The sequence below is a fragment of the Phocaeicola sp. RTP21359st1_B8_RTP21360_211022 genome (assembly GCF_040911965.1).
Taxonomy (GTDB): domain Bacteria; phylum Bacteroidota; class Bacteroidia; order Bacteroidales; family Bacteroidaceae; genus Phocaeicola; species Phocaeicola vulgatus.
Genome location: NZ_JBDFXP010000006.1, coordinates 114,375 through 164,010, shown reverse-complemented (window position 1 = coordinate 164,010; position 49,636 = coordinate 114,375). Strand labels below are relative to the sequence as shown.

Below are 49,636 nucleotides of genomic sequence, written 5' to 3'. Positions count from 1 at the left end.
CTGTTTACCGGATACTTTACGATAATCCCGATTATCATTTGAAACCCACACTTCAATATCTGCCGGTTTATGGGCTGCCATGCCATAATTCGTTATGCATCCCACTGATACAGAACGAAGCGACTCCTTCTTTTGCAAATCTATAGTAAAAGCGACAGAATCACTGCTTTCCCATGAATGCCATTCGAAATCCGACTGGCGCAAGCTGCCACGTATACCATTTACTAAAATCTTCCCAGCCTGTGTATTTCCTAAAACAGGTTTGGCGGTAGCCTTATTCCAAACCAAAGGCAATGTCAATGTTTTTCCCATCTGCCGACCTGCTCTATAAGTCGTACACTTTATAGTTTGTGTACCGGTCACCATCAACGGGTTCTTATATAGCGAAGACCGGTCTGTCGGCTCCTTACCATCCATTGTGTAACGGATTTCCACATCAGGACGTTCACATTCCAGTTTCACCTGTAGCTTTCCATTTACAGGGGTTACCGTATGTTGTATATTATACATGGAACAGGCAAACACAATTCCTTTAGCAGACAGATGCTCGTTGAATTTATCCATTGCTACCAAAAAACTTCTCCAATTTTTATGCCAAGGCTGTGTCCAAGCCACTTCGGCTAAAGCAGCCAGACGAGGGAACAGCTGATATTCCACATCTTCCGGTTTATTGCAAAACTCAGTCCACATAGAAGCCTGTACTCCCATCAGCAAGGAACGTACCTCCGGACTCCATTCTTTCTGTATCGGTTCATACCTATATACATCCTTCAATGTATTATTCCCAAAATAGGTCAAAGGTTCAAACCATTGCGGTCCCTGATAACGAATCAAATACATGATACGTGCAGGAGTCATGACAAACCTATGCCCTTGCTCCGCTGCCTTGACGGCAGCCTGACCGTAGCCTCTCCAACCATAAATAATTGCTCCGTCGGGAATCCGGGTATTGGTCAGTTCATCCCAGCCCATGGCTTCTTTCCCTTTGCTTTGTACATATTTACTCATTCTCGCCATAAAATAACCTTGCAACGCTTCTTCGTCCTCCAAGCCTTCCTGTCGCATACGCTCCTGACAAAGCGGACACTCCTTCCAATGCGTTTTCCGAGCCTCATCTCCACCCAAATGAATATACCTGGAGGGAAACAGCTCCACCACCTCGTCAATCACCCCTTGCAAGAAAGTGAACACACTATCGTTTCCTGCACAGAAGATCACATCCGCATGATTTCCTCCCAATCCTGGAAGGACACCGATAAATTTATCGACCACAGGACAAGCCAACAACGGATAAGAAGCCAACGCAGCATTACTATGAGCCGGCATTTCAATTTCAGGAATCACTTCAACCTGATGTCGGGCGGCATACGCCACTATCTCACGGATATCCTCCTGTGTGTAAAATCCTTTTTCTACAGTCGGTTCACCCTGCCGGGGATTACGACGCTCCGGAAAAGATTTTCCAGGACGATCTACACGCCGTGAACCGATTTCCGTAAGTAAAGGATATCTCTTTATTTCAATACGCCAACCATTATCATCCACCAAATGCAGATGCAGGGTATTGATTTTCAACATTCCCATACAATCGATAATACGAAGCAGATTCTCTTTCGGAATAAAAAAGCGGGCCACATCCACCATCAATCCACGATATCCGAAACGAGGTTCATCCTTGATTGTCATAGCCGGCACGCTCCAATCCGCAGTTTCCACCACCGCTGTGCCCTCAATGGAAGCAGGCAATAACTGACGAATAGTCTGCAAGGCATAAAAAAAACCTTTTGTATCTGAAGCTTTAACTATTATCTGCCTGGGAGTTATTTCCAGATGATACGCCTCACTCTTTAATGCGTCATCGGTGAGGAAACTGATTTTCCCCTTCTTTTCTCCAACCTTCACACAAGGAGTAAATCCGGCCGCCTGGGTAAAAAGAGCAGAGAAACAGCGTGCAACCTCTGCCTGCTCCTCATTTTCTACCGTAAAGTCTGTTTTTCCGGAGAAAGTAAAATAACCTGTACCCGGAGTAATACTCTCCGGGCAGGGAACAATAGATATAGATTGGATTAGGTTGTCAGCTGGTAAGGCCATAGTCGCAAATAACGACCATAGCAAAATCAAACAGGTGTATTTCATGATATATGCTATTTTTCTTATTCTTTGTCTCTATCGGGTGAAAAGCGTACCGGATCATTATACTGCTCCTGCAATCTTGCCAATTCAGTCTTCAGCTCCGTCACAACCGGTTCATATTCTTTCTGACCATAAAGATTATGCATTTCCGTAGGGTCTGCCTGTAAATCATACAATTCCCACACATCAATATCATTATAAAAGTGAATTAATTTATAACGCTCTGTACGTACACCATAATGACGTTTCACCATATGTTCTGCCGGATATTCATAAAAATGATAATACAATGATTTGCGCCAATCAGCAGGTTTTTCTCCTTTCAACAGTGGAAGCAACGAAACACCTTGGATATCTTCGGGAACAGGAGCACCTGCCAATTCCAGAAAGGTAGGTGCATAATCTATGTTTTGCACCAGTTCTGTAATATCACCTTTCCTGTCAAAACCTTTGGGCAACCGCATTATAAGCGGAGTATGCATGGATTCTTCGTACATAAAGCGTTTGTCAAACCAACCATGTTCTCCCATATAGAAGCCTTGGTCTGAAGTATAAACCACCAAGGTATTGTCCAGCATATTCTTTTCTTTCAGATAATCCAGTACACGACCTACATTATCATCCAACGATTTCACTGTTTTCATATAGTCACGCATATAGCGCTGGAACTTCCAATCGGCCAATTCTTTACCCTGAGGATTCTTTTTATAGAAGTCATCGATAATGGGACCATAAAACTTATCCCATGCCGCACGCTGCCCCTCATCCATACGTCCGATATAATTTTCATAAAGAGCCTTCAAACGGGTTTGTTTATCGGGGCGAAGCATCTTAAGGTCATAAATCATATCCATATCCTTCACGATGCTCATTTCCTGAGCCGCTGCCGCAGGACGTCCTTCATAATCATCAAAGAAATTATCGGGCAACGGAAAAGTTTTATCTTCATACAAAGACAAGTTACAAGTATCTGCCAGCCAGTTGCGATGAATAGCCTTGTGATGAATCAAAATACAAAAAGGTTTGTCTTTATCCCGTTTGTTCTCCATCCAGTCTATGGCATCATCAGTAATGATATTGGTTATATACCCATGTTTTTGAATGGTGTCATTGTCTTGCGTAATAAAATCCGGATTATAGTAATCACCTTGTCCGGGTACAATCTCCCAATAATTGAAACCTGTGGGCAGACTCTCTAAGTGCCATTTTCCGATAAGGGCGGTCTGGTATCCGGCCTGTTGCAGCAGCTTCGGAAAAGTCTGTTGCGAACCATCAAATATACAAGTGGTATTATCATAGAATTTATTAGCACAACTATGCTTGCCGGTAATCATGCAGGCACGGCTGGGACCACTTAATGAATTGGCCACAAAACTGTTAGTAAAACGCACTCCGTCATTAGCAATGCGGTCAAGGTTAGGCGTTTCCATATAACGCTTGTCATAGCAGCTCATCATCTGGGCAGTATGGTCATCGGTCATTATATACACGATGTTGTAAGGTTTCTGCTCCTCAGTTTTCTTTTGTGAAGCGCATGATGACAAAGATGCCACAGCAGTGATGCCGGTCAAAGAAAAAAGTAATCCTGATTGTAGGTTGTTCATATTCATAAATTTAAATAAGCAAAGAATTAACATCCGCAAAGATACAAGTTATGTTATTGTTTCTTGTCTGGAAATGACTATTTTATATCTGAGAATGTCCAAAAACAGGTTACAGACAAGAAAAAAACGGATGCAAAGCGCAGGTGCGCCCTGCATCCGGAAAAATCCAATAAAGACCTATTGAATAAAGCGTTCTATCATGTTTTCTTAATTAGTATAACCATAATTATTATCACTATAATCAAGAGCAGAATTGGTATCTATCTCATCTTTCGGAACCGGGAGCAATAAATTTTTCTTCAGGAAGTTTTCATCATTCAAATTTCCATCATTAAAAATACGTTCTCCCCAGTTCCCGTTCCCTTTAGGATTATTGGCCACTGATTCTTGAATAATTCCATGCCCATTGTTGACCTCGAAAGCTTTTTTCAAAAGCCCTGTGCCGCGTAAACGCATTTTCTGATACATTTCCGGTTCACCGGCACCTTCAAAAATACGTTCAAAATAAATTTTCTCACGCACTTGTTCCTTAGACAAGCCACTCTTCCAGTCAGCCGGCTGAGACGCGTTTCCTGATTGACGCGCTCTCTTCAGCACCTCATTGGCCAATGTTATCGCCTTGTCAGTCTGCCCCAATTCATTATATACATCCGCTGCCATCAGCAACATATCTGCATAACGATACAAAATTAAATTCTTATGACTGTTATTACCACTCTGCTCAGGATCCCATGGTTTCTTGAAATAGGGCCATGACTTTGTATTGGTAGATGGCTTTTTTGTCGCATTTTCCAACAAAGACAACAAGCCTTTCAAATACCCTTTTTCAGCGGGAGTCGCAGTAGCCGTATCGGCAATCATAGCATAAAGTTCTTCAGCTTTCGGACTAGCCGGATCAGCTAATTTCTCGTAAGGAATCCGTCCTACATACAACTTGGGTTTCTTCCATCCGGCAGGTTTTTCTTCTCCTTCAATGGTATATGTAAAATAAGGATAGGCATATACAGTATCGCGCGCCGAAGCTATAGGCTCCTCTTTAGGTTTCTCACCTTTTCCTACTCCGGCATAAGACTTCCAATAAGTCAGGAATGTGCTTTCAATACGTGGATCACCGGGATAAGTAGCCCAAAAATAATCATACAAAGCTTTTGAAGCACGTATGCGGTCCCAAGCCTGCCCATTACAAGAGCCATTAGGAGCGACCAGCCAGCTACCCCGATTACGGGTGGTAGAACCTGCAAGTGCAAAATTCAATTGAAAAATAGATTCCGGAGAACCTTGTACGTAATCAACAAACAAATCACTGAATTTATCCGCCAGCCGGTATTTAGGCATTACCTCATCAAAACACGCTTTTGCCTTCTCCCAAGCCGTATTATCACCCTGACAGCCCAAAGTATGATAGAGTTTTCCTAGATACGCTTTCGCCGCCCACTTCGTTGCAAAACCGTCATCATCTTTTTCCGGTAAATTCTCATAAGCGAACTCCCAGTCAGTACGTACCAATTCAAAGACCTCATTTTTAGGAGAACGAGGAACAGCTACTCCGTCATGAGCAGAGGGAGTGGTCTTTAAAGGTACATCTCCATAGGTAACTGCCAAATTATAATAAGCCAATGCACGCAAAAAACGAGCAGCCGCTTCCATTGGCAATTTATCAGCCGATTCTAACGGACTATCGGCAATATTGGCAATGAATGCATTTGTTTCACCAATCACTTTATACATCCCTCTCCACGCCATTGTGTTTATGGTTTCATCAATTCCTCCGTCCATAGAGACCAATAAATCTGTAGAACTGCCATTCGTTTGTGACCATCCAAAACCACAATATCCAAATGTTACTTCCTGCCATGCCTGGCCATAAGCATTATCAGCCGACATATATCCGTAACATCCCATCAAAGCCTGTTTGGCATTTTCCACAGTACTAAACTGAGTTTTTGTATTTATCGTATATTGCGGGTCTTCATCCAGCCACGATTCGCAGGATGCCAATGACAAAGCACCTGCTAATAAAAATATATATTTTAGTTTTTTCATTTTACAAAAAAAATTATCGGTTAAACTATTTAAAAGGTCACATTTAATCCAAAGACATAAGAACGTTGGCTTGGAAATGCATTCATATCAATGCCCGGGCGTAATCCATCAAAAGCAAACGAATTGATTTCCGGATCGTATCCACTGTAATTAGTGATGACAAATGCATTTTTAACCGAAGCAAATACACCTATATTCTGAAAGCCGATTTTCTTCATCCAAGATTTTGGCAATGTATAATTCAAAGTGATATCCGAACAACGCAAGTAACTTCCATCCTCAATATAACGGTCATAAACCACGTTCTTTACATTCGCCGTAGCCGACGGATAAAGATTTGAATGATTCTCTTCCGTCCAGATATTCCGGAATGCTTCTTGTGTCAAATTACCAGCTTGCCGAGAGGGCGTATAATAACGGATATTCGTATTCAATATCTGATTACCATGCACACCATTAAAAGAAGCCGAAACAGACAGGTCTTTCCAGGCAATACGAGTTTGGAAACCATAAGTAAAGTCCGGATTCGGATTGCCTAAAATGGTTTTATCCTTTTCATCCACAACACCATCCTCATTCATATCCACCGCTTTTATATTACCGGCTCCCAAGTCATTGGCCACAGAACTGGAATAATATTTTGTTGATCCGTCAGCAGCCGTATAAGCAACTTTTCCATCTACAATATCTTCCGGCTGAATAATACCTTGAGTCTTATATCCGAAGAACAATCCCGGTGCCTCACCTGCAATGAAAAGATTAGCAATACCAAAATGATCTCCTATAGAAGTTCCCTGATATCCACGCACATTCTTCAAGGTTCCAAAATCTGTCGGTGCAAAACCCAGGTCACCAATTTTTGATTTATTGAAACCAATGTTTCCGCCCAAACTCCAACTCCAACCGTTCAAGTTACGGAGAATATCTCCATTCAAACTAATTTCAACACCTTTGTTTTTCAACGAACCTTGATTCAACATCACACTTGCAAAACCACTGGAAGCAGGCAATGAACGCGAAATAAGCAAATCATTGGTTTTTTTCTGATATACATCTACTGATCCTGACAGACGGCTGTTGAAAAAAGCAAAATCAAGACCCACATTCCAAGAAGATGTACGTTCCCACTTCAACCCGTCATTCTGCAAATTGCTTACCGCCATTGCCAAAATCTGATCCCCTGTCGCTTTTGCATAATCTATTATTTGTGAATAATCAGAGAAAGTAGCATAGGGATTAATGCCCTGATTGCCTGTAACACCAAAACCTAAACGTATTTTCATTTGATTCAACCAGTTAATGTGCTTCATAAACTCTTCCTGCTCCATACGCCAGGCCAAAGAGAAGGAAGGGAAGTAAGACCATCGGTTACCCCTTTTGAATTTACTTGATCCGTCCGCACGTACAGATGCAGTAAGCAAATATTTATCATAAGCAGAAAGATTGATACGACCTAGATAAGACAGTAACTGATAATCCTTTTGGGTAGGTTGTTCATGAGTCTTCACAGAAGCAAGGTGTAACCCTTTTGTACGTAAGTCAAAATTAGAGAAACGAGTACCCTTCACATTCTTATTCAAGAATGTATGTCCGTCATAAGTTACACCAGCAGTCGCTCCCAGATGAATACCTTTCGCCAAGTCAATATTTAAATTCAATAAGTTCTCTATATTATAATTGGTCTTGTTCAAATTAGCCATGGCTAGCACACCTTGATCATTAGCACCGATAGTGAGCTGCATGCCATACCAACGAGCACGTTCGTTTATATTCACATTTCCTCCGGCACGAAGATTATACGAAAGGTATTTGCAAATATTCCATTTCAAATCCAGACTACCGCCAAAGCTTTTATCATCCGTTATATCATCATAGTCATCCCGCCAGCTATAAACAGTAGTTTTTGCGTCCATGTCCGTTTGTAATGTCGGGTCGTCTGCCGGAATTTCATAAGGAGCTGTATCCAATACTGTACGTGCCAATGAACCGGCAATACCACCTGTCGTATTACCCCCGGTCATCATATCATTTTGTTTGATAGATCCATTCAAAGCAAGCGCCATAGTAACGGACTTTGAAAGGTTAGCCGTAAGGTTTGCACGCAAATCACCTTGTTTAATACCTGTATTGCTCACAATACCTTTTATATCCTTAAAACCACCCGAAACATAATAAGTCATTGCATCCGATCCTCCGCTGACCGATGCAGAATAGACTTGAGAGAAAGCAGATGAATAGGCTTCTTTCTGCCAGTTCTTATAACTCAAGACACGATAGTATTCAGGGTTGGTAGGATCTTTTTTATATTTATCCAAGTTTTCACCATACACATAATGCATCTCGCCATTTGCTTGCGGATAGTACTTTTCCTCGCCGGCATTAGCCTTCATATTGGCATAAGCAGCATACTGTTCCAGATTCAACATATTATGCAGGTTACGGGCATCCGCAATGGTAAAGTTTGCAGTCACGTTTACTTTAGCCTTACCTGCTTTCCCTTTTTTAGTCGTAATGATAATAACACCATTCGCACCGCGGGAACCATAAATTGCCGTAGCCGAGGCATCTTTTAATACAGTGATATCTTCAATATCCGCAGGATTCAAAGCACTTAAAGGATCCTGCGCAATCTGGAAATCACCGCCACCCATAGCCGACTCTGCAAATTCCCCGGTGGAAGATTGCGGGACATTATCAATAACATACAGAGGCTGGTTATCTCCACGCAATGAGTTAGCGCCACGAATTGTCACAGAACTGGCAGCTCCCGGAGCAGCCATAGATGAAGTTACATTCAGCCCCGCCACCTTACCTTGCAACAGATTATTAAAAGAAGCTGTTTTAGAAGCATCGTTAGCATCCGGACGCAAGCTGGCGGTAGCACCGGTCAAATCACTCTTTCTTGCCGTACCATAAGCCACTACCACCACTTCATCCAATGTCTGGGTATCATCTTTCAACTGAACATTCAATACTTTTTTTCCACCGACCGGCACTTGCTGGGTCACATAGCCAATAAAAGAAAACACTAATGTAGATTTGGAGTCAGGAACATCAATAGAATAATTGCCATCAAAATCTGTAATGGTTCCCGTGGCTGTACCTTTCACTTGTACATTCACACCGGGCATCCCCTCGTTCGTACTGTCAGTAACTTTACCTGTTACTTTTATCTGCTGGGCAAACATATCTGGAATTGCTGCCACACAGAAGACACACACTAGAAAAACGTTAAAGAGGTTCTTCTTCATAGAATTAAATTTAAATTAGTAATTTATGATAGTTAACATTATTTTAATCTGTGGCAAATGTAGAGGAAAACAGAAGTATAAGGGGTACAATAATCACTATTTTTAAGTCCAAAATTAGCTAAAAAGGTCCATTTCACCGAGAAATAGTCAATTTTAGAGGAGTAATAAACAAAGTCGGAAACCCGGCCATTGTTTTTTTAAGGACAATGACAACCAACCCAAATATAAAAACAAGTATCTTTGTATCTCCAAATATGTTTTTATCCATTAATCAATATATTATGAAACTAAAATTTTCTATTTTAACGATCCTGCTGTTCTTCTTATCAGCATCTTTTCCCTTGGCCGCCCAAAAGGCTCCCCAACCGTTTGATATTGACACCCCTTCGCTCCGCGTCTTCCTTCCGGCTCCCGAACTGGCGACAGGCCGTGCCATAGTAGCCTGTCCGGGTGGCGGATATGGCGGACTGGCTGTCAACCACGAAGGCTATGACTGGGCACCTTACTTCAACAAACAAGGCATCGCACTGATTGTACTGAAATATCGGATGCCTCATGGTGACCGCACTCTCCCCATCTCGGACGCCGAAGCTGCCATGAAAATGGCGCGCGACAGTGCCGATGTATGGAATCTGAATCCATATGATATAGGTATAATGGGCTCCTCTGCCGGAGGGCATCTAGCTTCAACCATCGCCACACATGCCCGCCCCGAACTCCGCCCTAACTTTCAAATCCTGTTCTATCCTGTCATCACCATGGATAAATCCTATACTCACATAGGATCTCACGATAATCTTTTAGGTAAGGACGCTTCCGCCGAACTGGAAACCGAATTTTCCAATGAGAAACAAGTAACCAAAGAAACTCCCCGCGCCTTTATCGCCTACAGTGACGATGACAAGACAGTTCCTCCTGCCAATGGGGTAAATTATTACCTGGGGCTGCACAAGAATCATGTACCAGCCGTACTCCATATTTATGCCAGTGGCGGACATGGCTGGGGTATCCGCGAAAACTTCATTTACAAGAATGAGATGTTAAACGATTTATCCGCCTGGTTGCGCAGTTTCAAAGCTCCCCGTAAAGATGCTGTCCGGGTAGCCTGTGTAGGCAACAGCATTACTTACGGAGCAGGAATCAAAAACCGGAGCCACGACAGCTATCCCTCCGTTCTAGGCCGTTTGCTAGGAGATAAATACTGGGTGAAAAACTTTGGAGTCAGCGCACGTACCATGCTGAATAAAGGTGATCGCCCTTATATGAAAGAACAAGCTTACCAACAAGCATTGGCGTTCAACCCCAATATCGTTGTTATCAAACTGGGAACCAATGACAGCAAGTCATTCAACTGGGTACATAAAGCAGATTTCATAAAAGATACACAAACCATGATTGACGCCTTTAAAGCCCTTCCCTCACAACCTGAAATCTATCTATGCTATCCTTCAAAGGCATATCTTACCGGAGAAAGCATTAATGATGATATCATCTCAAAAGAGATTATACCTATGATTAAGAAGGTTGCCAAGAAAAACAAGCTGCCTGTCATTGACCTTCACAGCGCAATGGATGGAATGCCGGAATTATTCCCCGACCATATCCATCCCAATGAAGAAGGAGCGAAAGTGATGGCAAAAGCTGTTTACGATGCTATAGCAAAATAAAAGGAAACGAAGGAGCAGACAGGAATTAATCAGCCAAAAAGAGACTTTTTATCGGTTGTCCGCATTATTCATACGTCATTTTGTTGTGTTATTCAAGACAATCAACTATTTTTGTTCCCAAACCTTGAGTAAGCAATGAAAACATCTGCCCACAACATACGAATCCTGTCCTTGCTCCTTCTATTCACTCTACTGCATTCTATATCAGAAGCCAAACAGTACTTTTTCCAACAAATCCCCTCTCAAAACGGACTTTCCTCCATGGTACGCTGTATGGAAGTCAGTCAGGAAAAAGGATATGTCTGGATAGGGACACGCTCAGGAATCGGACGATTCGACGGTTACGAACAGCGAAGATATCTGCGCGGTAATGTCACACATATTTTGGAAGATGAAGAACATACCATTTGGGCCATCACAGAAAAGGGAGTATTCCGCTACAATGAAAAAGAAGACAAGTTTACCCTTGTGCGGGATAAAGACAACAATCCGGTAATAGCCAGTTCTCTTTGCCTATGGGAGGACGGAGTAATCTTCGGGGGAAGAGGCAGTCTATACAAATACAACTATGAAGACCATATTATCAACCTGTTCCATACGTTGAAGCCGAACGGCAAGTATCATATTTCCAATCTTTACCAATGGGATTCCCGCACTCTCCTGGCCACCAACCGATGGGCAAAAGCTCTGTTTATTGATATCGCTACGGGCAACACCCGTCCTGTTCCCTTCAACAGTGAACAGATTATCTCACTGTTGATTGATAAAAAAGGGAATGTATGGGTAGCTCATTACAATCAGGGAGTAAGCTGTTATGACCGCAATGGAAAACAATTACAGACCTATCATACACAAAACTCTCCCCTCAAAACCAATGTAGTGCTATCATTAGAAGAGCATAACGGACAAATATGGATGGGTACAGACGGAGGAGGAATCCATATTCTCAATCCGCAGACCGGCAAGATATCGACATTGAGGTACATTCCGGGAGATCGTTACTCCTTGCCTGCCAACTCTATTCTTTGTCTATATAACGACAAAAGCGACAATATGTGGGCAGGAAGTGTACGTAACGGATTAATCAATATTAAAGAGGTAGGAATGAAAACCTATCAAGACGTACTGCCGGGACAGAATTACGGACTGAGTGAGAAAACAATCCTATCCATTTATCAGGACCATGACAATCAAATATGGATCGGAACAGACGGAGGGGGCATCAACCTCTTCGACCCGGCCACCGGAAAGTTTCATCACATACTTTCTACCTGGGAAGAAAAGGTGGCTTCCATCACCGGCATGGACAAAGACCATCTGCTGGTTTCGCTATTCAGCCAAGGCCTGTTTATCTTTCATAAAGAAACCCACCGATATCAGCCGCTTGTCATTATCAACGACAGCATTAATGATATTTTATGCCATCGGGGAAAAACAGTCAATGTATATCAAAATACTCCTGAAACCATTTTGATGTTATCCGAAATACCTTATAAATACCATATTGGTAAAAAGCAATTCATTCCCATCACCAAGGGAAAAGGCATCACTGATATTGTCGGTACATTGTTACCCATAAACAGCACAGGAGAGGATTGCTATCTGCACGATTTGGAACATATCTATCATATCAACTCCAGCCTCAACGAACTGGAACTTATATTTACCTGTCAAACAGACACCGTGTTCAATTCTGTTTCACAAGACGAGAACGGATTGCTATGGATAGGCAGTAACCATGGTTTAAGTTATTATAATCCGGGTACAAAGCAATATACCCTTGTCCCCAATACCCTGATTAATGAAATAAGCTCGCTCATTTGTGACCGGCAAGGACGTGTATGGATAGGAACGGAAGAAAAATTATTCGCATATCTGATTAAAGAAAAGAAGTTCATCTTATTCGGTGAACCGGACGGAGTGGTACAAAACGAATATCTGGAGAAACCCCGGTTGCTCTCTTCATCCGGAGATGTCTATATGGGAGGTGTAAACGGCTTGCTACATATCAACCGGCACTTACCTGACGAACCCGCACTTCTCCCCACTCTTCAACTGGCCGACATCCTAGTGGGCGGAGAACGTGTCTACGACCGGATATCAAACGACCACCAACTTAGTGTCAATGAAAAAAGCAAACCGATCATCATCAAAATCATCACCCGTGATAAGGATATTTTCCGCAAACCCATGTATAGATACACCATTACAGGACTGAACGGACAAAACATCTATTCTTATTTACCGGAAATAAACTTAAGCAGTCTGCCTACAGGCAGTTATCACATAAAAGCCGCCTGTAGTACCCGCAACGGTGACTGGACAGCAGACTATGATATTCTTACCCTGACAGTACTGCCTCCCTGGTATAAATCCGGCTGGTTCATCCTAAGTTGCACCCTTTTTATCTTCATCAGTGTCATCCTCACTTTCATCCTGATATTGCGCAACAAAGAAACCAAGCTAAAGTGGGCAATGAAAGAACATGAACAGCAGGTATACGAAGAAAAAGTGCGCTTTCTCATCAACATCAGCCATGAGCTCCGGACTCCACTGACCTTGATACATGCACCCTTGAAACAACTAATGGACAAACTTACCGCCGACAACGAAAATTATCCGTTGATCCAAAGCATCTGTAAACAATCTGAACGGATGAAGAACATTCTGAATACTGTTCTGAATGTTCGCAAAATGGAAGTAGGACAAAGCACACTCCATATCCAGAGCATACAATTGGATGAATGGGCGGAGCAACTGATTTCCGATTTTAAACCGGAAGCCTCCGTCAGAGGCATCACGCTCGTCTATCAACCTGAGCCGGAGATTCAAACCTTGTGCTTCGACAAAGAAAAATGTACCACTATCCTGACCAACCTATTAATTAACGCATTGAAATATACTCCCGATGAGAGTACAATCAGCATTTCAACCCGTTTGTCGGAAGACAGGACAAGAGTACGCATATCCATTTCCGACCAAGGTCCGGGACTGAAAGATGTGGATACCAACAATCTCTTTGTCCGCTTTTACCAAGGCAACAACAGTCGTCCCGGCACAGGAATCGGATTGTCCTATTCTAAAATACTGGTCGAACAACACGGAGGCAACATTGGAGCCTACGACAACAAGAATTTCGGAAGTCCGGGAGCCACTTTCTGGTTCGAACTTCCATTAAATACCGAACCGGGAAATATCACGCTGCACCCACAAGAATATCTGAATACACTTTTGGCACCCACGCAAGAAACAGAAAGCATTCCCGAACAACAGGAAGAAAATAAAACAGCCCAAAGCCATACCTTATTAATAGTAGATGACAACAAAGACCTGACCGATTATCTGGCAACAGCCCTGAAAGACCGGTTTAAGACAATATGGGTAGCCGCCGATGGAGAGGAAGCATTGCGTCTTTGCCGGGAAAAACGTCCTCATATAGTTGTAAGCGATATCCAAATGCCCCATATGAATGGCTATGAGCTATGTAAACAAATAAAAGAAGATTTGGAAATAAGCCATATCCCGGTTATCCTGCTCACTGCACGTAATGACGAAGAAAGCCAACTATATGGTTATAAAAACGGAGCAGACGCCTACATCACAAAACCTTTTGAAGTAAGTATGCTGTATGCAATTGTCTGTAGCCAACTGCATAACCGGGAACGGATGCGTACCCGCTATACAGACATCGGTCCTCTGCCGCCACCCGAAGAAGGAACCTTCAGTTCGGCCGATGAAGAATTTTTAAATCGCCTGAATCAGATAATCACAGAACATCTGGATAACGAACAGTTGGGTATTCCATTCATTTGCAACAAAATAGGAATCAGCAGAGCTTCTTTATACAATAAGCTGAAAGCATTGACAGATATGGGAGCCAACGACTATATAACCAAAATACGTATGGAGAGAGCTATCTGGCTTATTCTCCATACAGAACTCAGTGTCAATGACATAGCAGATAAGACAGGATTCTCGACCGCCAGATATTTCAGCACTGTATTCAAACAGCATACAGGTTGCTCCCCTACCCAATACAGAGAGAAACCGCCTGTCAACACTCAATAACCCTATAAAACCCTGTTTTCATTCCATGTTATGTTAATTTCCGACCATTTATAATAATAAATGATATATAATATGGAATAAAAGCAGAGATATAGTGCATTATCCAAATGAAAGAGTTTACTTTGTCCAACAAACAATTAGAGATTTATTCTAGTTTTATTCTCATCATGTATCTTCTCAGTTATCCACATTGAGTATATTCATTCCTGATTTAGAGCTTCTTGAAATTTCGTTGTTAGATTATTAATTTTTTATATTGACAGTTATGAATATGTATGTTGGAAACCTTAGCTACAACGTTAAGGAAGTAGATTTGAGAGAAGTTATGGAAGAGTATGGAACAGTAGGCTCAGTCAAGTTAATCATTGACCGTGATACAAGAAGATCAAAAGGTTTCGCCTTTGTCGAAATGCCGGAAACTTCAGAAGCTTCAAACGCTATCAAACAGTTGAACGGCGTAGAATATGCCGGCCGTCCAATGGTAGTAAAAGAAGCCTTACCCAGAAATTAATAGAGTAAACTTGATAGACAAAGAAAAAGGATTTTCCGCAAAGGCAAACTTTTTTTGTTTGATAATTGATTGATAACCAGTAGTTAGTTTCGCTTAAAAAAGCTAATCTCTACTTATAAGCATACATAGAGGGTTTCAATAACCAACTGATACTGAAGACAAAAGTATATAAAAAAGTCGGATTGTAAAACACTGGAAAAGAACCTTCTTTTATCAATCAAGGAAATCAAAAAGTGTATAGAGCAAAGTGGCGCATGTATGGTATAGATAATTCCGTACATGCGCCACTTTCTTAATCATCTGATTTGCATTGATTTACATTAATTGTTATTATATACTATCATTTGGTACTGATAAGCATTGATTTTGCTTGTGGGGTGTATTATTGTCCACCTAAAAAAATCAAGAATATCTCCTTGAAACGGGTTTGACGAGCAGGTCGATGTGCTCGTGTTCAAGGATATGTTCCATAGCCTTGTATATGGGCATCTTTTCGATACCGGCAATCTTCAGGGCTTCCATCTTGATGGTATTCTCGATGAGCAGCAGGTAGTCTTCCTCCTTCAGCTCAACATATTTCTGTGACTGTGATTTTAATTTTGCCATATTGATGTTGTTATTTGTTTCCGAAGTCGGCAGGAATCTCACCCCACAGGCGGTTGTCCCAGTGCAGCACTTCGATGTCCTTGATTCTTGCCTCCATCACTTTGAGGAATATCTCCGCTTTCTGCAATGCCGGGCATCTGCGTGAAGAGGCTGTCTGTTTGTTACAATACCACGTGATGGCTGTAATGCTGTCCGAGTAGATTGTTCGCGGACTTTCCGGATGTTCCATGACATATCTGACCGCCTCGACAATGCCGAGAAACTCCCCGATATTGTTCGTCCAGTTACCGATAGCTTTGGAAAAGAGTTCTTTTCCTGAAGAGAGGTCGACAGCCCGGAAGCGTGTCAACCTCTCTTTTGCAGAATGGGCACCGTCGGTCGCAATACCCACGACCGGTTTTTCTTTCATTGAATTCCTCCCTGATGTCTGTCTCCCGTATAGATGAACCCGTCGGATTCCATACGTCGTACCAGAGCACGCGCCTGATTCAGATAGTCGGTGATGACACCTTCCTTGTACTTGATATCCTTGCGTCCCTTGAGGATTTCCAGCACACCGTCTATTGTGCGGCTCATTACGCTCTTGCCGTCTTTCGGGTCGAAGAAAATCTTTTTGTTGCCGAACGTCACAGTTACTTGATACAATGTCTTCGGGACGATCACTGTTTCCACATGCGCCTGAAATAACACGGGGGTAGCGGCAACGACTACATACCCGTTGGCTTTGTGCATGGGTTTCAACTCTACCGAGTATAGTATGTTTGGCTCGAGAGTTCCTTTCAGGTCTTCCGAAAGGACACAAATCTGCTTGCCGAATCTTGAGTCTTCACGGACTCCCATCAATTTACGTGTCTTGGAATGGCGCGAAACGAACCCTATCAGTTCGCCCGTCTCTTCCGATCTCGCAAACTTCAGTTGCGATTTTTCCGATGTCATATTACTGTTCTTTCATATTCAATCTATTGCTTTCAATTGACAATCTGTTTTCAATGGGTCACTTTTCCATACAAATATATGCCAATTTTTCACGCCAACAAAACGTTTTAGTTATTAATTTTCAGATGGTTATGTGTAATATATATAGAGAAAAGGCTGCATTCAGTACAGCCTTTCCTCCTCTGTAAAATGACTGAAACGCTCGTCAGTATCAGAAGTTTGCAGTAGATAACGGCATTTCCAATAACGGTAAATCCGCCTTCCGTTGGGTATACAGTGATTTATATCGTCAGCATTCAGATATTGGTTCCCTTGTTCCGTACCGTGGTGCATCCATGTAGCGCACCCGGGCAGGTCCGGGTTGTTCCGGACATAGAAGTCCATTTTCTCTTTACCGGCGACAAAGATATTGTGTATCCGTACGTCCTTATCGATAGGAAACCGGTAGGCGTACAACGCGAAGTCACAGATGTCGGTTTCCAGCAGGTTGCCGCCAAAGTGTTCGGGAGCTTTCCGTTTCAGGTTCTCGAACCCCTCCAGAATACCCGGCCTGTCGCATATCTCGGCAAACCTTTCATCCGTTACCGGCTCAGCCGTCGCATAAACCACCCGAAAACCATTATCCGTACTGTCCAGTACCATGACATGCGCGACTATCCCCGGTGATTTGTTGATACTTTCGTCAATGCTGTCCGAGTCCGTGGTCAGACAGCATTTCAGCGTTCCGATGATTAATACCGCTACCACCAACAGTGTCCAAGGACCTATTGCTGCCGCTATCAATACCAATTCATCGGCCCGTTTCCGTATTTGTTTCATTGATTTTGAGAATGTGGCGGCCGGATACCCCCCGGACCTCGGACACGCATACCTTGCATCCTGCATCCAGCAACCGGTTTCTACATTCTTCCAAGGCGGCGTCGGAAATCCTGATGGCAGGTATACCCGCCGCCGTCATCTTGAACCGGGGCACTTCCGTGATCCGGGTAATCGTTTCGGCATCATCAAAATACGCCTCGAATGAATCTCCGACATGGAAAAGGATGATGGTTTCCACGCCATGCCTTTCCTTCATGCCGCCGTAACAGCGGCGAATAATCTCTTCCTTTTTCATATCAAATAGATATATTAGGTTTGATGTCAGCCAAACATGAAAGTGCCTGTAATCCGTTCAACTGCCGGGCTTTCGTCCGAAATACATATACAGACTTTCTTCATCTGACAAATATACAATAAATTACGGAACGACCCATGTCTATTGCATGAAACTATCCTTTCATCTTCACCTCCCTTCTTTCAAATTGTTCGCGGATGATTTCAACGAGTTGTCCGATGCTGTCGATTTTTTGACTCTTACCGCAGGCTTTGCCATGGAACAATGGCGTGAAGTACAGGTTAAAATCCTCATCGATGGAAAAACCTCCCACGAGGACGATACCCGCCTTGATACGGTAATACTCGCCGTACATGGCGTAATCATCCGTAGTTTTGGTGAACCCGTACTCCGGCAACAAGTCCGGCAAAGTGTCCAGGATCGGCCGGATGACATCCTTGAGAAAATTCGGGGTCTCAACTTCCTTTTTCCGTTTCCGACCTTTTCTGCCGGTTCCGTTATCGTCTTGCAGGTAATGGGCATCGAAACGATCCCGATACCTTTCTGTCAGTTCCTTAATATCCATATCCTTTATACATTTAATTGTTTTCCTCAAGCCACTCTTCCAGTGTCATGGAGTCCTCGAAACCGTATTCGTCAATCTGTACATAGCCGTCCTTTTCCGTGATAAACTCTTTCCTGGTCAGGATGGTTCCGCCATGATTTACCATCACCGTCGGTTCGATGGTCGCCAGACGGTCCCCGTCATCCGACTCCCGGATATCGTATGCGTACAGTCCCTCCGGAACGGCATTCCGGTCAATCCGCATATCCGTAAACAATGCAGGCGTGTCATTGATGGTCATAGACTCAAAGGTCTCGTTGCCAATGTTTTCTTTTGTAATCATATTTATTGATTCAAATAGTTTATTATTCCTGCTTGGGAAGTTCAATGGCTCTTACCCAATTGTTCCGGTCATCAAAACATTCATCATTGATGTTGGCCGTAAATTCCAGCGGTATCATCTTCTCAACCCGCGTTGCGGGGTTATTTTCGTAATCAACGATGATTTTCCCGGCCGGAACGTCACGTTCAAATTCGTCCAGCGGGAAAGAGAATATCCATATTTCCCGGTCTTTATCTTCCCCAAGAAACGCCTTGAGGTTGTCTGTATAAGCCTGGCATTTGTCCCACGAGGTTTCCACGAATGAAATGATTTCCTCTTCCGGTTTGCCGGTACGGTCTTTCAGGAATGCAACGGCATTCCCTTTCCAGATATCCTGCTCGACACAGAGTTCCAGATAACGTTCCCAGACTGTCACCAGCCAGTCCATGTTAATCTCATGCAGGTGGCGGCAGGTGAAACGCTCCCGGCTTTCCGCGTTGTAAAGCGTGCAGCTTCCGTCCGTGCGTATCTCCTCCAACCGGTACATGGTGTATACCGGTATCCCGTGCCCATACCCGTCTTCCCCTTCCTCCTCGACATATACCGTATGGGGCAACATATTTTCCGGCATTTTCGGTATCGCACACAGGTTGGCTATAACTTCCTGTTCCAACGCTTTTTGTTTCTCCTGTATTCTCATTGTCTATCCATCTTTTAGTATGATTTTACCTTCTTGAAATAATCTCTGTTTGTAACGACGGTGGTTGCGTATATTTTCGGTATGTTTCTTCCGGTCATATTTATACAAGCCTTTTGCCTTGTTCTCTCTCAGCAGTTCCTTGTTCCGCTCTTCGCTTTCTGGGTTCACAATGAAGGTTATCAGCCTGCGGCTGACACCGTATTCCCGGGCAAGCTGGCGCTGGCTGACAGCTTCTGTCATGTAACGGTGGAAAATTTCAGCCTTCTGAAAAGGAGTGAGCTTCTGCCTGCGGTCATATTGTGTCCCGCTGATGATTATTCCCGAGCTTTTGTATGGCATAGTGAAGTCTGTTTTTCGTTTGTGGTCCATGAATGGTAGATGCGTTGTTTGCCATCTAAGGAGAGTAGAAACCAGCGGCTATAAATCCGTTCCAGCGTTTCGGTGTCGTGCCCGTATATCGGTCCCAGTTCGTTTGCAAACATCGCCGCTACCTTCAGCCTCCTGGTATCGGACAGCTTCTCCCACCAGCGGCAAATGGTCTTGTACTGCTTCACGTCCGTTACAAGGTCCGGAACCGGAGCGGAGGAGATATATTCCGCCTCTTTGCCGCACGGTGCCTGCCAGAACCCCTGTTCGCAAAGAGCGCGTTGCTCGTCACAAACCCGTTCTGCAAAGGATTTGAGTGCCATTTGGAATATCTTTCTTTCCAGTTCCTTACGTTCCATGGACAGTTCATGCACACCCACGTTCAGCCCGTGCTTATTGCGTTCATCCGGGGAAAGCTTGTTGCTCAAGGCTTTCCTGACCAGTTCCAGCCGTTCTTTCAGAGGGCCGTATTCGTTGTTATCTAAATACCGGTTAAACAGTTCCTGTTCGTTTCCGGGCAGTATGAATATATTTTCCATCATGCATCATTTAAGTTATCGGATGTGAATAGGATATATCGCAGTGGATAGCGGGTGTCGGGGTGCGGAAATAGCCACGAGATCCCGTGCCGTCAAGGGGCGCAGAAAAACGGCATCGAACTCCTGAGTATCGTCTTCACGGATATCTCGGACTTCAATGATCCATGTGCCTTCATAGCGGCACCAGGCAATCACCTCCAAAATCATTTCCTTTCTGTAGTCAGCCGGTCCGTCCCCGAAACTTTCACGTATCCGCTTAATTGCATCGTCTGTCAGCCGGACAAATTCCCCTTTGCGGAACGGAGCTTCCGGCGTAACGGCAGGAGTCAGCATCTGCCAGTCTTCATGTCCGTCCAGGTCTTCCACAGCCATTGCGTAGGCTTTGTATTCAGCTTCGGTCTCGAAATGTCGGGTTATCACATATCCCCCGGATTCGGCCGTGCTCTCCACCGACGAGATATCCCCGGTTTTCCTGTATATGCTTACAGTATCCTTACCGAGTAGAACTTTTACTGTTATCATTATTGCAGATGGTGTGGTTTTATTATAAATGGAACTCCACGTCTTCCTCCTCGAACTCCGTGTCGTGGTCCTCGTTGTACCCCTCGACGGTCGAACCAGGGACATAGGTCTCTCCGCCAATCCCATAACGTCCGGCATCGAGCAGTTTCCGAAGGGTTTCGGTGTCCCCGTTTAGAATCCTTTCGATGTCCTCCCGGCTGCCCCGGACGCTAATTCCGAGACGTAGCCAGAGATTTTCCTCTCTCGAGGTGTCCGCCTCTTCCGACCGGTGGCGTATGATATGATAATCACTCCATCCGTCGGCATCGTTTACCCCGGCGATGTAGGCATTGTACTCCGCCTCAGTCTCGAACTCTTTCTCGTCCACGACGCCCCCGTTATCCGCCAGCCATTCTTCAGAAGGCAGTTCATTGTTCTCTTCATATTCCCGTACGGCGTCCTCGCCGAAAATCGTTGTTATCTTTATCATGTGTCTTTGGGTTTTGAATATTTGTTATTTAATGGTTATCAAACTCGTTTGCCCGAACCGGTTTGATTCGGTTCGCAGACAGCCACCCGGTTTCCGGCGCGTATCAGTTTGGGGAGATACACGTCCAGGTCACGAAAAGAAAACCGCAGTTCCTTGACGCCTTTCCCTTGCCCGTCGACGCGTTCGGCGGTGGCAATGCCCAAAATGCCGGAAGCGGCGATGGCATCATCCTCATACAATTCACAAGATTCCCCGTTTCGGAAAATGTACAGGGCATCCGGGTGCGCCGCTTTCATCTCGCGGTATTTTCCCATCATGTCGGAAACTCCCGGGACATTTCCGTTCCCCGTTACATTCCGGGTCTTCAGTAGGTTCCTCGTGGCGTCGATGTCGATGAAATTCGTCCAGCCGGCTTTATGAAGTTCGACAGCAGCTTCCCGCAGGGATACCTTCCCGTTCTCGACCTCCTCTTTCAGGGATTCGAGAATGTTCTTGATTTTATAATCATTCATCATATTTTTTATTCTTTGGTTACATTGTTACTTGTTCCGACGGTATTCCGGTCAAGGGGAAAGCACCCGTGGCCTCCGGTAACCCGTCGATACACTGCCCGTCGTCAGGATTTCCCCGACAGGTAATGCCCGATGGACTTGTAACGGTTAGGAATGTTCGCGTTCTCGTTGAAACCGTTCAGGCAGTGGAGCAAGGCATCTTCGAGCGTGACATAACGACGGTCGAAAGTTTGGATATTATCCAGACAATAAGCATTTACAGCGTATTTGAAAGGCGCGTACATCCTTTCGTTCTCCCGCTTTAAAATGACAAACCAGTCGAAATGGAGTTTCAAGCGGAAACCGTCGCTCTCGCCGACTTTCATCAGCCGCTCTTTGTCGAGAAGCCGCCGCACGAGTGTGGCGTCGAGCTGACGGGTATACTCCCTGTACGCCTTGATACGGGCCGTGTAAGCCGCGGCATATTGTTCGATGTCCGTTTCTTTCAGCCGATGTTCCGCCGGGTAAAAGTCCAGCACCTCTTTCGTCGTGACGGGAATTTTCAGGTCGTCCACCCCGATCTCGTAGGTCTTGTTTTCCAACACGTCGTGGAACTCGAACCCTTGAATTCCCATGAGGGTAAATTCTCGCGTCGGGTCAGGGAGCGCAAGTGATTTGAGCTCTTCGAGGTCGCGGCACACGGCCACGACCGGATACTTCTCGACCACGTCTGACGGGCCTCCGATGCGGATATACGCCTTTTCACACCCGTCGTAATCACCATGCCGGACAATGTCGCAGCAGGTGTAGTTGGGGGCGGCACGATGCCGCGCCGTATATTCCGTCCAAAGCTTGTCCAGCCCGGCTTTTACTTCGTCAGGGTCGGTCAGGGCAACGTTGCCGCACTGGCTGCACCGGCCGTCCGACAAGGCGTTGCGGGTAAATTCGAGGAACTGTCTGGTGTTCGGGTCGATGACGGCGGTACATTTCACTCCAGTGCCGCCGCAGATACTGCATACGATTGACATAAGTTTTTTGATTTGTGTATTTATTCGTACAATCTTTCTTTTTGACGCTTTTTCAAGGTCATCCGGAGATATTGCATCAGTTTCCCGCAGGGACACAGGGCATGTTCCCGTTGGCGGGCATAACTCAGGTCCCCGTTGGAGAGAACCATGCCTTCAGCATTGAGACAGAGGTCGCCGTAAACGTAGTTCTCCTCCGTAAGATAAATCCCATGAACAGGGTTCGGAAACCCCTCCGTGCTGCGGCCTTCCCGGAAAAGGAAGATACGCTCGGCCTGTCCCCGGACTCCGAAAAAGGGATACGGGGAAAGTGCCGCGAGCGTGGCGGCATGCTCTGCCGGATCATGGAAGCGGTCGTCGCTCATTTCGAGCATGTGGCCGGAGTCCTGTTCCTTTTCCTCCTGGTACTCGTACAGTGCGGCGCAGGCTTCTATGAATTCCTCCGAACGGGATGTGGCAGAGCCGTTGGTTACGATATAAAAGTCATTGACAGTAATACCGTAGGCGCGTACCCGTTCGAGGATATGGCGGATGGCCCGGACGTTAAGCGACGGCTCGCCGCCCGTGATGTTGAAATGGTGAATATGCCTGACATGCCGCAGCAGGTTGCTTATATGTTTCAAAGGGATATCCACGGATTCGGCATCTCCCCGCATGCAATGGGTACAGCGCATGTTGCAACGTCGGGTAATCTCGATGCAGAGATTCTTGATATATAGTTCTCTCATATTCGATGTAGTTCGGCTTAGGTTTCATCCGGGATTTCCTTTCCCGTGTAAGGATTATACAGCGGTGTGTTGCCAACTGCCTCGGCGTCAATAGCGAAACTGCCACGGCCTACGTCGTAGAAGAGTTCCAGCTTTAGTGGCGTTGAAGCGATGACTTTCTCAGCCTCGGCTTGTGACAGGCCTGAATACATCAGGCATTTGACACGACACCGGAACATTTCCGGATTGGTTTCCGGCGTGGTAACTACATCAACGACCTCGCACACTTCATCCGTGATGGCGAAGCGGTCGGGATTGGGTGTGCCGTTCCTTCTAGAGCCGTCCGATGCGGCATGTCCGGTGATTGAATGGTTCCGCACCTTTTCGGCGGGATAGGTCTTATCGCCTTTGGCGAAATACGACTTGCCGGAGACGACACAGGCATGATAGATTACGTCGTGGACCTTTCGTCCGTTGTCAAGTATAATTGTATAGACCGTTCCCTCCTGCAAGACAGGAACGGCATTCGGTTTATGAGACATAAGATTTGTTTTTAGCTGTTTATGAATTTCGGTCTTGCACGCCGCATGATGTGTAGGTCATCGTAACCGATGGCTCTCAGTTCGGAAAGCGGGTTGCGGTACTCCTTTTCATGGGCTGGCCGTGTCATGGCGATCACGCCCGCATAGTCGGCTGCGCCATGCTGGCCGACATGCATGTAGGAGGTTATTTCACCCCGCCGTCCGCTCCACGGTATGTCCGGGAACAGGGCGATGACCTGTCCGTCGGGATAGCGTCTAAAGACCACCTTCGTCATTTTTCCCGCAGATTTCCGTGTCGATTTCATAGTCCCCGTAATTTTTGAATTCATAGTCCACTTCGCTGATAATTTCGTCAACCTCTTCGTCCGTTATCTCATCGGCCTTCGGGTTGTCGATATCGAGCCGTACGGTCAGGTAGATGGTTCTTGTTGCCATAATATCATACATTTTTTAGTGTCACAAAGCCGGCCTATGACAGGCCGACGGTATATTTCTCTATCAGCCGCTTCCGGTACGCCTTGTCCTTTCCGGCGGCAAGGCTTGCCAGTTTGCGGATATTCCGGTTGGCTTTTTCCGCGACCTGCTCCACGGTCGGTCCGGGAGTCATGAAATCACGGCATCCGGCACTGCAATACAGCTGCTTTTCCTTGACCGTCCTGCCACAGGCCGGACACCGGCGCTTGCCGTCACGCTCCAGCACTTCCAGAATATTGGCATGAATGCCTTTCCACCATTCAATACGGTCTATGTCATAATCGTAGACGGTTATCGTGTTCCCGAAACTGCGGGCTTCGACCTCAACGGCAATGCCCTCATCTTCAAGGCAAACCTTCAATACCGGGTCTTCGTGAGGCTCACAGTGCCTGTCATACCAGATGATATAGGTGGGATCGTCCAGTTCGTCAGGCTCTCCCAGACAGAGTTCCGTAAGACCGTTGTTCACGAGAATGTTGCGGATGGCGTCTTGTAAATCTTTGATACAGTCCATTGATATTTCGTTTTATGGTTGTTCCTCATTCGTCAGTTCATCTCCGAAGCGTGGCCGACGAACTGGAAGATATCGGCGTATTGTTCGCTGTAGATATAGAATCCGTCCCGTTTTTCCCCGGTCTCCGCATCTATTCCGTCAGCAAGGAGATATTCCCCGTCATCCGTCAGGTAGACATCGGTAAGCTTGATACGGGGCGTGTCGTGCTTCCCGTACAAGGTTGTCGTGACGGGGAAGTTGTTGTCATCGAGTTCCTCCTCTTCTGTAAGGCCGAGTGATACGCGGCCATATTGTGCCAGGAACTCCAGCATGAATTTCAGCATGGCTTGCTCGGCCTCGTGCAGCCGTCCGTCGATAAAGGCGTACTGGGTGGCGAACAGATGCAGCTTGTCGGCGCTCATTTTGTCCGGGGCTTTGCCCGGCTCCGCATTGTCTTTCTGTATTTTATCCATATCTGTCATATTGTTGGTTTCATGTTTCCAGCGGGGTGAAGGAGACGGTCAGTATCACTTTCTCGTCACCCAGGTTGAACACTTTCAGGCAGTCGTTACTGATAGTCCTTTTCAGGATGTCTCCCCGGTATCGGGAATTGCGTACCTTGAAGGTAAAATCATCAATGAACGAGCTGATGCAATGAAGCACGTGGTCGAATTCTTCCTTACCATACCGTTCCATTTCAGGGAAAATGCCTTTCAGATGCGCCCGCAGGCTCAATATGTAGTTCGGGGTCTTGCCCGTGATTTTTCCCGAGTATGTGATTTTGTATTTCCTGTCCATGATATGCCGTTCCATTTAATCGTTACTGTCATACCAGCCCTCGATCTCATCGAAATAGCCGTTCGAGTCCCATTCTTCCAGCAAGGTGGTCGGGTACGTCCATTCAAGGCTGTAAAACAGATCCTGGCACACCTCTTCATTACCCTTGCACAGGGCGAGCAGTGAGTTATGCGTGAAACAGCCGTCACTGCTCTCCGGCACACGCCAGTCCTCACGGTCTTCTGCCGCGTATTCGGGTATATAGCACACTTCATCGGGGCGGTTGAGAAAGGCATCCTCGTTCTTGTAGATGTTTCCTTCCCCTCCGTATTCCAGTTCATAGAACACACCTTCCGGCGTTTCTATCCTGTTGCCAATCTCTATCATAGCGTTGCCGTTTCGTGGGTATATATAATCACCATCCGGGAGGAGAGCACCTTGTCGCGTACCGTGGGGTTGGCGATTGCCCAATCGGAATGGAAATGCATGTCCGGAATGGATGCGGTGTCCACAATATCGCCCCCGTTTTCCAGATGGAGATAATCCGGCTGATACAGGTCGCAAAGGAATTTGCCGTCCGTATCGCTGATGGCGTATATCTTGCCGTCGAGTGCGGCCGTCATCTCCTCCTCGCTGCGGTAGACCAACAGGTATTTACAGCCGGTCTTCATCTCTTCCGCAATCCGCTTATGCAGTTCTTCAGGAGATAATTCACGCAGTCTTGACACGACCGCCCCGATACTTTCCACGGCATCGTAGCTGTCCAAGGCATCATGGCAGGTCGTTTCAAACTCCTCTTTCGGACGACCCGCAAAATTGATGGTACGGACTTCCTGCCCGTGCCCGCCGAGCAGGTAAAAGGGCGTACCGTTCCATTGTTCCTTTCTGACAGAGAGCGGCCGGGAGCATTCCCGTGTCTGCCGGTTCACAACGGCATACAGTTCCAGACTTTTCCCGCATTCCATACGCAGGATATGCCGGGCGAACTCCGTAAATGTCATGATTTTGATTCCTTCCCCGTTCGCCGTGAAGAAATCCTGTCTTGTCTGTTTCATAAATCCGTTTTTTTAAGAGTAGGTAATCGTTTTGTATAAGGGGTGGAATACTCACCTCGTTTTGAAAAAAAAAAGACCGCCGCAGCCGTAGCCGCGACGGCCCGTCATCATTATGGCATGTGATGAACAGGTTCTATTTTCGTTATTCGGCCTCGTAGTACGGTACGCCGTGCCTTACCACTGCTTTTTCCATTTCTTCCCACCAGATTTCACTATGGCGGTCATTGTCAAAATCTATGGGCTTTCTTTTACCGAGCCGCAGCCGGTCCCGTGTCTCCATTTCCGTTTCGTACACAATCTGTTCCATTTCTTCGTCCGTAACATGGTAGGTATCGAACGGCTCCGGCAGAGATTCCAACTCCCTGCGTGACAGCTCGGATTGCCCGCAGGTGAAAACCTTGTCATAGAAAGCGTCATCTTTCGGCGGCAGTTCGGGTTCCTGTTCCGGCAGCACATCCAGATAATCCGACTCGTACAGGTAGTTTTCGCCGCGCCCCTTCGTCTGCCGGTTGTTCTTGAACTCTTCCAGATCACTTTCCGTCAGGCGGAATTCCTTCTTCTTACGCCGCAGGTACTCCATCATGTTTTCGAGGGAGGAGAACGGGGCTATGAGCTCCATGGAAGAACGGTTGTGCCAGGCATCGCTCCGGTACAGCAGGTAGACCTGCGGGCGGTTCCGGGCCGCCTCCTTACGGTATTCGCCGAACTCATACAGGGCGTTGTCGAAACTTCCGAATGCCAGCCGGACTTTGTCTTCGACGGATATGGACTCCCGGCATTCCTCAAAACGGCGTTGCACGTATCCGATGAAACCCACGTCTTCCAGAGTCTCCATGACCGTGATGTCATCAGTCGAGAGCGCGATGTCAGCTCCTGCGAAATTGTCGGCTGACAGCACGTGTTTCTCTTCATTGTATTCGTCTTCCGCCCTGCAGACGGCCAGACCGGGCGTTTCCGCCTCGATCTCCACGACCTTACGGAGCGTCTCTTCGATAGCTATCCGGTATTTTTTCATTGTATGATGTTTATTTGTTTCAGTTCACGTTTGTAGTTTCTCAATGACGGCTTGTGCCCTTTCTCCCTTACGATCTGGCGCATCTGTGCAAAGGTGTATGCCTTCTCCATGTCCAGGCCGTAGTCCGTGGCGAATGCCGTCATTCCGATATAGCAGAAGCCGAACTTCCGGTGCAGCATGTCGGCCGTATAAGGAGTCATGTCTTCCGCCAGGGTTACGGGGACAGCCATTCCCCGGATCTTGAACTTCAAGCCCTCGATAAGGGTCCCGCAGTTGTCGCTGTGGTAGGTCAGGTCCCTGCGGCGGGCGCAGTAACCGATGGTCTCGCCCATGAAGGTGTTGCGGAAGATTTCCGTACGGTTCAGGTCCTTCAACTTCTCGACACCGTAATAGCAGACCGCCTGTACGGCTTTCAACGCTTTGTCCACACGGGGTTTGACAAAGCGGGGGTCGTTTTCCGCCACGATCTTTTCCAGCCACGTGCGGTGGAAGGTTCCGACAGGCACGTCGAACACCTTCTCCGGTGTGCAGTATTTTGAATCCGACCGCGTCATCATCAGATGTGCCGAGGACGGCTCGTATTGTTCTTTCAGGTAAAAGGCCAGACAGGTATTGCCGACTTTGCAGTAAGTATAGTCGTCACGGCTGTTTTTCAGCGACAGCATCGTGGTTTCCCCGCCGTAGAACTTCTCGGGCAGTCCGGTCTGTCGGCAGAACTCCGTGAGGAAATGTCCGGGGATGGCACGTGCATAACTGCGCTCCCGGTAGCACTCCTTCGCCATTTGTGGGGTGATGAACCGTTTGGCAAAGTCACAGATATGGTGATGGCCGTAATCATACGCCGCCTGCGTGTTCGCGTAGGTCTGGAACTTTTTGGGCATCTGGCGGAACCAGCGGAAACACGTCCCGTGCTCCATGCAGTAGTCGACAAATTCCCGCGTCCATACATTTTCAGGAAATTCGGGACAGTTGCCGTTTCTTCGGATGAATGCCTTGCACACTTCCACCGTGAGCAGGGATTGTTCAGTTTCCTCGTCGATATAGCAGTTCGTCTCCCGTTTGCTGTTATCGATGGCAATGACCAGTCTTTCCGGTGTCTTGAACCGCTTCGGCAACTCCCCGAACATGTAAGGGTGTTTCTCCATCAGCCGGTCCGCCAGCATGTCGTCCAGATATACCGACAACGGCTTGAAAAACTGGGGGTCTGTGATGAAGTTTTTTCCTTCGGTCGAACAGACAGCCGCATGGAGAATCTCATAGGAATAGAACCGGGCGGGAACAAGCGAGAGGTCATGTTCCGCCATCTTGCGGTAGTATGCCGCAGTCTTGAAACGGGACGGCACGACGGCATCGGTAACCGTGCTCAATATTTTCATCCCGTCGAGCATCCCGTAATAGAACTCTTGAGTCTTTACCTCAACGGGGACATATCCGAGGATAAGCCCCGTTTTCATGACGGCGTCTGTCCTGCTGTCCGTGTAATACGGGTCGTAAATATAGCTGCGCAAGGCCAGGTATGCCAGTTGTGCGTCCCAAAGGCGTTCAGGTATGAAGGCGAGAATGTCGAAATCCCCGCGTCCGTTTCGGATGACCGCTTCTGCCATTTCTCGGGTAACCATTGCTTCGGGAACGGCCGTGATATTCTTCGTTTTTTTGCGCATGGCGTAGTCACAGACTGCTCCCGAACGGTACGCCTCCGGAATATTGCGCAGCTCGAAGCTGTGCCAGCTCTCCGTGCTGCCCGCGATGATTCGTTCTATACGTCCGGGTGTGAGGAAACGTCCCGGAATATGGCTCAGCACCTCTATTTCCTTGCTTTCGACGGCTGCTTCCACGATCTCTTCCGTGAACAGGTGTTCCGGCAGCCATTCTATGGCCGATACGATGTTATTGTGCCGCATACAGTTTCTTTTTAAGGTTGGACGAACGGACGATTCTCACAAGGCGGCACCCCCGGTAGACATAGAGTATCCTGGATTCCCGTTCGGCGAGTTCCTCAAGTCCCTGCCAGTGCTGCGGTGTATTTATCTTTTCGAGTCGGACATGGTTGTTCACATATACCGTGATCGGTTTCATGCTGTCATGGGAGGGCGTATCTTCGACGAAGAGCGGCAGTTCACAGTATTCTCCCTTGTCCATGACATGCCATCTGCCGTTATCGAACAGGAGGCACGTGTCCTCCATGCGGCCGAAAATGTCTGCGTTGTCCGCGATGCGTGATGCGGATTGCCGCGGTGTTTCCCGTCCGTCACGGATCTTTGAAAAACAGTGGACGGTATCGCCGGTTCCTGTCCATTTTCCATAGGGTGACGGTCCCAGTTTTTGTATGTCGCCCAGCGACAGCAGGGCATCTACCCGTCTGTCATTGGGATAGAACACCCGGAGTTTCCTCACAAGGTCTTTTGAAAGCGTCTCATGGAGCGCCTTGATGTGCCGGACACTGCCGTCCGGCAACAGTTTTCCGATTTGTATGCTCATAATAGTGCTATCTCTTGTTGTTGAAGTATAGCCGGGTCGTCCTTCTTTCGATTGACAGTCCGGCTTGAAAATTATGATTTACAGAAGTCTTCGGACTGGTATCCGGCCATGTCCGGTACGGAACCGCGTGTCATTCCGTCCTGTCGTCTTCCCGTCTTTTCATTTTCAGTTCCCTGCCGGTTGCCGTGCGGCAGAGCGGCAGTTTCCCGGAAGCGGTTTGCTTGCATCCCTCGACGAGCCGTCCTTCGGACACCATTTTCCCGTACATTTCCCTGATATAACGGTATGCCGGGGAGGTGTTCGAATAAACGGACTTCCCACGGAGTGTCTTGACACGCAGCTTTTCGACGAGTATTTCCAGCACCTGCTCCCGGCTCTTGTACAGGTTCCGGCGCTTGGTGCGGAAGGCGTCGAGAAAGACACCCCCGATAGTCATGTCATGAGTCTTGTGGTAATACGCGAGTTCTTCCTCCTCCGTCAGGTCGAGAATCTCGCCGTAAGTGTCAGTACGTAGGTACCGGAAGGTCGTTCCTTGTGCCAGAATCTTCTCGATAAGCTCCATGTGCTCTTTAAGAACAGGGCCCGATAACGATTGGGGATGACAGTACAGGCATGTCTTTCCGAGATACACCTCGGGACAACCGTCTTTGTATTTGTTTTCCTTGATGCTGAACCCTGTTTCCGTGAAAAGGCGCTTTACCTCGTCGAAGAAGCGTCCGGCTTTCTCTTCCGGCATGCGACCGCCGTCATAGCCGGACTCGACGCGGAAGTATGTGTCGATATATATCGGTGTGTCCATTTACAGTTCTGATTTTGATATGTTATATAAAGCATAGCCCGGAACCTCCCGCTCGGGTTCCGGGCATCGTTGAAAATATTCTCATAGACGTATGGAATCGAACACTTTGTCGATGTCCTCCTGCGCCAGCCCGATGTAGCGCCGGGTGGTTTCCAGGTTGGAATGGCGGAATATCTGGTTGAGCAGGATCAGGCCCTCGGCCGAGCGTCCCATCAGCTCGTAGACATAGCGCCCGAAAGTCTTGCGGAAGGTATGTGTGGAGAATGCCCTGATCGGCAGCCTGTACCTTACCTTGAATACCTTGAGCAGCCTGTTGATGTATTCCAGCGAGTAAGGTTTCCCGGTACGCGGGCTGAGAAAGATGTACTGTTCGGGGGCGGGTTGTCCGAGCATCTCGTACAGGAAACGGTTCTTCTCCTGCACGTCCCTGTTGAACTTGATCAGGCGGTTTTTCTTTGTTTTCTGCTCGATGCGGGTCATGGTGCTTTTTCCTAAGATGTCTTTCCAGCGCAGGGTCCTCACGTCGGAGGCCCTGCATGCCGTGCAGAACGACAGCCAGCAGTAGGTCTCCCACAGGTACTCGCCGTCCTTCTCAAGCCCGCGGACCAGCCTGTTATATTCCGCTATGGGCAGGTAGTCGGCTGTCGTCAGTTGTCCCTTGATTCTTGTCACGTGGCAGCCTTTTAAGATTCCGGCAACCCTTCCGAGAGCATCAGCTCGGCCAGCGCCCCGTTCTGGGGAATCATGGCCGGAATGTCCGTACGTCCGGGCTTGTAGATTTCGGTTGCCACGTTATAGATATCCCACGCCGTGAGCGTCTTCTTCTCTTCGGTGAGTTTGAGCAGGTCCTCGGTGAAGATGGAAATCTGGGACTGGTTCAGGGGATAGGTCTCCACCTTGGACGAAAGACGCTTGTCGGAACTGTCATGCGATACGCGCAATGCTGTCAGCAATCCGATGTAGGCGTACATCTCCACCGGGGTAATTACTTTCGCTTTCAGGCGGCGGATGCGTTCCCTGTCCTCGTTCATCTGTACCTCGAAGTTCGAGAGCCACTCGTCTACACGACCGAAAAGCTCTTCGGTGGTGACTTTGTCTTTCCCGTAGTTCGACACACTGCGTTCGGGGGAGAGGATGCACTGGTTGTGGCACACCCTGACGCACGGGCCGATGGCCGCCTGGATGCCGTCCTGATGGAAGGCGATGACAAGCGTCGTGGTCAGCTCGTCCGTTTCCCATTCCTTAATGCGGATGGTCGTATAAACGCGGCGCAGGATATGCGCCTCGACGGCCATCGCCCCGTACTTTTGTTCCACCTGGGGCAGGACGACCACGCCGGGCTGTGCCTTGTTCTTGTTCTGGGCGGCGAAGATTTCCTCCACCTCGTAATTCAGGTTGTGTTTCTGGCAGATGTCCGCCATGCGCTCTATCACCTCGTAATGGTAGATTCCCTTGAGCGGGTTGCCATAGATGTCATTTTCCTTGTGTGTGCGCCGGAGCGTGTCGAGCGTCATCACCTCGACGTTGTTGTTCTGGAAATCGAACTGCACGGGGGCGGCCGTTGTTGCTAATGCTGTTGCCATAATGATTGATATTAAAAAAGTTATACAATAAGAAAGGCGGTGAACCGTTGTCCATCGCCTTTCCGGAATTCATTTTGCGGTTTCAGGCAGGTAACGCCTGCATATCAGGTCCGTGATACTCGGGTAATACACGTTGCCATAAGTTCCGTATGGTCCGAAACGGGCAAGGAAGCGGAAGTAAAAATCTACCGGACGCCGGTAGCTCGTCTGTATTTTGGTTTTCAGCAGGCGGTAGGCGTACTCGTCAGAATTTTCCACCTTGACCTTGCGTCCGTTGAAATAATAGTTTCCCTCCTTATCTGAAGAAAACGATACCTCTTCCTTTGCCGGACGCTCGCCGGCAACGACCCTGAAGAAGTCCTCCAGGGAGCGGCAATCCTGGTATTCTACCGGAATCGTGTCGCCCTCTCGCAGTTTCACGTCCAGTTTGTCAAGCAGTGTCTTGATGGCGGGCGTGTAGATATTTTCGGATTGGAAGCATCTTGTATCCCGCCAGTATTTCTCGAAAAGAGAGCCGGTTTCAAGGAGTAGGAACAGGGTTTCACGCGCTGTCTGCGGTTTATCGGCCAGATACGGAATATACTCGGTCACCAGTATGGAAAGTGAAAGATACTCCTCCGGTTGCAGTTCGCTCTTCTGGTGCAGGTTACAGTGCCTCTCGAGCAGGGAGTCGATGTCGGCTTCCCGCAAGCTTTCGTCCGTCCATACCAGGCAACCTTCTTTCTTGCAGGCGGGACATTTATCCGCTCCATACGGCAGGAGCATCACCTTGCCGCAATCGGAACAGGTGACCAGGTCGCCTCGTTCCGTATAAACATCTACCGTTTCCATTCTCAATCCTCCGCGTAAGGCCATTCAAGGCAGCAGTCATTGCATACGGCCACGCCCTCGTCACTCAGAATGTCAATATCTGTGCCCCCACATTCGGGGCATACCGGTGCCTTTTTCTTGTCCATTCGTCGCTCTGCCGCTTCTTCCGTCAGAAGCAGCGGCACCCAGTATGCCGATGTGCCGAAATCCCGTATCCCGTTTTCATCCTGTATGGGTTCACAACCTTTCGTTCCCATGTATTTCTGGGAGTCCGGCCAACACACGGCACGGTAACACTTGTCCCGTTCGGGAGATTTGCCGGTATGGCGTATATAGTCTTCCTCGGGCACGTAAAGCGCCCCGTTGTCCCCGCTTCCCCATGCCGGATAACCGGTTCCTTCTTCCTCGAAAGGAGCACTTTCCTCGGGAAATTCCACGAGTGCATATAACTTGTCATCCCATGCCAGGGAACACTCGCCGCAGTGGAACCGACTTTCGTGAATATCATAACGGATATTTTCCGAATTGCATTTCGGACAGATAATGTCTTTTGTTTTTACTTTCGGGAAACTCAGGATTTCTCCGGCAATGATTTCCATGCTGGGCCAGAACAACTGTTCGCAGTAATCGTCGGCCATCTTTTCCGCCAGATTCTGCATGTCGTCATCGCTGATCTTTTCCACATCGAAACCTTGTCCTTCCAGGTCATCGCGGTGGACGGACGTGATAGGGAAATACCCGGCGTTCAGCTCCCGGATAAATTGTCTTTCCTCTTCTGTCGGTTCGGGTAAGTTGTTGAAATATTCCCTGAGCCGTTGATAAAGTTCTCTTACCATAATTATATTCCTGTTTTTAATCTAATATCCACCAGTCGAGGACCAGTAGTTCCGGTCCATGATTTTTTCAAGTTCGAGGTCGGAACGGTCTTTCCAGAGGTCGAAGTCATCAAGGAGCTCCGTTCCGTCCTCCAGAGAAAGCACAGTATCCTCATTGTCAAACAGATAGACTTGTATGTCATATCCGGACGGATAACGGTTTTCCCGGATGATTTCTTCTGCAATTTCCTTGTCCATTCGGTTGCCATTTTTTCAGTTCGCCGGTATTGTAACCGGATTCATTTGTTTTGTCTTTTCCTTGTAAAACCTGTCGATGGCAAGGAAGTAGTCCTCCGCATCCCAATCAGTGCCCGCATGCTCAGTCTCGAATTCTTCCGCCCACTGGACGATCTCGGCATTGACGGCACGGGAGTCCCTGTCCTCCCACAGGTTGTCCGCCCCGGCATTGTAGGCAAGGTCCACGACAGCCTCCTGCAACTTGTTGTAGCCGTTACACTCTCTACCGTTGGAACGCAACCATAAGTCCACGTCGACGGCATCCTCTTCCGTCGTCCCATTGTGCAGGCACAGGCACTGCCCGTTGCCGTTATGGCATACGAGGATCGGCCGTTTGGTGTCGGGGCATATCCGTACCAGCAGCTCATTGGCGGCAAGTGTTTCCGTATCATGCCCATTGAGCATTGCAGGAAGCGCCTGGCTGACCAGACTCAGGATTTCCTGTTCCTCCTTTGTCCCGGACGGCTTGGAAGCCAACAGGTTCTGTATGCGTTTAAGAAGATTGTAAATCATAATCAGCAGTCATTATGTTCTTTCCAGATTTTACGTTTCTCGTCATAGCCCTTGTTTTCCCACCATTCATTGCAGGTTTCGGCAAACCCCTGATGGTTGTCTCCGGCCGGACACTTGTCCTGACGGCAACCCGTGATCTGTTCCATTTGATTTGCGTCCAACGAGTTCCACCATTCCTCCATGCGTTCTTTGAACTCTTTTAAAGTACAGAATGGCTGATGGTCCTCGCATTCGTCGCACCAGTTATCATAGCGGTCTATACCCGTGGTACCGATGAATGTACGGGCATTCGGATCCACCCATGCCTGGGTCTGTATATTGTCTGAACCGCACCCCTCGCATACGACAATCTCGTCGTCATTGACATCAGCGGAGATGAACCCGTGTTCTTCCAGCCAGTGGGCAATCTCAAGCAATCCCTCGGTCTGTACCTGTCCGATGGGCTCATCGAAATCCTCGCCGGCTTCGCCGTTGAGCGTGCAGAGCAGTTTGCCGTTCCCGTCGATGAAAAGTTCATAAACGGTCGCACTTTCATAACCGCCGTATCCGTAAAAAGCGGAATTGTGGACCACCACTATCGGGGAGGTTTCATACTCCGCTGATTCCGCCTCCCGGTAATGTACGCCGCAGTTGCGGTAGAACGTGCCGATGATGTTGTTCTCCTTCTTCACGGCGTCGCGGATTTTCTCCATAAGTGATCTTCTGATGGAGATGATACTGAGGTGCGCATAATCCTTACGGAGACGTCTGTACACTTCCTGCTCGAAGTTGCCTCGAACAGAGTCGAAAGGGGATACGCCGGCGTTCTCCCGGATATATTTGTCCTCGTTAAAGTTGTAGCGCCGGCAGACAATATTCTTGACGCGGCGGAATTCCTCTCCGGCAAATTTGAGGATACTGTTCTCGCCTAGCGAAGTCGGAAAATAGCAGCGGGGCATGTGCACTGTCATTTCACGGTAAAGTGTGTCATCGTCTTCCGGAAAGGTTCTGTCTGTTTCCGGCTTTGTAGGTTTTTCCTGTTCCATGTTGCTTGTTTTTTATCTGTAGTTGAACAATTTCCGGTTTGCCGCCCGTTGCATGGCGGTCACCATATTCTTATGTCATAATCTTTAAAATAGTATTCCAACTCTTTTAATCCTTCCAAAGAGTGCAGCTCGTTCTTTCCGGTCACTTCGATGTCGACGGATACTGCATTTTCATCTTTGATGTTTACTTTGGCATTGTCAAATACGCATCTTACATATTCTGCAATGCATGAGGCAGGCAGGTCGTTTTTTACAATATTAAGTACCATATTATTTATTGTTCATTAAATGTTTGCTACGTCCATAAACCGGGCACCGCTTGCGGTATCTGCATTCGCCCCGGGCCGCGTCGGTATGCGCCCGGTGCCATTCATCCCAGCTCTTCACTCCATTGTCTGTAAGGAATATGATCAGTTGCATGCAGCAGAAACCGCGTTCCTCACGTTTCCGGTCATGAAGGTTGGCCAGCCCGTTATCTTTAGGTTTCATACAGGTTTGATGTTACGGCAGGTTTGCTCGAAACGCCTTCATGGCATATCATTAAAACCATGAGACATGCACATAGGCATCGCTTTGGTCACTGCCGTTGATTAGACAATCGAGTACTTCGATAAACTTTTCCCGGTCCATCCCGACCTTTGCCAGGCAGGAATAAAATTCTTCGGCATTCTGCCGGAAGGTTTCATCCTGTTCTGAGATATGTTTTCTTAGCTGCTGCAGACCCGAACGGGCTATTTCGAAGTCATCGGTATAGGCGTCTTCTGCGGAGTTATCAACTTCGAACATTGTCAGGATATCATAAAAGATATCCTGACCGTCCCCGCCATACATACCCGGATATTTGTATTCGATTTGCCAAACTCTGGCTACATGTAGTTTTCTGGCCATTATCTTTTCATTTTTCGGATTTGTTGTCTTATGCAGTGCAGCATCAATTCGATACCACGGATGCTTTCCTCATTCTCTTTCAGTTTGTAATAGTAGGCGTTCGCTTCGTCGTAGTCTTCCCGTGCCTTGCGCAATCTGCATTCCTTGGCGTCACGGACCTGTTCATGGGACAGGTCGTAACCGATGAACTCGTCCATGAAACAGGAAACCGTACGCCCGTAATAGTGGTCCGTGCGGGTTTCCACCGCAGTACGGATGATGTCGTCGCACCGCCTTCCGAGTGTCCGGAGTACGTCGCTGATATGCCGGTCATGGTACTCGTAACCGAAGAAACGGGTATACCACTCGTGTTCCTGCCGGTTTGTCTTCCCCGCGTAATACTCGTACCATTGGGCGTCGCACTTGGTGTGCCTCTGGGTAACCTTGAATATGGCATACTCTTCACCGATCCATGTAAAACGTGAGAGTATCTCACTCGCTTCTTCCTCATAGTAGCTATCCCGCCAATTCAATTCTTCGGTCTGGCTGAGCGGGAGGAATGACTGTTTGGTGATCCACTGCCCGAAACCTTTGTGCGTGACATGCGGAAGCACTTTCACGACCTTGCTCCATGCCTCGTTGCAGGCTTCATCCAGTGAAGGGAAACTTTCAGGAAAGCGTTCCCTGTCCGTTCCGTCTCGCAACACCCCGTTCCAATCTTTGTCGCAGACAATGAGGGTGAGGTCCTCCCTCACATGGCAGTCGCGTTCGCAATAGCCGTAGGGAGCATCGCAGAGCGTGTACCACTCCTTCGGTCCATAACCGTCGTCACGTCCCAGATAGCGTCTGGGCTTACCCTTCTCTGTCTGCACCTCCCACACTTCCGTGCAGTTTCCACGGTCGATATGGTGCAGGCGTACCCTGATTTCCTTGTTATCTCGTTTTTCTTCCATGTCGTTCATTTTTAGTATGGCCTGTCTTTTTCTTTTCGAGAATCCGGTAGATTTCTTCAAGGTCATGCTCATTGTCTATCGGTTGCCCGTATTCCGTATCCACGATGACCACCCTGGCATTGGCCAGGTGACATCCTGCTATCGTCTTGTCATAGTCGCTCCATTCAGGATTGATTTCTGTTACCGTGTCAAATTCAAGTCCGTATGATGTCTTCATTGTATTTCCAGTTATTATGCGTATTTTTCTATTTTATGCTGCCGCTTTGTTCTGCCCGTCGATAATATGCCTGCATTCGGCTTCCAGTTCTTTCATACATTCCGTACCATAGAATCCCCAACAACTGTCCAGTTCATTGTCATCGTCACTTTCCGGCATGATGCGATACCCGAAAACTTCCCCGGTATAGTAGTTGTCAAGGGTACTGATTTCGTCTTGCAGGTATCCCTCGATCCGCTTCCTGCGTTTCGCGGTGATGTTCTTCCACCCGTATTCCCGGCGCACCTTGTCCAACGGTACCGCGATGATTCCGAAAAATCCGGAATCCCACGGGCAGCTGAACGGCGAGGTGGATATTGTAATGCCGCCATGGTCGTAGAGGTAGACCGGCAGGGCGATATATTCCTTCAGGAACGATTCCCGGAAATTTCCGATATGCCCTTCAAAAACCTTGTCGATATCGAAGTGGTCATCAAACTCCTTCTCCGGGCGGTAGCGACGATGTGCCGTATAAAGCGTACCGAGATTGTCATACGCTTCACGCGGGCTTCGGGCGTCATCATCATAATAGATGTTGATGCGATACCCGTTATATTTGATTTGATTATATAGATTCATTTGCCTGGGTATTATGTTTTGTTACAAAGTCTTACAAATTGTTCCGTAATCTCGTCCCGCTCGAACTCGTCGCAGTTCAGGTCGAAGAATATACCCGAAGCCGCGAGCATGTCACGGGCTTCTCCGTAGGTAAGGTCGTTCCTGTGCCTGTATCTGTCCACCATATCCCGATGTTCGGCTTCCGCCCGGTCGTGCAGCCTCATTTTATACTGCCTGTACCATGCGGGGAACTGTTCCTTGGAAACCATATGTTCCAGCTGCAAGTCCCGGTATCTTCCCGGTGCCAGCAGGATGTGGCTGTCAATGTAGGACTTCGCCTCGGCTATGATTCCCTCCCTGGTGAAGGGACGGTGGGAGCGTGCCGTGAAATGCACCCATCCACCATGCAACGGGTGTTCGATTTCAATCTGCACACCCTGCCTCCTGACATGTACCACGATATAGGCGGTCTGGCCGGGGAACATATCGTCCTTGAGGCTCACTTCCCGGCAGGCCGGCGGGTCAACATGGATGTAGTGGTCCTGCCTTGCGCCCTCGAGGAACCTTTCAAGCTGCCGCATCGACTGGCAGTAGATGAATGTCCCCACGCGGCACTGGCCTCGGCGGATGTCGCCGTAATAGTACTTTCTTGCCCTTGCTCCGGTAATGCGGGACTCGTCCGATGCCTCGAAATAGCTCCGGTAGGTATCGTCCGTACGGCAGAAATCATATATTTCCTGAAAAGTCCTTGTTTTCATTTGTTACTCCTTTTTATGTATTGTCTTCTTCCGGCGGGGGAAATTCCCCCGTCCTGTAAAATATCTCTCCGAGACGGTCAGCCTGTTCCGCCAGACCTCTCTTCCGGACAGCCGACACGGCATCGCATGCGGCCTTTTCGTACATGCCCAGCAGTACCGCCTCGGGCAGGCGTTTCGTCCGCCACACCTCCTGTGCGGTGGCGAGCATCTCCACCTCGCAGCCCAGATGGGCGGCTGTGAGGATAATGACGGCATTGCCGATAAAGTTCGGTATGCGTTCTTCCTGTTGTTCTCCTTTCATTGTTCCGTGCCTTTAATCCGTTTCGAACTCGTCTTCATAGACCTCGATCTCCTTCCCGCTCTCGCAGATGCGTACCAGCCAGGTGTATTGGAGCCGTTCCAACAGCTCTATACGGCGATAGCCCTTGTAGGGCACTTTCAGCGTTGCAATGTCTCCCGGTTTCATGTCAGGCGGGTATTTCAAACTGGACATGGAAATGGAATTCGCTTATCAGGCTGCAGATCTGCGGTACTGATTTAGGATCCTCCCCGTAAGGGTAGAAGATGGTCCGGCAACGTGTCAGGCATCGGATACCCTGTTTTCGTAACCGGTACAGCAGGTAGGCCCTGCGTCGTAGTTGTTTCTTGCTCATCGTATAAAGGATTATGTCGTTTTGATTAGAATAGCGGTATGGTCGTCAAACAGGGGCATCTCTTTACGTTTTCGATGTAATGCCTCCATTGAAAGATGCTCATCTTGTGTTAACAGGGATGAGCATCATTTCAATGGAGGGAGTACTAATTTATTCTGACCCGCCACACCGTGCCGCCTACCGGGCGGATGGAGATGACGGCCTATTTCTTACGCCATGCCGCCATCTTCTTTTTGATGTTGATATTGTTGTCCGCCAGCATTTTTTTCAGGACTGCCAGCAACCGCCAGCCTTCTCCGTTTTTATACTCTTCCGCCTTGGCTGACAGGAACGCCAGTGACTGGTACTTGTCCAGACGCCGACCCCGGTCATTGACAGCCGTGCAACTGTGGAAACGAATCAGGTTCTGCATGGTAAAGAACGCCCCGGCTCCCTTATAGGCATCCATCCATGCCTTGCTTTGAGGAGTGCCCCATGGCAGCCGGATACGACGGTCATTGAACTGTCTGACCGCGTTGTAAAGCTGTGTGGCGTCCAACGCGTGCCTGATGTGGGTTATCGCGATGGAAAGCGGGTAGTACAGTTTGGATTGCAGGTCCTCCACGAAAATATTACGGCCGTGTATACGCTTGTAGGGAACTCCCTTGCATTTTCTTGTTTCCAGGTTGCCCACGTGTTTTTTCAGCGCGTTGACATAGTCGCTCGCGATGGCCAAAACCACATCACGGTTGAACCAGCGGTTTCTCTCGGCAAAACCCGTGATGTCCTTGTGTTCCATCTTCATCTGGGCGTGCAGCTCGTTCAAGAGCATTTTCCACTGGTAATCATAGCCTTTCCGGTGAATCATCTCGGTCACCCCTGCCGGCTCTTTTTCACGGTAATGCGTGTATGACATCATATGGAACATTTGTGCCATGACCCACCGGCGGAAGAGTCGGTTGTTGGGAACGGTACCCTGTGCCATGATGCTGCCGAATATCGGGTCGTTGTCATCCAGGATGGTAAGTTTCCCGTCTTTGTTGGAGGCGATATACTCGCCGCCCTCGGCTCCCTGCATGGCGAACAGGCAGCTCACGTCCACACCGGCACCGCGGAGTGCCTCGATACGCTCCCGCGCCCCTTTGGGAAGTCCGGCGGGAGAATTATGGCCGGCCACCACCGGATAGACGGTGCCCAAATCCGAATTCTTGCCGATAACGGTGCCCGTGGCGGCAAATTCCTTGTCCGCGATGGCGAATTCCGTGCCGCATCCGGGGCACAGGACTTTTGTTTCTTGTTTCTTTCTGCTCATTGTGAATTTGTTAATAGTTGATTACTTCCGGGTTCCACCCATTTTCTGAGTATCACCAGGTCCTTGTCTTTTTCGCTTTGCCAGAACCATTTGCCCATCGTTTCGGGATTCCATGTGAACCCGCCTATAATCCGGCAGAGGATATAGAATTCCAGCTCGAATTGCGCGGTATCCCGGTGTTGCCCGTACAGCATGTCCCCGTCCTCGAGGTCACTTTCGGGCAATGCCATGAAATACCGGCGGGACTTGCTCTGGCTGCGCTCCGATGGTATCGAATGTTTATAGCGGCGGTACAGCTCCTCCACATCCGTGAAAAAATCCCCGCAGCCGTACTCCGGCAACCACGGAGCGCCATCATACCTGCCGTTCCGTATCATGTGTCTCCCGTTTACTTTTAAACTTCTGGACTGGAAATCAATCCGGAAATTTGCGCCGTTCTCTATGGCGGTGACGGTTTCTCGGTAAATATCTTCCATTTTCTCACCTGTTTACAATTAATGGCACTCAAACCCCTGGCGCGTATCTTTATAGTCCTGATAAATACAGTAGGACTTCGGTCCTGAACCAGGTAGTAGCCTGGCTCAGGACCAAGCTTGAATACTGTATCTTGAATTTGGGTCCCTCGTGCATATGCGGTCGCGCTACCCTTCTGTTCAGGGGGGCTCATCCGGACGGCACATCCCTTTAAAAACCTGATACGGGCCGCGAGTACGGCTGGCCCCTGTGTCATCTGTCGTGTTAGCAGGAGATGACAAAGGTTCCAGCCGCGTAAATCGCGGCTCTGTTGAAATCCCGGCCTTGCCCCCTTTGTCCTGTGCTGTTCTTTTTGCGGTTCCCGGAATGCCGGCACGTTCCTTTACAGGTCCGATGTCTGCTGTGGCGGAAGCCGGAATGGCGCCGTCGTATAACGTTAGGGATACGACGGCGCGAGACGGGCTTATCGGGGACAGCAGGCTGAATCCATTCCCCCGAACCGCACGTTCCCGTGCTGGAAAAGACTGAAAGTTCTCATAATACCGGCACATGGCTTTATGCTTCCGATGTATCCCGCGTATGGGTCTTCTGCGGAGTCCGAAGGCGACGGTCAGCCGCCTTCAGACTCGGAAAGAAGACGTTGGTACGCGGGATGCCCAAACCTATTCCTTGAACTTTCCCGGTGTGCTCCGGTAACGGGTGCGGGACAGACGGCACATGACTTTAATTTCCCGATACATTACAGGCGCAGCCAGAATCGAGATGGGATTAACCGGGTGTTAGACCGGTTAATCTCGATATGGATTCTGGTTATAAGCCTGTAACGTTGAATAGCCTGCCCGTCCACCCGTTCTGCCGTGTGCCCGGCGTAACTTATAGCGATGCCACCAGCGTGTTGTACACCGCCCGGCTGGTCAGAAGGGCGTTACGCATGCAGCCGACAGTCAGGTAACCCGGTATGTCCCGGTCTGTTTTATCGCGGTTGGCCTTCACGTTGCGTCCCCGTCCCCGGACGATGCAGCCATCCGGTTTGGTTCGGACATATCCCAGACCGCCGATCTTGCACCTGCCCGTCTGAATGGCTCTAAAGCAGTCCATCACGAACTTGTTCAGCTCGTTGAGGTCACTCTTCACATTACAGACCGGCAATACCTGTATCGCCCAGCTGAACTCGCCCTTGTACAGGTAACGGTTCACGGCGTCCACGGCTTTTGCCAGTGTCGTGTCCCGGCAGCGGATTGTCCGCCGCTCGATCTCGTGCTGGAAGGTCTTGATGCGTGATGACGAGAGCGAGACCATGCCGCCCTTGATACTGAATCCTAAGAACTTGAACCAGACATCGGCTGCCAGGTATTCCACTTTCTTGGGATTTAGCTTCATGGATTTATCTTCCAGGCGTTTTTGGAGTGTGTCCATCGCTTTTTCATAATCCTTGCCGATAAAAAGCATATCGTCGGAATACCGGACGTAGTAGCCGTTCATTTGTGACAGTTCCCTGTCTAGGTCGTAGAGCAGTACATCCGCCAGCCAGCTAGCCACAGCACAACCCTGTTTCAAGGATTGATACTTGCTTTGCAACCGGTTATCTTCATCGAAATAGAGGTCCGAGTGGTAATATTTCCTAAGTACGTCTATCAGGGCAGACTGGCCGTGTTTGGCCTCCACCTTGTCGAACGCCTCGTCGATGAACCGTATCGGAACACTGTCGAAGTATTTGGAAAGGTCGGACTTCCAGCCCAGACAGCCGCTATTGCCGGTTTCTGTCATCCGGTGGCTGACTTCCGTAACTACCTTGCCGCACCCTATACCGGTCTGGTAGGACTTGCACGAAGAGTGCAGCATCTCCGGCATCAACTCGAAGAGCAGGTCGTTGGCGATACCCAGTACTACGCGGTCCATCGGCTCGTTTACGTACACTGTGCGGAACTCACCGTTGTCCTTGGGTATCTGCGCCGTGTGGGGAGGGGAAATCTCGTACTTTCCCCGGCGCATGGCATAGGCCATCGCCATACGGGTATGCTCGTCGGTCAGCCGAATAAGTTGGTCTTTCCTAATGTCTTTCAGCACGCCTTTCTCAATGGCCTTCGTCCACCGGCCTATGTCGAAGAACATTTGCAATATCTTGTCTTCATTCATGGCACTCAAAACTTTTTTGGGAAAGGATAAAATTCAGTATGTCCATGCCGGATTCTACGTCACATTCCTGCTCGTACTCCTCGCCCGTGTAGTAACTGTAACCCATGATGAAGATTTTCCCGTCTTTCCGGAGCGACGCGTTCGTGATGACCAGTTCCACGGGGTCACGGTCCACAACATGGAGATAGGTCGAGGATTGTTCACCGTTGTCATCAAGGCTGCCGCCACACTCGGAAAGCAGCTTCACGGACAGGGCGTAACATTTTTCATTCAGGGCTTTCTCCGCCACGTGATGGTTGTTCATCTCTTCCGTAAGTGTTCGGATGCGGTCACCGCGTCTCTGCTCGGGAACCGGTTCGAAAGCGGTTTCGAACATCCAGACAGGCATCCATTTATGGAAGACGGCGGGTCCCAAGCGGCATATGTAAACTTCATCGTTCTCTTTCTCCGTCTCCGGGATATCCATTCCCGAGGCTCGTGCTGCCGCTACGCTCATGCGCTCGAAACCGCCGAGGCAGGAAGGTGCCGACTTCAAACGGTAGGGACGGATGTTTCCTACAGGGACACCCATTGACATAAGTAGCATCCCCTTAAAAGTGTCGGTAACGGGAGTGGTTTGCTGTTTGTTCATTCTTTTATTCATTTTCTGGTCTTTGTACATACATTATGATTTCTCACGCATCCTCCGCAAGGGCCACAAGCCGCTCTTCCGGCAGCAGGAACTCCTCGTCCGTGAAGTAATAGCAGATTTTCCGGTCCACGGCCTCCGCCTCGTCCGATATGGGTGCGCCGTCTTTGCCGACCAGCACGTCTTGCAGACCCGTTACAGAGACCAGGGTTTTGTATTCCCCGCCCGTTCCACGGAACAGCGTCAGTTCCCTGACAAAATATTCCCTGTCATTCCATGTGATAATCTCAAACATTTCCTCCACTTCCGGGAACAGCCGGCACAGGACCGGAAACAGTTTGCAGGCATCGCTCCGGAGCATCAGGAAGACACATTCCATCAGGCATAGTCCGGCATCTTTGAGCATGGGCAGCAATACGTCCGTGCCTGCTCCGTTTGCCTCTGCCACTATCAGGGCTTTCCAGTATCCTTCCTGGAATGAGTCCGTCCAAGGGATGAGTTCGGCTGCCCTGACGGAATAAGAAACCGCGATTTCTTCCGGATTGTCCTCGTCCGTGGAAATCAGTCCTATTTTCGTGTCATCTTCGACAGGCTCCTTTACCGGCAGGCAGACTTTCATTTTCCGGAACGTGTCCGTGTCCTCGTCCGCCCAGTTGACAAAGCCGCCGAATCTTATAAAATCATATCTGCTCATTTGTCATTATTGTTTATTGTTATTTACCTTACAATTCTTCCGGTTCTCCATCGTTGATACTCCGGTAGAAACGGTCTCCGTCCGCCCACTTCTTGGCGGTGATAGCCAGCTCGAACGCTTCCTCTATGGAAAGGCCGTCGGCGGGAAGGGCATCAAGGAGTTCTCCCATGCATACGTCATTCTCGCGATACTCTTTCTGCACCTTTCCGAGTGTCATTCTGCCCTTGTCCGTCTTTTTACGCCACAAAAGCATCTGTTGTATCCAATTTTTCATGCGATTCTTTTATTAAAGGAAATCCTTGGCATAACTGCGGGCTTCATTGAAAGTGTTGAAGCCGATTCCACTCATGCAAGAGATTGCCCAGTATCTTAATTTCCTGCTTTCGGCACGGGCAAGATAGATTTGCCCGATACGAATCCCGTCTTTGAGAATGTCATGCCGCTTGTCTTTTGTAATCCGTACCATGTTCCGACATTCACTTGTCCATTTTCCAAAATCCGTAATCGGACCCGTCACCGAGATGAGCACCGAAATAGTACCCCTCCGGTGAGTAACTATCGAGCGTGTCGAACAGCGATTCCAGCAATCCCGCCGCGTCATCGCTGTTCCACCAGTCTGCTTCTTTGTCCTCCATGGCATGGGCGGGGATGGCATTCATCACCTGCACGTACTCCGGTGTGTCACGGATAACGTCCAAGAACGCCGGAATCAGGTCCTGCGTGCGCATCGTGCCGTGGGAGATACTCTCTCCCGGCACGGCATGGAGGCGGTTTTGTGTCCTCTCGTCTATGAACATGGCATTTAGATAAAGGGCAGACGGGTATCTTCCAGCATGGAGGCCAGCATTTGACACATCTCGTATGAAGCACGGTTGCGGTCGTCAATGCAGCGTGAATCACGCCCTGCCATAGCGGTAATGGAAGCCTTTACCGTTCTGAAGAATGTCTGTTCCAGTGTCTTGTGGAAATAAGGAAGAGCCTGGGCGAAACGTTCGGACTTGAATCCCAAATCGTTCATGGCGTATTCCAGCTGTTTGGCCGCCTTGTACTCGCGGCTGTTCTCCAGGCTTTCCGGAATATCACCGAACTGTGCGGTCCGGAGCTGGCGTTCCAGTTCGATGACGGCCACCGAAAGCAACAGCTTGATGGCTTCCGGGTTGCCGATACCGTGTTTCTGCCCGTCAGCGGTATGGAACTCGATCAGGTTTACACTGTTATTCTCTTGTAATTCTTTGTAGCATGCGAGGGTCTTGCTGAGCGCTTTTGCTTTCTCTTTATCCATAATTTTATCTGATTTGATTGTTATTGCACACAAGTACGTCCCCAACGATGAAGTCTTTCGACGCCGGGTGATGAGCACGGAATATCCTGCTCGCTTCAAGATTGAGGGACAGAGGGATAAGTTTGCCTTCCTCGTTGACGACCATTGTCGTGCTCCCGTCCAGTTCCACCAGTTCGATGTAGCCGCCGACAATCGCCTGCATCTCCTCCAGCGTGAAGTCTGAGCCATTGGCTGGCTGCACGGGTTGGCGTGTTCCGTCCGTTTTGATGATTTCTGTCATAGTTGCTTTGAAATTTTAAGATTCATGACTCGCCAGTATATCCAAAATCTGTTGCAAAGGGAATTTTTCAGTCCAGAATCGCTCGTCGGTATGTTTGCCGTACGCCCGGTATCTGGCTTCCCCGTTTGCAAATACCGCCAAGATATGGCTGACCAGCACATTGTCCGGCGGAACCAACCTTTCCAGTTCCGTTTCGGTCAGTTCCACGAAGCACCAGTTATTGTCTTCCGGCAAGTCCTCGCTGCCCAGTATCCCGTCCTCGTCCGGCTGGTAAAAACCAACCGATATGTCATAAAAGTTCAAAGACTGGAAACTGATGTCATCCTTGAATGGCTTGACGGCTTCCAGCCTGCCGGACTGTGTCTGTCTCCACTCTTTTGACAGGTACACGATTGCAAAGTCGCAGCAATCCCATGCACTGTCAGTTCCTGCCTTGAGCAGGAGGTATGGGGTAGGTTCATTTGAGATTTTCATCGTATTTCCCTCCTTTTATGCCACGCGTGATACCGTTTCACGGTGCGTAGCTGGTTAATGATATGGCCAAAAAGCTCGCGTGAATAGATGCGGTAATGGAACACAGCCGAATACTCGCATACATTGCCGTGAAAGTCCACGTGGGAGCGGTCATCCGCAAAGTCGAACAAGTCGCCCTGGATTTCCAGCGTGTATTTGTTCTTCCGTAGCCAGTCAAAAAACTCGAAGATGTCCTTCTTTTGGGAGTAGAAAGTGCAGTATTCGTAGCGGTTTCCGCGCAGGTTCCTCAGCAATGCCGCCATCTCGTTCCGTTCCCGGCGGTCGCCAAATTCGGATCCCGTCCGAGTGGCGAGGTTCTTCAGGAAATATATTTTACCTCCATACTCGAAATAGTACGGTATGTAGGTGACCGTCTTTTTGTACCAATTGACATATTTGACAAAGGAAGCCTTCTTGACGATGGCGGGATGCAGGTTTACTTTCTCCATGTGTTCCCGAATCTGGCGGTAGATTTCCGCATTGGAAAGACGTATGGGACGTTCCGCCCGGAAATACCTGCCGTCCGACTCGAAACAGAGCGCGTACAGGTTTCGGTAATACGGTTCCCCGACAAAGAACCAGTCGCTCTGCATGCGGGCCGGAGGCAGGCATTCCAGCAGTTCGTAATAACGTTCCTCCGTAATTTCATGGAAGGGCTTGCAAAGTGCCCGGGTATAACGCTTCACAAGCAGTGTCATGCGTACCGGTGATACAGCGACCAGGTACGGGTTCTTCTCCCTTTCGCGCAGTGCTTCCAGCGTCTCGCCGCCGTAGTCGCTGTGCATGTCATCCGACATCGACGTGAGGCATGTCCCGTCGAAATAACGTGAATCGATGATGTATCTCATGGGCACTGGATTAAATGGTTATTTTCAACACCTGACCGGCGGCATATTCGGCATTGCGGGTGAGCTGGCGCTGCCATGCCTGGTTGCGTGGCGCCCACTTGAAAGCGTTACGCTTCAAGGTTGTACGCATATCGGTATCGGGTATTTTGTCGAAGAGGATTTGCAGGCGGTCTTCTTCGAAGTTGTAGACCACCTTGCCGCCATCGAACGGAATCTCACGATTTTCACGGCTTGCCCGTTCCTGCTGCTTTTCCCGCACCTTGCGGACGAGTTCGGGATACTTGAAGATTGAATGGCGTGCCGTGACGACAGGTTTCTTGACTTTGTCGTTCCACTCTCGCAGACGAGCGACGGCACGGTCGATGATTTCCACGTTGCCATGGTTGACATAGGTGGAGAGTCGCCCGGCGAGGTTGCTGACGAAGAGAGCCCGGCTATAGCCTCGTGCCGTACCCGTATCGATACCGTGAATGGTCGAGGCGGCATCGTCGATAAAGGCTTTGACCTTCTGCCACTCCTCCTCGAGACGCTGTTCTTCGGGCTTGGCCGCTTCGGTAGCCTTGCGAATCGCTTCGAGTGCACGTTCTCGCCATTCCCGGAACGCCGTGACGCTCTTGGCGTGGCTGTTGCAGGCCTTTTCGTTTCGGCCCGTGTTGAAGCGTGCAGGTCCCGTAATCATCGCGCTGGCACAACGGCTGTTGGCGGCGATCATGGCAGAGAAATAGCGTTTGTAGTTTTCCATGTAACGTTCCCGCTGCTGCTCGGGCATCGACTGCAAATCCTCGTGCAGTTCCTTTTCGTGCGAGGCGATGTCTGACTCACCCCGCTCGTCGGGTGAGAAGGAGGTGAGGTTGTAGGAGCTGCACGCCTGCTTGAAATATTCTTCCAGATAGCCCGGGTGCGCCACTTCCACAACTTCCCAGTCCTTAAAGTCCGCCGGGGCGAGGATTTCTTCCTTGCCCGGATTCCCTACAAGATGGGAATAGCTGCAATACCCGTGTCTCTTTCCCCTGAAAAGAAACGCTACCGGTTCGCTTTCCGGGGCATCCACACGCCGCACCATGGTCACACGATGGGCATTTTCCTTTGTCAATAATGTTGTTTCCATACCTTTCTTCTTGATTTCGTTATTTGATTGTTTCCGATTTTTA

65 protein-coding genes (1 of these 65 running past the window's edge) are annotated in these 49,636 nt (G+C 48.6%); 3 read left to right on the top strand and 62 right to left on the bottom strand.

The features are described from left to right. The 4 genes from AB5062_RS05000 to AB5062_RS04985 form a co-directional block, all read right to left on the bottom strand. Positions 1-2,136: beta-N-acetylhexosaminidase (locus tag AB5062_RS05000; RefSeq protein ID WP_368331260.1), on the bottom strand; the 2,136-nt coding region annotated here is incomplete at its 3' end. Between the two features lie 17 nt (positions 2,137-2,153). Further along, on the bottom strand, positions 2,154-3,737 hold the full coding sequence (locus AB5062_RS04995) for a sulfatase (RefSeq protein WP_016271809.1): 1,584 nt from the start codon (positions 3,735-3,737) through the stop codon (positions 2,154-2,156). Between the two features lie 207 nt (positions 3,738-3,944). Next, positions 3,945-5,780 (bottom strand): RagB/SusD family nutrient uptake outer membrane protein, encoded by a 1,836-nt coding sequence (locus AB5062_RS04990; RefSeq protein ID WP_032953090.1) that lies wholly within the window; start codon positions 5,778-5,780, stop codon positions 3,945-3,947. Positions 5,781-5,809: 29 nt separating this feature from the next. After that, positions 5,810-9,031: a TonB-dependent receptor gene (locus tag AB5062_RS04985; protein ID WP_032953091.1), complete on the bottom strand. Its 3,222-nt coding sequence runs from the start codon at positions 9,029-9,031 to the stop codon at positions 5,810-5,812. A gap of 281 nt (positions 9,032-9,312) precedes the next feature. Here AB5062_RS04985 and AB5062_RS04980 point away from each other — a divergent pair, with 281 nt between their 5' ends. The 3 genes from AB5062_RS04980 (at position 9,313) to AB5062_RS04970 (ending at position 15,277) form a co-directional block, all read left to right on the top strand. After that, a complete protein-coding gene (locus AB5062_RS04980; protein ID WP_032953098.1) occupies positions 9,313-10,698 on the top strand; it encodes a GDSL-type esterase/lipase family protein in 1,386 nt (461 codons plus the stop codon). Positions 10,699-10,833: 135 nt separating this feature from the next. Continuing rightward, entirely contained in the window at positions 10,834-14,766 is a 3,933-nt protein-coding gene (locus tag AB5062_RS04975) for a hybrid sensor histidine kinase/response regulator transcription factor (RefSeq protein WP_118292368.1), read from the top strand. Between the two features lie 265 nt (positions 14,767-15,031). Further along, positions 15,032-15,277 carry an RNA-binding protein gene (locus AB5062_RS04970; protein ID WP_005850829.1) on the top strand — a complete coding sequence of 82 codons (246 nt, stop codon included), beginning with the start codon at positions 15,032-15,034 and terminating at the stop codon, positions 15,275-15,277. Positions 15,278-15,679: 402 nt separating this feature from the next. Here AB5062_RS04970 and AB5062_RS04965 read toward each other — a convergent pair whose 3' ends face one another. The 58 genes from AB5062_RS04965 to AB5062_RS04680 all read right to left on the bottom strand — a co-directional run. Continuing rightward, positions 15,680-15,883, bottom strand: coding sequence for a hypothetical protein (locus tag AB5062_RS04965; RefSeq protein ID WP_004303920.1), 204 nt, complete (start codon positions 15,881-15,883; stop codon positions 15,680-15,682). Positions 15,884-15,893: 10 nt separating this feature from the next. Continuing rightward, a complete protein-coding gene (locus AB5062_RS04960; protein WP_008143073.1) occupies positions 15,894-16,292 on the bottom strand; it encodes a hypothetical protein in 399 nt (132 codons plus the stop codon). Continuing rightward, positions 16,289-16,819, bottom strand: a complete 531-nt coding sequence (locus AB5062_RS04955; protein WP_004293684.1) for a hypothetical protein — start codon at positions 16,817-16,819, stop codon at positions 16,289-16,291. Before AB5062_RS04955 ends, AB5062_RS04960 begins: the two co-directional genes overlap by 4 nt. Positions 16,820-16,981: 162 nt before the next feature. Then, positions 16,982-17,638 (bottom strand): hypothetical protein, encoded by a 657-nt coding sequence (locus AB5062_RS04950; protein WP_008143069.1) that lies wholly within the window; start codon positions 17,636-17,638, stop codon positions 16,982-16,984. Then, a complete protein-coding gene (locus AB5062_RS04945; RefSeq protein ID WP_004293682.1) occupies positions 17,610-17,933 on the bottom strand; it encodes a hypothetical protein in 324 nt (107 codons plus the stop codon). The genes AB5062_RS04950 and AB5062_RS04945 overlap by 29 nt, the downstream gene beginning before the upstream one ends. A 154-nt stretch (positions 17,934-18,087) precedes the next feature. Beyond that, positions 18,088-18,528 (bottom strand): hypothetical protein, encoded by a 441-nt coding sequence (locus AB5062_RS04940; protein WP_229118740.1) that lies wholly within the window; start codon positions 18,526-18,528, stop codon positions 18,088-18,090. Continuing rightward, positions 18,512-18,820, bottom strand: a complete 309-nt coding sequence (locus tag AB5062_RS04935) for an LPD28 domain-containing protein (protein WP_008143065.1) — start codon at positions 18,818-18,820, stop codon at positions 18,512-18,514. The genes AB5062_RS04940 and AB5062_RS04935 overlap by 17 nt, the downstream gene beginning before the upstream one ends. Positions 18,821-18,842: 22 nt before the next feature. Further along, the gene (locus AB5062_RS04930; RefSeq protein ID WP_008143063.1) at positions 18,843-19,499 is read right to left on the bottom strand and encodes a hypothetical protein; all 657 of its coding nucleotides are present in this window, start codon (positions 19,497-19,499) and stop codon (positions 18,843-18,845) included. A gap of 3 nt (positions 19,500-19,502) precedes the next feature. Beyond that, a complete protein-coding gene (locus tag AB5062_RS04925; protein WP_004293678.1) occupies positions 19,503-19,838 on the bottom strand; it encodes a hypothetical protein in 336 nt (111 codons plus the stop codon). Then, positions 19,814-20,407 carry a hypothetical protein gene (locus tag AB5062_RS04920; RefSeq protein ID WP_008143060.1) on the bottom strand — a complete coding sequence of 198 codons (594 nt, stop codon included), beginning with the start codon at positions 20,405-20,407 and terminating at the stop codon, positions 19,814-19,816. The genes AB5062_RS04925 and AB5062_RS04920 overlap by 25 nt, the downstream gene beginning before the upstream one ends. Before the next feature lie 12 nt (positions 20,408-20,419). Further along, a complete protein-coding gene (locus AB5062_RS04915) occupies positions 20,420-20,926 on the bottom strand; it encodes a hypothetical protein (protein WP_004293676.1) in 507 nt (168 codons plus the stop codon). Positions 20,927-20,948: 22 nt separating this feature from the next. Then, complete coding sequence (locus AB5062_RS04910; protein ID WP_004293675.1) at positions 20,949-21,395, bottom strand: hypothetical protein; 447 nt, start codon at positions 21,393-21,395, stop codon at positions 20,949-20,951. A gap of 38 nt (positions 21,396-21,433) precedes the next feature. Continuing rightward, positions 21,434-21,910, bottom strand: a complete 477-nt coding sequence (locus AB5062_RS04905) for a hypothetical protein (protein ID WP_008143055.1) — start codon at positions 21,908-21,910, stop codon at positions 21,434-21,436. 101 nt (positions 21,911-22,011) lie between these two features. Beyond that, positions 22,012-22,914 carry a hypothetical protein gene (locus tag AB5062_RS04900; RefSeq protein WP_004293673.1) on the bottom strand — a complete coding sequence of 301 codons (903 nt, stop codon included), beginning with the start codon at positions 22,912-22,914 and terminating at the stop codon, positions 22,012-22,014. 20 nt (positions 22,915-22,934) lie between these two features. After that, on the bottom strand, positions 22,935-23,639 hold the full coding sequence (locus tag AB5062_RS04895; RefSeq protein ID WP_008672671.1) for a radical SAM protein: 705 nt from the start codon (positions 23,637-23,639) through the stop codon (positions 22,935-22,937). A gap of 17 nt (positions 23,640-23,656) precedes the next feature. Then, the gene (locus AB5062_RS04890; RefSeq protein WP_127075366.1) at positions 23,657-24,160 is read right to left on the bottom strand and encodes a hypothetical protein; all 504 of its coding nucleotides are present in this window, start codon (positions 24,158-24,160) and stop codon (positions 23,657-23,659) included. An 11-nt stretch (positions 24,161-24,171) separates the two neighbouring features. Further along, on the bottom strand, positions 24,172-24,435 hold the full coding sequence (locus AB5062_RS04885) for a hypothetical protein (protein WP_004293670.1): 264 nt from the start codon (positions 24,433-24,435) through the stop codon (positions 24,172-24,174). Then, on the bottom strand, positions 24,416-24,595 hold the full coding sequence (locus AB5062_RS04880) for a hypothetical protein (protein ID WP_004293669.1): 180 nt from the start codon (positions 24,593-24,595) through the stop codon (positions 24,416-24,418). Before AB5062_RS04880 ends, AB5062_RS04885 begins: the two co-directional genes overlap by 20 nt. Before the next feature lie 34 nt (positions 24,596-24,629). Further along, positions 24,630-25,148: a hypothetical protein gene (locus AB5062_RS04875; RefSeq protein WP_018665676.1), complete on the bottom strand. Its 519-nt coding sequence runs from the start codon at positions 25,146-25,148 to the stop codon at positions 24,630-24,632. Between the two features lie 32 nt (positions 25,149-25,180). Beyond that, on the bottom strand, positions 25,181-25,600 hold the full coding sequence (locus AB5062_RS04870) for a hypothetical protein (RefSeq protein ID WP_004303935.1): 420 nt from the start codon (positions 25,598-25,600) through the stop codon (positions 25,181-25,183). A 19-nt stretch (positions 25,601-25,619) separates the two neighbouring features. Continuing rightward, positions 25,620-25,940: a hypothetical protein gene (locus tag AB5062_RS04865; RefSeq protein ID WP_004293666.1), complete on the bottom strand. Its 321-nt coding sequence runs from the start codon at positions 25,938-25,940 to the stop codon at positions 25,620-25,622. Then, on the bottom strand, positions 25,941-26,291 hold the full coding sequence (locus AB5062_RS04860) for a hypothetical protein (protein WP_018665675.1): 351 nt from the start codon (positions 26,289-26,291) through the stop codon (positions 25,941-25,943). Then, the gene (locus AB5062_RS04855; RefSeq protein ID WP_368326824.1) at positions 26,288-26,959 is read right to left on the bottom strand and encodes a tyrosine protein kinase; all 672 of its coding nucleotides are present in this window, start codon (positions 26,957-26,959) and stop codon (positions 26,288-26,290) included. The genes AB5062_RS04860 and AB5062_RS04855 overlap by 4 nt, the downstream gene beginning before the upstream one ends. 142 nt (positions 26,960-27,101) lie before the next feature. Then, a complete protein-coding gene (locus AB5062_RS04850) occupies positions 27,102-27,974 on the bottom strand; it encodes a DpnD/PcfM family protein (RefSeq protein WP_119993140.1) in 873 nt (290 codons plus the stop codon). Continuing rightward, entirely contained in the window at positions 27,971-29,875 is a 1,905-nt protein-coding gene (locus AB5062_RS04845) for a hypothetical protein (protein ID WP_018665672.1), read from the bottom strand. The genes AB5062_RS04850 and AB5062_RS04845 overlap by 4 nt, the downstream gene beginning before the upstream one ends. Continuing rightward, complete coding sequence (locus tag AB5062_RS04840) at positions 29,862-30,452, bottom strand: hypothetical protein (protein ID WP_018665671.1); 591 nt, start codon at positions 30,450-30,452, stop codon at positions 29,862-29,864. The genes AB5062_RS04845 and AB5062_RS04840 overlap by 14 nt, the downstream gene beginning before the upstream one ends. A 130-nt stretch (positions 30,453-30,582) precedes the next feature. Continuing rightward, positions 30,583-31,251, bottom strand: coding sequence for a hypothetical protein (locus tag AB5062_RS04835; RefSeq protein ID WP_004293660.1), 669 nt, complete (start codon positions 31,249-31,251; stop codon positions 30,583-30,585). Between the two features lie 81 nt (positions 31,252-31,332). Beyond that, positions 31,333-31,923 (bottom strand): tyrosine-type recombinase/integrase, encoded by a 591-nt coding sequence (locus AB5062_RS04830; RefSeq protein ID WP_004293659.1) that lies wholly within the window; start codon positions 31,921-31,923, stop codon positions 31,333-31,335. An 11-nt stretch (positions 31,924-31,934) separates the two neighbouring features. Next, positions 31,935-32,834: a DUF932 domain-containing protein gene (locus AB5062_RS04825; protein ID WP_004293658.1), complete on the bottom strand. Its 900-nt coding sequence runs from the start codon at positions 32,832-32,834 to the stop codon at positions 31,935-31,937. 69 nt (positions 32,835-32,903) lie between these two features. Further along, positions 32,904-33,665 (bottom strand): hypothetical protein, encoded by a 762-nt coding sequence (locus AB5062_RS04820; RefSeq protein ID WP_017140898.1) that lies wholly within the window; start codon positions 33,663-33,665, stop codon positions 32,904-32,906. 2 nt (positions 33,666-33,667) lie between these two features. After that, complete coding sequence (locus AB5062_RS04815; RefSeq protein ID WP_008860793.1) at positions 33,668-34,480, bottom strand: hypothetical protein; 813 nt, start codon at positions 34,478-34,480, stop codon at positions 33,668-33,670. Positions 34,481-34,501: 21 nt separating this feature from the next. Beyond that, a complete protein-coding gene (locus tag AB5062_RS04810) occupies positions 34,502-34,717 on the bottom strand; it encodes a hypothetical protein (RefSeq protein WP_127075368.1) in 216 nt (71 codons plus the stop codon). A 15-nt stretch (positions 34,718-34,732) separates the two neighbouring features. Further along, complete coding sequence (locus tag AB5062_RS04805) at positions 34,733-35,269, bottom strand: hypothetical protein (protein WP_127075370.1); 537 nt, start codon at positions 35,267-35,269, stop codon at positions 34,733-34,735. A gap of 2 nt (positions 35,270-35,271) precedes the next feature. Next, on the bottom strand, positions 35,272-36,294 hold the full coding sequence (locus tag AB5062_RS04800; RefSeq protein WP_004293653.1) for a hypothetical protein: 1,023 nt from the start codon (positions 36,292-36,294) through the stop codon (positions 35,272-35,274). A 59-nt stretch (positions 36,295-36,353) separates the two neighbouring features. Then, positions 36,354-36,563, bottom strand: coding sequence for a hypothetical protein (locus AB5062_RS04795; RefSeq protein ID WP_004293652.1), 210 nt, complete (start codon positions 36,561-36,563; stop codon positions 36,354-36,356). Position 36,564: 1 nt separating this feature from the next. Then, a complete protein-coding gene (locus tag AB5062_RS04790) occupies positions 36,565-36,783 on the bottom strand; it encodes a hypothetical protein (protein ID WP_004293651.1) in 219 nt (72 codons plus the stop codon). A gap of 51 nt (positions 36,784-36,834) precedes the next feature. Continuing rightward, a complete protein-coding gene (locus AB5062_RS04785; protein WP_008143041.1) occupies positions 36,835-37,182 on the bottom strand; it encodes a hypothetical protein in 348 nt (115 codons plus the stop codon). Further along, the gene (locus AB5062_RS04780; RefSeq protein WP_127075374.1) at positions 37,182-38,114 is read right to left on the bottom strand and encodes a hypothetical protein; all 933 of its coding nucleotides are present in this window, start codon (positions 38,112-38,114) and stop codon (positions 37,182-37,184) included. Before AB5062_RS04780 ends, AB5062_RS04785 begins: the two co-directional genes overlap by 1 nt. Then, entirely contained in the window at positions 38,095-38,331 is a 237-nt protein-coding gene (locus tag AB5062_RS04775; protein WP_004322721.1) for a hypothetical protein, read from the bottom strand. Before AB5062_RS04775 ends, AB5062_RS04780 begins: the two co-directional genes overlap by 20 nt. A 33-nt stretch (positions 38,332-38,364) precedes the next feature. Beyond that, positions 38,365-38,949, bottom strand: coding sequence for a hypothetical protein (locus AB5062_RS04770; protein ID WP_008143037.1), 585 nt, complete (start codon positions 38,947-38,949; stop codon positions 38,365-38,367). 11 nt (positions 38,950-38,960) lie between these two features. Beyond that, on the bottom strand, positions 38,961-39,413 hold the full coding sequence (locus tag AB5062_RS04765; RefSeq protein WP_229101415.1) for a hypothetical protein: 453 nt from the start codon (positions 39,411-39,413) through the stop codon (positions 38,961-38,963). 286 nt (positions 39,414-39,699) lie between these two features. Continuing rightward, positions 39,700-39,987 (bottom strand): hypothetical protein, encoded by a 288-nt coding sequence (locus AB5062_RS04760; RefSeq protein WP_004322729.1) that lies wholly within the window; start codon positions 39,985-39,987, stop codon positions 39,700-39,702. A 12-nt stretch (positions 39,988-39,999) separates the two neighbouring features. Continuing rightward, positions 40,000-40,179 (bottom strand): hypothetical protein, encoded by a 180-nt coding sequence (locus tag AB5062_RS04755; RefSeq protein ID WP_004322731.1) that lies wholly within the window; start codon positions 40,177-40,179, stop codon positions 40,000-40,002. Between the two features lie 362 nt (positions 40,180-40,541). Continuing rightward, the gene (locus AB5062_RS04750) at positions 40,542-41,630 is read right to left on the bottom strand and encodes a ubiquitin carboxyl-hydrolase (protein ID WP_117899595.1); all 1,089 of its coding nucleotides are present in this window, start codon (positions 41,628-41,630) and stop codon (positions 40,542-40,544) included. After that, positions 41,627-42,106, bottom strand: coding sequence for a hypothetical protein (locus tag AB5062_RS04745; RefSeq protein WP_004293642.1), 480 nt, complete (start codon positions 42,104-42,106; stop codon positions 41,627-41,629). The genes AB5062_RS04750 and AB5062_RS04745 overlap by 4 nt, the downstream gene beginning before the upstream one ends. Before the next feature lie 177 nt (positions 42,107-42,283). Further along, on the bottom strand, positions 42,284-42,655 hold the full coding sequence (locus AB5062_RS04740; RefSeq protein ID WP_240648700.1) for a hypothetical protein: 372 nt from the start codon (positions 42,653-42,655) through the stop codon (positions 42,284-42,286). Positions 42,656-42,977: 322 nt separating this feature from the next. Next, complete coding sequence (locus AB5062_RS04735) at positions 42,978-44,240, bottom strand: RNA-directed DNA polymerase (protein ID WP_117917423.1); 1,263 nt, start codon at positions 44,238-44,240, stop codon at positions 42,978-42,980. Next, complete coding sequence (locus AB5062_RS04730; RefSeq protein ID WP_004293640.1) at positions 44,233-44,901, bottom strand: hypothetical protein; 669 nt, start codon at positions 44,899-44,901, stop codon at positions 44,233-44,235. Before AB5062_RS04730 ends, AB5062_RS04735 begins: the two co-directional genes overlap by 8 nt. A gap of 13 nt (positions 44,902-44,914) precedes the next feature. Then, entirely contained in the window at positions 44,915-45,562 is a 648-nt protein-coding gene (locus AB5062_RS04725; RefSeq protein ID WP_004293639.1) for a hypothetical protein, read from the bottom strand. 28 nt (positions 45,563-45,590) lie between these two features. After that, the gene (locus tag AB5062_RS04720) at positions 45,591-45,836 is read right to left on the bottom strand and encodes a hypothetical protein (protein WP_004293638.1); all 246 of its coding nucleotides are present in this window, start codon (positions 45,834-45,836) and stop codon (positions 45,591-45,593) included. Positions 45,837-45,848: 12 nt separating this feature from the next. Further along, positions 45,849-46,028 carry a hypothetical protein gene (locus AB5062_RS04715; protein ID WP_004293637.1) on the bottom strand — a complete coding sequence of 60 codons (180 nt, stop codon included), beginning with the start codon at positions 46,026-46,028 and terminating at the stop codon, positions 45,849-45,851. A 10-nt stretch (positions 46,029-46,038) separates the two neighbouring features. After that, complete coding sequence (locus tag AB5062_RS04710; protein WP_004303957.1) at positions 46,039-46,359, bottom strand: hypothetical protein; 321 nt, start codon at positions 46,357-46,359, stop codon at positions 46,039-46,041. Positions 46,360-46,364: 5 nt separating this feature from the next. Then, entirely contained in the window at positions 46,365-46,844 is a 480-nt protein-coding gene (locus AB5062_RS04705; RefSeq protein ID WP_004293635.1) for a hypothetical protein, read from the bottom strand. A 4-nt stretch (positions 46,845-46,848) separates the two neighbouring features. Continuing rightward, the gene (locus AB5062_RS04700) at positions 46,849-47,124 is read right to left on the bottom strand and encodes a DUF3846 domain-containing protein (RefSeq protein ID WP_008143017.1); all 276 of its coding nucleotides are present in this window, start codon (positions 47,122-47,124) and stop codon (positions 46,849-46,851) included. A gap of 15 nt (positions 47,125-47,139) precedes the next feature. Continuing rightward, positions 47,140-47,598 carry a hypothetical protein gene (locus AB5062_RS04695; protein WP_004293633.1) on the bottom strand — a complete coding sequence of 153 codons (459 nt, stop codon included), beginning with the start codon at positions 47,596-47,598 and terminating at the stop codon, positions 47,140-47,142. After that, complete coding sequence (locus AB5062_RS04690) at positions 47,595-48,485, bottom strand: hypothetical protein (RefSeq protein WP_008860787.1); 891 nt, start codon at positions 48,483-48,485, stop codon at positions 47,595-47,597. Before AB5062_RS04690 ends, AB5062_RS04695 begins: the two co-directional genes overlap by 4 nt. A gap of 10 nt (positions 48,486-48,495) precedes the next feature. Then, a complete protein-coding gene (locus AB5062_RS04685; RefSeq protein WP_004293631.1) occupies positions 48,496-49,593 on the bottom strand; it encodes a hypothetical protein in 1,098 nt (365 codons plus the stop codon). A 40-nt stretch (positions 49,594-49,633) separates the two neighbouring features. Further along, on the bottom strand, positions 49,634-49,636 hold the end of the coding sequence (locus AB5062_RS04680; RefSeq protein ID WP_117917424.1) for a hypothetical protein. It continues 525 nt past the right edge of the window; only the last 3 of its 528 coding nucleotides appear in the window; the start codon falls outside the window, past its right edge; it ends in the stop codon at positions 49,634-49,636.

Coding starts and splice junctions, on each gene's coding strand:
- AB5062_RS04700 (WP_008143017.1), bottom strand. CDS start 47,124: ATGACAGAAATCATCAAAACGGACGGAACACGCCAACCCGTGCAGCCA.
- AB5062_RS04750 (WP_117899595.1), bottom strand. CDS start 41,630: ATGAGCAGAAAGAAACAAGAAACAAAAGTCCTGTGCCCCGGATGCGGC.
- AB5062_RS04945 (WP_004293682.1), bottom strand. CDS start 17,933: ATGAAAAAGGAAGAGATTATTCGCCGCTGTTACGGCGGCATGAAGGAA.
- AB5062_RS04925 (WP_004293678.1), bottom strand. CDS start 19,838: ATGCCATACAAAAGCTCGGGAATAATCATCAGCGGGACACAATATGAC.
- AB5062_RS04825 (WP_004293658.1), bottom strand. CDS start 32,834: ATGGCAACAGCATTAGCAACAACGGCCGCCCCCGTGCAGTTCGATTTC.
- AB5062_RS04875 (WP_018665676.1), bottom strand. CDS start 25,148: ATGGACTGTATCAAAGATTTACAAGACGCCATCCGCAACATTCTCGTG.
- AB5062_RS04740 (WP_240648700.1), bottom strand. CDS start 42,655: ATGTGCCGGTATTATGAGAACTTTCAGTCTTTTCCAGCACGGGAACGT.
- AB5062_RS04835 (WP_004293660.1), bottom strand. CDS start 31,251: ATGGACACACCGATATATATCGACACATACTTCCGCGTCGAGTCCGGC.
- AB5062_RS04980 (WP_032953098.1), top strand. CDS start 9,313: ATGAAACTAAAATTTTCTATTTTAACGATCCTGCTGTTCTTCTTATCA.
- AB5062_RS04785 (WP_008143041.1), bottom strand. CDS start 37,182: ATGGCCAGAAAACTACATGTAGCCAGAGTTTGGCAAATCGAATACAAA.
- AB5062_RS04735 (WP_117917423.1), bottom strand. CDS start 44,240: ATGAATGAAGACAAGATATTGCAAATGTTCTTCGACATAGGCCGGTGG.
- AB5062_RS04890 (WP_127075366.1), bottom strand. CDS start 24,160: ATGTCTCATAAACCGAATGCCGTTCCTGTCTTGCAGGAGGGAACGGTC.
- AB5062_RS04880 (WP_004293669.1), bottom strand. CDS start 24,595: ATGGCAACAAGAACCATCTACCTGACCGTACGGCTCGATATCGACAAC.
- AB5062_RS04860 (WP_018665675.1), bottom strand. CDS start 26,291: ATGATAGAGATTGGCAACAGGATAGAAACGCCGGAAGGTGTGTTCTAT.
- AB5062_RS04815 (WP_008860793.1), bottom strand. CDS start 34,480: ATGGTAAGAGAACTTTATCAACGGCTCAGGGAATATTTCAACAACTTA.
- AB5062_RS04885 (WP_004293670.1), bottom strand. CDS start 24,435: ATGACGAAGGTGGTCTTTAGACGCTATCCCGACGGACAGGTCATCGCC.
- AB5062_RS04720 (WP_004293638.1), bottom strand. CDS start 45,836: ATGAAAAATTGGATACAACAGATGCTTTTGTGGCGTAAAAAGACGGAC.
- AB5062_RS04845 (WP_018665672.1), bottom strand. CDS start 29,875: ATGCGGCACAATAACATCGTATCGGCCATAGAATGGCTGCCGGAACAC.
- AB5062_RS04745 (WP_004293642.1), bottom strand. CDS start 42,106: ATGGAAGATATTTACCGAGAAACCGTCACCGCCATAGAGAACGGCGCA.
- AB5062_RS04685 (WP_004293631.1), bottom strand. CDS start 49,593: ATGGAAACAACATTATTGACAAAGGAAAATGCCCATCGTGTGACCATG.
- AB5062_RS04780 (WP_127075374.1), bottom strand. CDS start 38,114: ATGGAAGAAAAACGAGATAACAAGGAAATCAGGGTACGCCTGCACCAT.
- AB5062_RS04915 (WP_004293676.1), bottom strand. CDS start 20,926: ATGATAACAGTAAAAGTTCTACTCGGTAAGGATACTGTAAGCATATAC.
- AB5062_RS04695 (WP_004293633.1), bottom strand. CDS start 47,598: ATGAAAATCTCAAATGAACCTACCCCATACCTCCTGCTCAAGGCAGGA.
- AB5062_RS04690 (WP_008860787.1), bottom strand. CDS start 48,485: ATGAGATACATCATCGATTCACGTTATTTCGACGGGACATGCCTCACG.
- AB5062_RS04805 (WP_127075370.1), bottom strand. CDS start 35,269: ATGATTTACAATCTTCTTAAACGCATACAGAACCTGTTGGCTTCCAAG.
- AB5062_RS04730 (WP_004293640.1), bottom strand. CDS start 44,901: ATGTACAAAGACCAGAAAATGAATAAAAGAATGAACAAACAGCAAACC.
- AB5062_RS04855 (WP_368326824.1), bottom strand. CDS start 26,959: ATGAAACAGACAAGACAGGATTTCTTCACGGCGAACGGGGAAGGAATC.
- AB5062_RS04725 (WP_004293639.1), bottom strand. CDS start 45,562: ATGAGCAGATATGATTTTATAAGATTCGGCGGCTTTGTCAACTGGGCG.
- AB5062_RS04900 (WP_004293673.1), bottom strand. CDS start 22,914: ATGTCAATCGTATGCAGTATCTGCGGCGGCACTGGAGTGAAATGTACC.
- AB5062_RS04760 (WP_004322729.1), bottom strand. CDS start 39,987: ATGAAAGGAGAACAACAGGAAGAACGCATACCGAACTTTATCGGCAAT.
- AB5062_RS04985 (WP_032953091.1), bottom strand. CDS start 9,031: ATGAAGAAGAACCTCTTTAACGTTTTTCTAGTGTGTGTCTTCTGTGTG.
- AB5062_RS04955 (WP_004293684.1), bottom strand. CDS start 16,819: ATGACATCGGAAAAATCGCAACTGAAGTTTGCGAGATCGGAAGAGACG.
- AB5062_RS04905 (WP_008143055.1), bottom strand. CDS start 21,910: ATGATGAATGATTATAAAATCAAGAACATTCTCGAATCCCTGAAAGAG.
- AB5062_RS04710 (WP_004303957.1), bottom strand. CDS start 46,359: ATGTTCATAGACGAGAGGACACAAAACCGCCTCCATGCCGTGCCGGGA.
- AB5062_RS04960 (WP_008143073.1), bottom strand. CDS start 16,292: ATGAAAGAAAAACCGGTCGTGGGTATTGCGACCGACGGTGCCCATTCT.
- AB5062_RS04755 (WP_004322731.1), bottom strand. CDS start 40,179: ATGTCCAGTTTGAAATACCCGCCTGACATGAAACCGGGAGACATTGCA.
- AB5062_RS04800 (WP_004293653.1), bottom strand. CDS start 36,294: ATGGAACAGGAAAAACCTACAAAGCCGGAAACAGACAGAACCTTTCCG.
- AB5062_RS04930 (WP_008143063.1), bottom strand. CDS start 19,499: ATGAGAATACAGGAGAAACAAAAAGCGTTGGAACAGGAAGTTATAGCC.
- AB5062_RS04840 (WP_018665671.1), bottom strand. CDS start 30,452: ATGAGCATACAAATCGGAAAACTGTTGCCGGACGGCAGTGTCCGGCAC.
- AB5062_RS04810 (WP_127075368.1), bottom strand. CDS start 34,717: ATGGACAAGGAAATTGCAGAAGAAATCATCCGGGAAAACCGTTATCCG.
- AB5062_RS04995 (WP_016271809.1), bottom strand. CDS start 3,737: ATGAACAACCTACAATCAGGATTACTTTTTTCTTTGACCGGCATCACT.
- AB5062_RS04970 (WP_005850829.1), top strand. CDS start 15,032: ATGAATATGTATGTTGGAAACCTTAGCTACAACGTTAAGGAAGTAGAT.
- AB5062_RS04795 (WP_004293652.1), bottom strand. CDS start 36,563: ATGGTACTTAATATTGTAAAAAACGACCTGCCTGCCTCATGCATTGCA.
- AB5062_RS04770 (WP_008143037.1), bottom strand. CDS start 38,949: ATGAATCTATATAATCAAATCAAATATAACGGGTATCGCATCAACATC.
- AB5062_RS04715 (WP_004293637.1), bottom strand. CDS start 46,028: ATGGTACGGATTACAAAAGACAAGCGGCATGACATTCTCAAAGACGGG.
- AB5062_RS04775 (WP_004322721.1), bottom strand. CDS start 38,331: ATGAAGACATCATACGGACTTGAATTTGACACGGTAACAGAAATCAAT.
- AB5062_RS04865 (WP_004293666.1), bottom strand. CDS start 25,940: ATGGAACGGCATATCATGGACAGGAAATACAAAATCACATACTCGGGA.
- AB5062_RS04820 (WP_017140898.1), bottom strand. CDS start 33,665: ATGGAAACGGTAGATGTTTATACGGAACGAGGCGACCTGGTCACCTGT.
- AB5062_RS04920 (WP_008143060.1), bottom strand. CDS start 20,407: ATGATGGAAAATATATTCATACTGCCCGGAAACGAACAGGAACTGTTT.
- AB5062_RS04910 (WP_004293675.1), bottom strand. CDS start 21,395: ATGATAAAGATAACAACGATTTTCGGCGAGGACGCCGTACGGGAATAT.
- AB5062_RS04975 (WP_118292368.1), top strand. CDS start 10,834: ATGAAAACATCTGCCCACAACATACGAATCCTGTCCTTGCTCCTTCTA.
- AB5062_RS04765 (WP_229101415.1), bottom strand. CDS start 39,413: ATGTTCCCCGGCCAGACCGCCTATATCGTGGTACATGTCAGGAGGCAG.
- AB5062_RS04895 (WP_008672671.1), bottom strand. CDS start 23,639: ATGAGAGAACTATATATCAAGAATCTCTGCATCGAGATTACCCGACGT.
- AB5062_RS04850 (WP_119993140.1), bottom strand. CDS start 27,974: ATGAAAAAATACCGGATAGCTATCGAAGAGACGCTCCGTAAGGTCGTG.
- AB5062_RS04965 (WP_004303920.1), bottom strand. CDS start 15,883: ATGGCAAAATTAAAATCACAGTCACAGAAATATGTTGAGCTGAAGGAG.
- AB5062_RS04990 (WP_032953090.1), bottom strand. CDS start 5,780: ATGAAAAAACTAAAATATATATTTTTATTAGCAGGTGCTTTGTCATTG.
- AB5062_RS04790 (WP_004293651.1), bottom strand. CDS start 36,783: ATGAAACCTAAAGATAACGGGCTGGCCAACCTTCATGACCGGAAACGT.
- AB5062_RS04935 (WP_008143065.1), bottom strand. CDS start 18,820: ATGATTACAAAAGAAAACATTGGCAACGAGACCTTTGAGTCTATGACC.
- AB5062_RS04870 (WP_004303935.1), bottom strand. CDS start 25,600: ATGGATAAAATACAGAAAGACAATGCGGAGCCGGGCAAAGCCCCGGAC.
- AB5062_RS04950 (WP_008143069.1), bottom strand. CDS start 17,638: ATGAAACAAATACGGAAACGGGCCGATGAATTGGTATTGATAGCGGCA.
- AB5062_RS04705 (WP_004293635.1), bottom strand. CDS start 46,844: ATGGATAAAGAGAAAGCAAAAGCGCTCAGCAAGACCCTCGCATGCTAC.